The organism is Nostoc sp. DedQUE04, assembly GCF_034530995.1.
Taxonomy (GTDB): domain Bacteria; phylum Cyanobacteriota; class Cyanobacteriia; order Cyanobacteriales; family Nostocaceae; genus Nostoc.
Map to the genome: position 1 here is coordinate 1 of NZ_JAVRCA010000013.1, position 57,671 is coordinate 57,671.

General features: G+C 40.9%; 50 protein-coding genes and 1 tRNA gene (1 of these 51 running past the window's edge). 24 read left to right on the top strand and 27 right to left on the bottom strand.

Annotation, left to right across the window (positions count from 1 at the left end):
* Positions 1 to 298: 298 nt before the first annotated feature.
* Together RM049_RS11410 and RM049_RS11415 are read right to left on the bottom strand one after the other, a co-directional pair.
* Complete coding sequence (locus RM049_RS11410; protein WP_322704263.1) at positions 299 to 2,443, bottom strand: peptidase domain-containing ABC transporter; 2,145 nt, start codon at positions 2,441 to 2,443, stop codon at positions 299 to 301.
* 560 nt (positions 2,444 to 3,003) lie between these two features.
* Positions 3,004 to 3,198, bottom strand: a complete 195-nt coding sequence (locus tag RM049_RS11415; protein WP_322704264.1) for a hypothetical protein — start codon at positions 3,196 to 3,198, stop codon at positions 3,004 to 3,006.
* 1,172 nt (positions 3,199 to 4,370) lie between these two features.
* Here RM049_RS11415 and RM049_RS11420 point away from each other — a divergent pair.
* On the top strand, positions 4,371 to 5,702 hold the full coding sequence (locus tag RM049_RS11420; RefSeq protein ID WP_322704265.1) for an HlyD family efflux transporter periplasmic adaptor subunit: 1,332 nt from the start codon (positions 4,371 to 4,373) through the stop codon (positions 5,700 to 5,702).
* Between the two features lie 420 nt (positions 5,703 to 6,122).
* On the opposite strand, the gene RM049_RS11425 is transcribed toward RM049_RS11420, so the two are convergent.
* The 5 genes from RM049_RS11425 to RM049_RS11445 all read right to left on the bottom strand — a co-directional run bounded on the left by RM049_RS11425 (position 6,123) and on the right by RM049_RS11445 (position 12,802).
* Positions 6,123 to 7,838: an alpha/beta hydrolase gene (locus tag RM049_RS11425; protein WP_322704266.1), complete on the bottom strand. Its 1,716-nt coding sequence runs from the start codon at positions 7,836 to 7,838 to the stop codon at positions 6,123 to 6,125.
* A gap of 460 nt (positions 7,839 to 8,298) precedes the next feature.
* On the bottom strand, positions 8,299 to 9,213 hold the full coding sequence (locus tag RM049_RS11430) for an ion channel (RefSeq protein ID WP_322675631.1): 915 nt from the start codon (positions 9,211 to 9,213) through the stop codon (positions 8,299 to 8,301).
* Between the two features lie 181 nt (positions 9,214 to 9,394).
* Positions 9,395 to 10,285 (bottom strand): YsnF/AvaK domain-containing protein, encoded by an 891-nt coding sequence (locus tag RM049_RS11435; RefSeq protein WP_322704267.1) that lies wholly within the window; start codon positions 10,283 to 10,285, stop codon positions 9,395 to 9,397.
* 369 nt (positions 10,286 to 10,654) lie between these two features.
* A complete protein-coding gene (locus RM049_RS11440) occupies positions 10,655 to 11,560 on the bottom strand; it encodes a DUF2382 domain-containing protein (RefSeq protein ID WP_322704268.1) in 906 nt (301 codons plus the stop codon).
* A 429-nt stretch (positions 11,561 to 11,989) separates the two neighbouring features.
* Entirely contained in the window at positions 11,990 to 12,802 is an 813-nt protein-coding gene (locus RM049_RS11445) for a DUF2382 domain-containing protein (protein WP_322672186.1), read from the bottom strand.
* 296 nt (positions 12,803 to 13,098) lie between these two features.
* On the opposite strand from RM049_RS11445, the gene RM049_RS11450 reads away from it, so the two are divergent.
* Positions 13,099 to 13,833 (top strand): DUF1995 family protein, encoded by a 735-nt coding sequence (locus RM049_RS11450; protein WP_322704269.1) that lies wholly within the window; start codon positions 13,099 to 13,101, stop codon positions 13,831 to 13,833.
* 185 nt (positions 13,834 to 14,018) lie between these two features.
* On the opposite strand, the gene RM049_RS11455 is transcribed toward RM049_RS11450, so the two are convergent.
* From RM049_RS11455 to RM049_RS11465, 3 genes are all read right to left on the bottom strand, one after another.
* Positions 14,019 to 14,354 carry a XisI protein gene (locus tag RM049_RS11455; RefSeq protein ID WP_322672188.1) on the bottom strand — a complete coding sequence of 112 codons (336 nt, stop codon included), beginning with the start codon at positions 14,352 to 14,354 and terminating at the stop codon, positions 14,019 to 14,021.
* Entirely contained in the window at positions 14,342 to 14,761 is a 420-nt protein-coding gene (locus RM049_RS11460; protein ID WP_322672189.1) for a XisH family protein, read from the bottom strand. The genes RM049_RS11455 and RM049_RS11460 overlap by 13 nt, the downstream gene beginning before the upstream one ends.
* A 106-nt stretch (positions 14,762 to 14,867) precedes the next feature.
* Positions 14,868 to 17,888, bottom strand: coding sequence for a zinc-dependent metalloprotease (locus RM049_RS11465; protein WP_322704270.1), 3,021 nt, complete (start codon positions 17,886 to 17,888; stop codon positions 14,868 to 14,870).
* Positions 17,889 to 18,432: 544 nt separating this feature from the next.
* Here RM049_RS11465 and RM049_RS11470 point away from each other — a divergent pair.
* Entirely contained in the window at positions 18,433 to 20,202 is a 1,770-nt protein-coding gene (locus RM049_RS11470) for a pentapeptide repeat-containing protein (RefSeq protein ID WP_322704271.1), read from the top strand.
* A 182-nt stretch (positions 20,203 to 20,384) separates the two neighbouring features.
* Here RM049_RS11470 and RM049_RS11475 read toward each other — a convergent pair whose 3' ends face one another.
* The 13 genes from RM049_RS11475 to RM049_RS11535 all read right to left on the bottom strand — a co-directional run bounded on the left by RM049_RS11475 (position 20,385) and on the right by RM049_RS11535 (position 31,276).
* Complete coding sequence (locus tag RM049_RS11475) at positions 20,385 to 21,305, bottom strand: NAD(+) kinase (protein ID WP_322672192.1); 921 nt, start codon at positions 21,303 to 21,305, stop codon at positions 20,385 to 20,387.
* 6 nt (positions 21,306 to 21,311) lie between these two features.
* A complete protein-coding gene (gene nuoK, locus RM049_RS11480; RefSeq protein WP_006199065.1) occupies positions 21,312 to 21,617 on the bottom strand; it encodes an NADH-quinone oxidoreductase subunit NuoK in 306 nt (101 codons plus the stop codon).
* Between the two features lie 60 nt (positions 21,618 to 21,677).
* The gene (locus RM049_RS11485; RefSeq protein ID WP_322672193.1) at positions 21,678 to 22,292 is read right to left on the bottom strand and encodes an NADH-quinone oxidoreductase subunit J; all 615 of its coding nucleotides are present in this window, start codon (positions 22,290 to 22,292) and stop codon (positions 21,678 to 21,680) included.
* A 111-nt stretch (positions 22,293 to 22,403) separates the two neighbouring features.
* Positions 22,404 to 22,988, bottom strand: a complete 585-nt coding sequence (ndhI, locus tag RM049_RS11490; RefSeq protein WP_229462911.1) for an NAD(P)H-quinone oxidoreductase subunit I — start codon at positions 22,986 to 22,988, stop codon at positions 22,404 to 22,406.
* A 102-nt stretch (positions 22,989 to 23,090) separates the two neighbouring features.
* Positions 23,091 to 24,209, bottom strand: coding sequence for an NADH-quinone oxidoreductase subunit NuoH (gene nuoH, locus RM049_RS11495; RefSeq protein ID WP_194045704.1), 1,119 nt, complete (start codon positions 24,207 to 24,209; stop codon positions 23,091 to 23,093).
* A 282-nt stretch (positions 24,210 to 24,491) separates the two neighbouring features.
* On the bottom strand, positions 24,492 to 25,628 hold the full coding sequence (locus RM049_RS11500) for a citrate synthase (protein ID WP_322672194.1): 1,137 nt from the start codon (positions 25,626 to 25,628) through the stop codon (positions 24,492 to 24,494).
* Positions 25,629 to 25,737: 109 nt separating this feature from the next.
* A complete protein-coding gene (gene sixA, locus RM049_RS11505) occupies positions 25,738 to 26,232 on the bottom strand; it encodes a phosphohistidine phosphatase SixA (protein ID WP_322672195.1) in 495 nt (164 codons plus the stop codon).
* A gap of 53 nt (positions 26,233 to 26,285) precedes the next feature.
* Positions 26,286 to 26,546, bottom strand: coding sequence for a hypothetical protein (locus tag RM049_RS11510; protein WP_322672196.1), 261 nt, complete (start codon positions 26,544 to 26,546; stop codon positions 26,286 to 26,288).
* Entirely contained in the window at positions 26,543 to 27,589 is a 1,047-nt protein-coding gene (locus tag RM049_RS11515; protein WP_322704272.1) for a hypothetical protein, read from the bottom strand. Before RM049_RS11515 ends, RM049_RS11510 begins: the two co-directional genes overlap by 4 nt.
* Positions 27,586 to 27,996, bottom strand: coding sequence for a RusA family crossover junction endodeoxyribonuclease (locus RM049_RS11520; RefSeq protein WP_322672198.1), 411 nt, complete (start codon positions 27,994 to 27,996; stop codon positions 27,586 to 27,588). Before RM049_RS11520 ends, RM049_RS11515 begins: the two co-directional genes overlap by 4 nt.
* Before the next feature lie 105 nt (positions 27,997 to 28,101).
* Entirely contained in the window at positions 28,102 to 28,572 is a 471-nt protein-coding gene (locus RM049_RS11525; RefSeq protein ID WP_322704273.1) for a DUF29 domain-containing protein, read from the bottom strand.
* A gap of 238 nt (positions 28,573 to 28,810) precedes the next feature.
* Positions 28,811 to 30,094, bottom strand: coding sequence for a bifunctional oligoribonuclease/PAP phosphatase NrnA (locus RM049_RS11530; RefSeq protein WP_322704274.1), 1,284 nt, complete (start codon positions 30,092 to 30,094; stop codon positions 28,811 to 28,813).
* A gap of 684 nt (positions 30,095 to 30,778) precedes the next feature.
* Entirely contained in the window at positions 30,779 to 31,276 is a 498-nt protein-coding gene (locus tag RM049_RS11535; protein WP_094349059.1) for an HNH endonuclease, read from the bottom strand.
* Between the two features lie 438 nt (positions 31,277 to 31,714).
* On the opposite strand from RM049_RS11535, the gene alr reads away from it, so the two are divergent.
* The 9 genes from alr (at position 31,715) to RM049_RS11580 (ending at position 45,068) form a co-directional block, all read left to right on the top strand.
* The gene (alr, locus tag RM049_RS11540) at positions 31,715 to 32,902 is read left to right on the top strand and encodes an alanine racemase (protein ID WP_322704275.1); all 1,188 of its coding nucleotides are present in this window, start codon (positions 31,715 to 31,717) and stop codon (positions 32,900 to 32,902) included.
* A gap of 113 nt (positions 32,903 to 33,015) precedes the next feature.
* Positions 33,016 to 33,097 (top strand) — tRNA-Leu (locus tag RM049_RS11545).
* Between the two features lie 882 nt (positions 33,098 to 33,979).
* Complete coding sequence (locus RM049_RS11550; protein ID WP_322704276.1) at positions 33,980 to 35,047, top strand: response regulator; 1,068 nt, start codon at positions 33,980 to 33,982, stop codon at positions 35,045 to 35,047.
* A gap of 62 nt (positions 35,048 to 35,109) precedes the next feature.
* Positions 35,110 to 35,499, top strand: a complete 390-nt coding sequence (locus RM049_RS11555; RefSeq protein WP_322704277.1) for a response regulator — start codon at positions 35,110 to 35,112, stop codon at positions 35,497 to 35,499.
* The gene (locus RM049_RS11560; RefSeq protein ID WP_322672204.1) at positions 35,492 to 35,989 is read left to right on the top strand and encodes a chemotaxis protein CheW; all 498 of its coding nucleotides are present in this window, start codon (positions 35,492 to 35,494) and stop codon (positions 35,987 to 35,989) included. The genes RM049_RS11555 and RM049_RS11560 overlap by 8 nt, the downstream gene beginning before the upstream one ends.
* A 61-nt stretch (positions 35,990 to 36,050) precedes the next feature.
* Positions 36,051 to 38,858, top strand: coding sequence for a methyl-accepting chemotaxis protein (locus tag RM049_RS11565; protein WP_322704278.1), 2,808 nt, complete (start codon positions 36,051 to 36,053; stop codon positions 38,856 to 38,858).
* A gap of 174 nt (positions 38,859 to 39,032) precedes the next feature.
* Positions 39,033 to 42,053: a hybrid sensor histidine kinase/response regulator gene (locus RM049_RS11570; RefSeq protein ID WP_322704279.1), complete on the top strand. Its 3,021-nt coding sequence runs from the start codon at positions 39,033 to 39,035 to the stop codon at positions 42,051 to 42,053.
* A gap of 327 nt (positions 42,054 to 42,380) precedes the next feature.
* A complete protein-coding gene (locus tag RM049_RS11575; protein ID WP_322704280.1) occupies positions 42,381 to 42,818 on the top strand; it encodes a hypothetical protein in 438 nt (145 codons plus the stop codon).
* Between the two features lie 105 nt (positions 42,819 to 42,923).
* A complete protein-coding gene (locus tag RM049_RS11580) occupies positions 42,924 to 45,068 on the top strand; it encodes an NACHT domain-containing protein (RefSeq protein WP_322704281.1) in 2,145 nt (714 codons plus the stop codon).
* Positions 45,069 to 45,157: 89 nt separating this feature from the next.
* Here the strand turns inward: RM049_RS11580 and RM049_RS11585 are convergent, their stop codons facing one another.
* A complete protein-coding gene (locus tag RM049_RS11585; protein WP_322704282.1) occupies positions 45,158 to 45,526 on the bottom strand; it encodes a DUF5615 family PIN-like protein in 369 nt (122 codons plus the stop codon).
* A complete protein-coding gene (locus RM049_RS11590; RefSeq protein ID WP_322704283.1) occupies positions 45,523 to 45,753 on the bottom strand; it encodes a DUF433 domain-containing protein in 231 nt (76 codons plus the stop codon). Before RM049_RS11590 ends, RM049_RS11585 begins: the two co-directional genes overlap by 4 nt.
* Before the next feature lie 398 nt (positions 45,754 to 46,151).
* On the opposite strand from RM049_RS11590, the gene RM049_RS11595 reads away from it, so the two are divergent.
* Both RM049_RS11595 and RM049_RS11600 read left to right on the top strand, forming a co-directional pair.
* The gene (locus RM049_RS11595; RefSeq protein ID WP_322704284.1) at positions 46,152 to 46,379 is read left to right on the top strand and encodes a hypothetical protein; all 228 of its coding nucleotides are present in this window, start codon (positions 46,152 to 46,154) and stop codon (positions 46,377 to 46,379) included.
* A gap of 258 nt (positions 46,380 to 46,637) precedes the next feature.
* Complete coding sequence (locus RM049_RS11600) at positions 46,638 to 47,324, top strand: hypothetical protein (protein WP_322704285.1); 687 nt, start codon at positions 46,638 to 46,640, stop codon at positions 47,322 to 47,324.
* Positions 47,325 to 47,469: 145 nt separating this feature from the next.
* On the opposite strand, the gene RM049_RS11605 is transcribed toward RM049_RS11600, so the two are convergent.
* Complete coding sequence (locus RM049_RS11605; RefSeq protein ID WP_322704286.1) at positions 47,470 to 47,754, bottom strand: DUF427 domain-containing protein; 285 nt, start codon at positions 47,752 to 47,754, stop codon at positions 47,470 to 47,472.
* A gap of 728 nt (positions 47,755 to 48,482) precedes the next feature.
* Between RM049_RS11605 and RM049_RS11610 the strand changes: the two genes are divergently transcribed.
* The 9 genes from RM049_RS11610 to RM049_RS11650 all read left to right on the top strand — a co-directional run bounded on the left by RM049_RS11610 (position 48,483) and on the right by RM049_RS11650 (position 55,844).
* Entirely contained in the window at positions 48,483 to 48,707 is a 225-nt protein-coding gene (locus RM049_RS11610; RefSeq protein ID WP_322704287.1) for a hypothetical protein, read from the top strand.
* Between the two features lie 260 nt (positions 48,708 to 48,967).
* Positions 48,968 to 49,369, top strand: coding sequence for a hypothetical protein (locus RM049_RS11615; protein WP_322704288.1), 402 nt, complete (start codon positions 48,968 to 48,970; stop codon positions 49,367 to 49,369).
* A gap of 377 nt (positions 49,370 to 49,746) precedes the next feature.
* The gene (locus RM049_RS11620) at positions 49,747 to 50,979 is read left to right on the top strand and encodes a damage-control phosphatase ARMT1 family protein (protein WP_322704289.1); all 1,233 of its coding nucleotides are present in this window, start codon (positions 49,747 to 49,749) and stop codon (positions 50,977 to 50,979) included.
* 126 nt (positions 50,980 to 51,105) lie between these two features.
* Positions 51,106 to 51,321: a hypothetical protein gene (locus RM049_RS11625; protein WP_322704290.1), complete on the top strand. Its 216-nt coding sequence runs from the start codon at positions 51,106 to 51,108 to the stop codon at positions 51,319 to 51,321.
* 7 nt (positions 51,322 to 51,328) lie between these two features.
* Positions 51,329 to 51,754 carry a type II toxin-antitoxin system VapC family toxin gene (locus RM049_RS11630; RefSeq protein ID WP_322691016.1) on the top strand — a complete coding sequence of 142 codons (426 nt, stop codon included), beginning with the start codon at positions 51,329 to 51,331 and terminating at the stop codon, positions 51,752 to 51,754.
* Between the two features lie 267 nt (positions 51,755 to 52,021).
* Positions 52,022 to 53,590: a metallophosphoesterase gene (locus RM049_RS11635; protein WP_322704291.1), complete on the top strand. Its 1,569-nt coding sequence runs from the start codon at positions 52,022 to 52,024 to the stop codon at positions 53,588 to 53,590.
* A 385-nt stretch (positions 53,591 to 53,975) separates the two neighbouring features.
* The gene (locus tag RM049_RS11640; protein WP_322701275.1) at positions 53,976 to 54,734 is read left to right on the top strand and encodes a YebC/PmpR family DNA-binding transcriptional regulator; all 759 of its coding nucleotides are present in this window, start codon (positions 53,976 to 53,978) and stop codon (positions 54,732 to 54,734) included.
* Between the two features lie 314 nt (positions 54,735 to 55,048).
* Positions 55,049 to 55,225 carry a hypothetical protein gene (locus tag RM049_RS11645; RefSeq protein WP_322704292.1) on the top strand — a complete coding sequence of 59 codons (177 nt, stop codon included), beginning with the start codon at positions 55,049 to 55,051 and terminating at the stop codon, positions 55,223 to 55,225.
* 217 nt (positions 55,226 to 55,442) lie between these two features.
* Entirely contained in the window at positions 55,443 to 55,844 is a 402-nt protein-coding gene (locus RM049_RS11650; protein ID WP_322704293.1) for a DUF4440 domain-containing protein, read from the top strand.
* Positions 55,845 to 55,938: 94 nt separating this feature from the next.
* On the opposite strand, the gene RM049_RS11655 is transcribed toward RM049_RS11650, so the two are convergent.
* Positions 55,939 to 56,250, bottom strand: a complete 312-nt coding sequence (locus tag RM049_RS11655; protein ID WP_322672219.1) for an RNA-binding protein — start codon at positions 56,248 to 56,250, stop codon at positions 55,939 to 55,941.
* A 626-nt stretch (positions 56,251 to 56,876) separates the two neighbouring features.
* On the opposite strand from RM049_RS11655, the gene RM049_RS11660 reads away from it, so the two are divergent.
* On the top strand, positions 56,877 to 57,671 hold the 5' portion of the coding sequence (locus RM049_RS11660) for an efflux RND transporter periplasmic adaptor subunit (protein WP_322704294.1). 654 nt of this gene lie beyond the right edge of the window; only the first 795 of its 1,449 coding nucleotides appear in the window; the start codon lies at positions 56,877 to 56,879; its stop codon lies beyond the right edge, outside the window.

Below are 57,671 nucleotides of genomic sequence, written 5' to 3' on the forward strand. Positions count from 1 at the left end.
GTTTTGAGGTACTCCAAAGTCGTTTTGAGGTACTTCAAAGTCGTTTTGAGGTACTCCAAAGTCGTTTTGAGGTACTTCAAAGTCGTTTTGAGGTACTTCAAAGTCGTTTTGAGGTACTTCAAACTTTGTCGCAGCGCGATAGAGTACACAGGTGCGTAGGCGTAGCTTGAGTTTTAAAACAGTCGCTACACATTTCTATTTTTTAGGCAAAACCTACCCAGTATTGACACCACTCTCCATTCCCCGTCTAAGTTGTGGTCTAAATGCCTGAAAAATGCTATAAAGTCCATCAGCTTAATTAAGGAGTTAAAAAGTCTAAATGGTTTCCTGGTTGGGCACGCAAATCTTCCACAGTTCCCTGAATTTGTAATTTGCCTTGATTTAATAGCACAATCCAATCAGCACGGGCAATTACTCTCGGACGGTGGCTAATCAGAATCGTAGTTTTCCCTTGGCGATGCAACAACAGCTGATTCAAAACTTTAACTTCACTAACAGGATCGAGTCCGGCCGTTGATTCATCTAAAATTAGGACTGGTGGATCGTTGATGATGGCTCTTGCTATAGCTAATCTTTGCCGTTGTCCACCAGAAATATTTGAGCCAAATTCACCTAATACAGTTTGATATTTTTCAGGTAGTTTACTAATAAAATCGTCTGCCTCAGCAATTTGGCAAGCGCTGACAATTTGCTCAAAAGTGACGTGAGGAGAACCTAACCGAAAATTATCAATAATAGAGCGACTCCAAAAATGAGCCTCTTGCGGAACCAGAACTACTTGTTGTCGCAAACAATCAAGGGCTAAATCTTGCAGATTATAAATACCAATGCGAATATTACCAGAATTAGGTGTATATAATCCTGCAATCAGTTTAGCAAGAGAACTTTTACCACAGCCGGATGTACCAATTAGAGCAATAACTTTACCGCCAGGAATAGTTAGGGAGAAATCTTGCAGTAACTCTAGCCTCCCAGGATAATGAAAGTTGAGATTTGTGCAAATAATATCAGTCTTGCTAGGAATCTTCGTAAAAGGTTTTTTAGTATCGCCTTGATTTTCCGGTGTGGAATCGATAACTTCTGTTAAGCGCTGCGTAGCAGTTTTTGCACGAGTGAATTCATCTATAAAGTTGAGCATAGTACTAATGAATGCTAAAAAATTACCATTCATCCCGTTAAATGCCAGCAGTTGACCGATGCTGAGTTCCTTACTAATAACTAGGATGCTGCCGAAACCAATCAGACTAATGCTGCCAATACTAGAAACTAAACTAGAGAAGATACCGTTAATAATTCCAATCTGAACTGTGCGGAATGTTTGATTTGCTAAACGACCAAATCGGTTCTGAAATTCTTCCCAAAACTGGGGAGCGGCGGTAGTAGTTTTGAGTGTCAGGGCGCCTTTAAAACTTTCAACTAGAACACCTTGATTTTCTGCATCTAAGACTAAGACACTTCTGATTTTTTGTTGAAGTGTAGGCAGAAAAACAATTGTAGACAAACTCATTACAATCGCAATAATCACACCAACTAAGGTAAGTTTCCAGCTATAGAACAGCATGAAACTTAAAGAAACTGCTGCAATCAATAATTGGCTTGGTAAACTAATAATTGCTTGAGAAATTAATTGGTTAATTTGTTGAATATCTTGCAATCTGCTGACAATCTCGCCACTGCGACGCGATTCATAGTAAGTCAAAGGCAACCGCAGGATTGTCCTGGCAAATTCTAAAATTAATCCTAACTCCAGCCGTTGGGCAAAATGGGCAATTAGGTTATATTGAACTAGTTTTAAACTACTTGACACAAGATTCATCACCACAACGGCAATAATTACAGCAGCAAGAAGCTGGGTGTCACCCCGAACTAGTACATCATCCGTCAGAATTTGGATTAGGAATGGAGAAGTTAATGAAAGCAGACCAATAAGTAGGGAACACAAAAAAGCCTCGAATAGTATGCCTTGATAAGGTAATACACGCCGCATAAAGCGCCCAAAGCCGTCTATTTTATCATCAGGTTGAGCATAAAAGCGAACCGAATCTGGCTCTAGTAAAAGCATCACTTTGTCTGACCAAGCATCCGTTAATTCTTTTTTAGAGACATAACGGATATTAACGGCTGGGTCAGCAACTATATATTTCTTACCTTTTTGACCATACAAAACAACCCAGTGAGTGCCTTTCCAGTGAATAATTGCCGGTAATGGCGCTTGGTTCATCCGGTCTAATATTTCATTAGATGCTCTAACAGAGCGTGCATTAAAACCAAGTGCCTCGGCTCCCCGCCTCAATCCCAACAATGTTGTTCCTAATTGACCAGTGCCTACCGCTTCCCGGATGTGATTTAGTGTAAAGTTGCGCTGATAATGTTTGGCAATGGAAGCAAGACAAGCCGCTCCACAATCTTCTTCACTATGTTGTGTAACAACTTGGTATTTCATTTCGCACTCCAGTATTTATATCGTGATAAAACCAAAAAAATAGCAGGGTCTTATCCCTGCATGGTTAAAAATTTAGCCCATAGTTTAGTCGCACTATAGTTTTAATACTTAGATAAAATATCGTATTTTGAGGATCAGAGGGCTGTAACCATTAACTTATGTTAGTTATCTTAAATTCACTTTGTTAAATAAAAGTTGATACAAACTGTATTAATTTTTACTATCTTTACCTGTCTTTAAGATCGATCAAAGGTTATGGATATCGTGAGCGAAAAGCCCAATTAAAGTGTTATTGATAATTACCACTAGCAATTATCAATAACACTTTGTTAACTTTTTTAAAGAAAAGTAGATGGGTAGGAATAAACGTATGTTAGGATGACTGCCATAAAGAAACAGCTAATGGCTACTAGGATTAAGTCGATTAGCAATTAAGCCACACGCAAAATTAATTTAACCTGCGTCAACAGTGTAAATTATTTGAAACGTGAACTTTTATCCTGGGTAGAGACACGTTAATCGTGTCTTTACGTTTATTACTTCACTTCTACTGAACTTCATTAGTCGAAGGTGACAGTCGCAGTGTTTACTCCATCTGCACTTATTGTGGCATCGTCATCGAACCTGCTATCGTCGATTTTGACTCTGCCGCCTTTAGCTTTTTGCTTGATTGAGACCTTAATCCTATCGCCACCACCACCAGACAGATTAGCTTCTTCGCTAGCGCTTAATTCGATAAATAGTGTGCTTTCCATGTTTTTAGTTCTCACTTGATTTTTGGGATTTAGATAACATCACACTAAATTCATCAATGCAAACAGCGCATTTATGAATGTTTTTGTGTTGTTAAGGAAATTATATGGGTGAAACTAGTGTAATAAGACAACTATTTCCTTAAGAAATATGTATTACAAGTTCTTAGCAAACATACTACTTGGCTAATATTTATACTATTTTCATTGTTTTCTGAAGAAACCATGAATTTTATTCTTTTTAAATAGATAAATATTCTGGATTTAATTGTATGGCAAAAATATATATACGTATAAAGATTTGCTGAACAATAATGTCTAATTTAAGACTAAAATAGACAAGATAATTAAAGTATTAATACTGATATTGAGGTACAAAACCTTAAAGTAAAGAGTATCAAATCAGTTAAATAGTATTTTGTTATACAAAATCATAAAAAAGCAATTTGGAGAACTCCAAAAATTTTGTTTGATTTTGAAATTTACGTATTGTCACGTAAGTATTGTTTTTTTTTATTTTGATTATACAGAGACTATTGAAAATAGTATAAAAGATTGTGATAGCAACGGTTTTAAACTAGCTTAACTACTTATTAATTAGAATAGAAAAGAAAAGTTTTTCTCTTTATTATAGAAATTTTTGCAAGAAAATAAAGAAAAGGTAAAATTTTAGAAGAAAATTATAAAGATTTGGTCTTTTTACTAAAAGGCACTAATTGTTATATAGACTTAGGCTATGGATTACTTTTTAGCTATTGCTGATGCAGAAACCTCTAAGACAAGCGGCTTATCTTCTCCCAAGAGAAGAGGCTAAGAAGACTAAGCTTTCAGAGGATGTTTTAAAAGTTGCAAAGTATACTAGAAAACCCTTTTTAAACCTCTCTCAAAAGGTCGAGAGGCTTTGAAATCCTCCCTTTTCTTTTAAAAAAGGGGGATAGAGACGTTAGATTTATGGGGCTTAGATGTTAGCAATAATACTTTTCAAACAACCTCTCAGAGTGAGAAAGGAGGCTCCTAACTTGAAAATGCTCGTTCAATAAATATCTATATATATAGATGTAATGTCGCTCCGCATTTTCATAGTTGGTAGTGTACGAAGTTCATAACTATCACCTTCTTATACTAGCTAGCTATTTGCTAGATTGTTTGCACAACCAAAATGTTTTTTAACGTATATGCTTATTGACCCCCAACCGGACTTTCTCCGCCCAGTTGAAAGCGACGAATATCTTCCTCCAATTAGCAGTTGGACATGGCTGGGAGGGATATTTTTAATTGGAAGTGTTGGCGCTGCCTTCGGTCTTGCAAGTGTCATTCAATACAATGTAGTAGTGAGAGCAGATGGTACTGTCCGTCCCACGGGAGAAATACGGTTAGTGCAAGCAGCAGTAGAGGGAACAGTTAGAAGCATTAGGGTGAAAGAAAATCAAGTTGTGAAAAGGGGAGATGAGATTGCACTGCTCTACGACGCCCAATTACAAAGTAAAAAAAGCCAAATTGCTGGAAATATCCGGCAGAATCATTTACAAAGAACGCAAATCGATGCACAACTAAGAGCGCTACAGAATCAAATCACAGCTGAATCCAATTCGATGGGACAGGCGATTATCTCTGCACAAGCCGATCTGAGTCGTAATCAACGGGATTATGGAGACAAGCGAATTACCAGTAAGGCAGAAGTGGATGAAGTAGAAGCCTCTGTAGAGTTAGCAAGGGAAGAACTGAAGCGATATCAGCAGTTAGCAGAGACTGGAGCGATCGCAGCTTTACAGATTAAGGAAAAAGAACAAGCTTTTAAGGCTGCACTTGCCAGATTAGAACGGATCAAAACTGGACTCAATCCCACTCGCGCAAATGTGGCGATCGCCCAAGAACGCATTGCCCAAGAACGGGCAAAGGGTGAGTCTATGCTGGCGGCATTGAACAAAGAAAGGCAAGAACTTATTGGGCGTCAAGTAGAAATTCAAAATCAAATCAGCAGCGCTCAAGAAGAGCTAAAACAACTCTCAACAGAACTGCAAAAAACTGTCATTCAGGCTTCAGAGGCAGGTACTATCCTAAAACTAGAATTAAGGAATCCTGGGCAAGTTGTTCGCGCTGGGGATGCGATCGCTCAAATTGCTCCTAGTAAAGCACCTCTGGTAATCAAAGCCCGTGTTGCCGCTTCTGATATTAGCAAAGTACAGGTGTGTAAAGTCGTACAAGTAACAAAATGTTCGCAAGGGGAAGTACAAATGCGGCTTTCTGCCTATCCCTACCCAGATTACGGCATCCTCAAAGGAGCTGTTAGAGCTATAACCGCCGACGCTATTACATCTCAAGTTAACGGCAATCCAATTCCACCTTATTATGAGGTGACAATTGAGGCAGAGAGACCTTATTTAAAAAAGGGCAATAAATCCTATCCCATTCAACCGGGGATGGAAGTTACAGCTGATATCATTTCCAAAAAAGAAACCGTTATGACATTTATTCTGAGAAAAGCAAGGTTGCTAACAGATTTGTAGGCTTTTTCTTGTATTCCACGCCATTGATAACCACTCAGGATTTATGCATTAGACCTCTTGCACGGTTTTGATCCCCCCTAACCCCCCTTAAAAAAACGTGAGTTCGACGGCTCTAAAAACCCCACTTCCATTCCTCTCCCCCACAGGGAGAGAGGCTTTGAAACCCTAAATTTTTCGTTGTCAACTAAAAATATTTCTGCCCCTCTCCGCCTCGGAGAGGGGTTGGGGAGAGGTTCATCGAACTCACGTTAAAAAAGGGGGAACTAGAATCAAAGTCCCCCTTTTGAAGGGGGATTTAGGGGGATCAAACCACATTTTGCACTTAGCATAGAGATGTGTGTACACCGTAGCCTTTGGGAGAGGGATTTAGGGTGAGGGCTTTTGATCCCTCCAACCCCCTGCAAAAACAACAGGGCTGTTTCATTGCCTCAAAGGTTGATAAGTGGTGGAAGTAGGTTGAGGATTTGATGGTTTGGTAGACTGGGGAGTTGACCCACTCCAAACTCGATCGAACTGAGCTACCGATAACGACTGTAAAATACTAAGATTAAGCGGCTCTTTGCTGATAAATGTAGCGTAGGAAGGCTGCAAATAAGAACGATATTCAGGGCGGTTAAGGAGATGGGTTTCTAAAAAAGCGACGCTGAGGGCGTTGAGGTAGGAATAAACAGCAGCACGATCGGGGCCTAGTAAGGCAGGTGGTACAGGTAAGACATCGTTTTGAGGAGTAGGTTCGGCGATCGCTGAAAAGTGGGTGGCATTTTCAATCAAAGCCAGGTACTTATTAGAGTCAGAAAGCCAGGTAAAGGGGCGAATTTGCTCAGATACGGGTGGTGCGAAAACATCTTGACTACCTGCTACCAGCATGACGGGAATTTTAATTTGACTGATTCCCCCCTGACCCAAAACTGAACTGTCAATGGGATTAATCGCAATGATGGCCTTGATGCGATCGTCTTTGAGTTCGTAATTCTTTGGAGGTAAATCGTTTGCTTGACACTGCAAAAACACCGACAAATTAAAGGATGAATTATCGGGATTGCAATCTTGCCTGAGTTGCTCAAAGTTAATATTGGCTCCTGCTAAAGTCAAAACAGTATAACCACCAAAAGACTGACCGATCGCCCCAACTTGTTGAAAATTGAGTTTTCCTTGGAGGGTAGGATCGGATTTATCTAAACGCTGTAATTCATTTAGTAGATATTTGATATCCAAAGGTCGGTTGATAAATTCTGCTGCATCTGGAGGCCCTGCCAAACCTGCAAAATATTGTTGAAAGCGTTCGGCATTACTACCAGGGTGTTCCAGTACAGCAACAGCAAAACCATAGGATGCTAGATGTTCAGCCAGGTAGACAAAGGTAGAGCGATCTGAAGCCAGTCCGTGAGAAATTACAATCAGGGGAAAGGGTGGTGAGAGTAAATCTCCAGTTTTTTGTGAACCTGCTGATGGCAAATAGATATCTACAGGTAGACGGCGCGAACGAGAAATGTCATTTAACTCTAGGCTTTTTTTCTGCCAGGTGAATTTTCCTGGCGATCGCAAATCTGGTTTTTGGGAGAAATCAATTTTTGAAGTGGCTGCTTGAGCGATCGCTTCTTTTTGCAGAGAGGCAAAAACTTCATCCTTTTTTTTAATCAATTGAGACAAGTCATCGACTATCCTTAATCCCTCTGTGAAATTTACCCGGATAGTATCGCTAGGAAATTTCCGCAGTAAATTCACCACTGTTAACCCCTCTTTTCGATCGGCAGCAGACAAAATTAAAGAGGCACGTATGGCATAGAAGCCATTCTTTCGAGACTCAGTGAGCAGTAATTTTCCCAATTGTTGCACCAACTGCTCGCCTATCGGTGAGTAGGTAACTTGAGATACTAGTGTAGGAGTGAGATTAAAGCGCTGCTGGAGTAGATCCCGCAGTTGGGCAAGTTGTTCAGGAGTTGCACGGCTAGCATAAAATGACAAATCTTGATCGATTTTGCCAACTTTTGCAAAGGTTTCCAGCGAGTCTACGGATAAAGAAAATTCGCCGAAGGGAGGATAGTAAAAGCTAATGCGTTCAGCTCCCAATCCGGGAGTAGCAGTCAAGAACGTAGATAGCAAACCTAAACCCAGATATCTCAAAAATTTTTTCATTAGAAAAACCCACTATCTAACCCTGCTTAAACTTGTTTGGACAGGGAGGAAAGCGGGGCGGGATCTATAACCGCTTTCCTGTTGAATTGGTTTAGATATATCAAACAGGCTACAAGCACAATAAAGCAAGTACTTACGATAAATTTGACAGGAGTTTTGAACAATCAAAATACATGAGTAGCAAATTTTTCAGTCAAATAGCATCAGTAGCGCGATAATAGATATAGAGATCAAAATTAAGTTATATGTCCTTTGCTTCCTGCGCCTGTTGTGTTGTCGTCCTCAACCAACAACAAGAGCAAAATATCTCCCACCAAAACCAGTGCCAGGATGTGCCAGTTAACGACAGTAAGAGCACGGTTAAAAGTTGTACTGTAATTGAAAATGGCCGGGTGGTCGTTAAACCCTTACACCCACCACTCAATCAGACTTCGGAGTAACTTTCAGAAATTTCCCTCCTTCACTCTAAAGGTAAAACATCGTGGAAGCGGTTGTAATCAATGTAGCGATGTCCATCGGGTGTGTGGTAAAAGATATCGACAAATTGATTGTTCCACAAAATCTCGTTAGCACCATAGCTATGACGGGCATGAACAACCTGGGCAACCGTTTCATCAATGCCACTCAAAGAGACAATCAGCATAGTATTTGTCTGGGTTAATGATTCTGGTGTCATCCCATACAAAGGACTAAACTCATCAATGACATGCATCACTGACCAGCTTAACGTGAAGCTAGGTGTTTGGTTCCTCATCAGTTTAAGATCGTGGAACCGACGTATGAACTGTCCTTCTAGGGTTACTTCGTCGCGCATCAAGTAGACTCGCATCTGCGCTTCCAGAATCGTATTGCGACGCTTATTAGCGCTGCGAAATATCAGAGTCGGCATCGCATTATGAGCTGTAATGACAGCAACACGGCTAAAGAGTACACGGGCTGTAGGTCGAGAGAACCGAGCAAAGGCTAGTCCTGTCATCACAGCAATTCCCACCAAACCGATCATTGCTTCAATAGTGACAATAATGTTGGCGTAAGTTGTTTTCGGATACATTGCCCCATAGCCGATAGAAGCTAGGGTTTGGACGCTAAAGAAAAAGACATCTAAAAAAGAGCCAGGTTGGGCGTTGGCAATACAATCTCCTCCGATCAAGTAAGCTAGGGCAAATAGAGCATTAATCGTTATATAGAAAGTACAAATTAGCAGCAGAAAGCCAATCCAAGGAATCGTTAACAGCAGATGATAGGGATCGCGCCAGTAGGAATGCCATGCACCCATACCTATAATTTCAAATTTTCCATCTTGAACTTGAATCTTAATCGGTGGGATCGAACGCTGTCGTTTCTTGGGTGAAAGTCTCTTCAGTCGAAATTTCATTGCAAGTAGCCAAAAGAACGGCAACTACTTAGTATTGTAAATTAAGTTGCTTTAGAGACATTCACTCTAGACAATTAGGTAGTGGAAATTTAGACTTTCTTTTCTTAAATCAGCAAAAAAATAGGGTGTGCAATGCCCACCCTACTAATTTATCTGCTAGAAACTTATGAAAAACTTGTTGTTATGGCTTTAGTGATTGACCTTTAGAACAGCGGTCAAACCACTCCTGGTATTTTTTCTGGTGCGATTCATCTTCAACTGTAATGGTAACACGCACCTGCTTGCAGCCGTTATTTCGCTCTAGTGCGATCGCATTCAATAATAAATTAGCAATTTTAGGTGAGCTAAACTCGCCGCTTACCGTTAAACCGTTGTCATGTGTAACTTCGAGTCTTTCTACTTCGGTCAAATCAACGCTAGATATTTCTCCTTGTCCTAAATCAATTTCTGCGAGTTGTTTGTGTTCTGGGCTAATTTGTTCCACAATCAGCTTTTCACGCCGGACAGGAACTTGTACAATCCGAGTTTCAATTACTTTGCGAACAATTACCTCACCAACTTTACGCTTACTGCTTTCAACAACTAGTCGTTCTTCTATTAGACGAATAATCTGTTCTTCAGGAATCTGTTCTAAATTATTTAATGACTCAACTGAGCTATTTGTCGTTTGATTGTTAGCTACTTGATCAGTTGAGTTAAAATCGCCTGGTGTTTCTGATTCTAAATATTCAGGCATATATTCAATTTCTGATTTGTTTAAGTCTATGAAAACAGATTGAGTCGGCTTGTCTATTTTTTTGATTCTCTGGCTCTGCAACTGAAATAAAGAAGGATGTTTATCAGCTAACTGCTGGCTAGATTCAGCAGTTTTTTGATTAGCCTGGTTGGATATAACGAGGTTTAGCCGACGATTACCATCCACAATTAAATCATGAACTACTCCTACTTGCTGACCTTGATTATCAAATACAGCAAAATTGTTCACCTTCTTTCTTAAATCTGCCAGCGAGGAGATAGTGCGAGAATTACTCTTTGCCTGTAAAGTGTTTTTTGCCATAGTTTGGCTATTCATCTGGAAAATTTACTAACTGCTTTCTAATTAACTAAATTAAATGTATTAATCATCTGGATACCATTTAGAAAGTATTTGCGATCGATGGATTTATCCAACTCATATCCAGAGTAATATTTGCAATCAAAAATTCTAAGTAGTATCAATACTTTTCGCTTAAGCGGGAAAGGGGAAAGGTGACGATTTTAATTTACCTTTACCCCTTTCCCTTTAACCTTTCCCCAGACCAAAAGAGAGATTGTTAGGTTTATCCGAAAAGTATTATAAGTGGTATCAGCGTAAGGACAGGTAAAGCCAATTCAACTGCTTCACCTGTACTGTGTAGAATTAATTATTAGTCATTAGCTAGTAACTAATGACTATCTATAGTTAGCGTTCTTCAATCGGAAGATTACCAGAATTCACATCTAACTCTTCGCGACGCACAGTTTCTTGAGTTTCAACTGTGTCTTGATCGACCACTTTTCTAACTCTGACTTCTTCACGCAAAAATGCTTCTTTGCGAACATCAGGAGTTTCTTCATGGATTTCAATGCGAGCAACTTCGCCTTCACGGAAGTCTGCTTCGCGCCCAGAAACAGCCGTACCCGCATCTGCTGGAGTTACACGTTCAATAACGACTCGTTCTCTTTCTACTGGCACTGCAATCCGTGCGGTATCAGTTTCAACATGCTTGCCAATCGTTACTTCTCCAGTTTTTTGGCGTCGTTTGCTGGCAATTAGCCGTTCTTCGTACAATCTCAGAGTTTGATGATCTTGCTCGTTTAAACCGTATAAAGCAGGCTCATTTTCGTAAGTGTAGCTATCACGGGCATAAGTGGGAGTTGTACCCAATGGTGGTACAGGCGTTCCTAAAGGATCTAATCCTGCTAAAGGGTCTAATGGTGTTGCAGCTTCTACAGGAGGGGTGTAGTCTGTGGGTTGGCGATATACCCCACGCACCCGTTCTTCATAGTCGTAATCAAGGGTTTGACGTTCGTCGAACTCAGGCAAATCTTCAGCTTGCTCTCTAGTCAAACCAATTGTGTAAACGCGATCGACGTTATAGTCGATACGGGCGCGGGCAATTGGTAGTAATACTTTTTTACCAAAAATCCAGAAGCCTAAGTCAACAACTAGATAGCGAAAATGACCTTCTTCATCAACTAAAACATCGCTCACAGTACCAACTTTTTCATCAGTTCCCTGTGTATAGACACCCAGCCCTTTCAGGTCATGACCATCAAAACTATCTTGATAGCTAGGCTCAAAATCTTCTAATTTGTAAAGAACCATTATGTTTAACCTCAAATATTTTTTTGTCATCTCTTAATGACTAAAGTAGACATTTATTTATTTTTGTACATCCTTCTGCCGAATGAATTATTTCCATAGTTAAATAATCGAAAGTTATAGATAATTTTGAGCGATATGGCTAACTAGAGACATGAAATTAGGAGCATCTCACTTGACTCTTGTAAAGATATGTCTATTTTAAATGCAAAGTTTTGTATTTTGTATCTTGTATCTGTAGATAATTTCTCAAAATATAATTTTTTGAATGTTAAGATTGCCTACTTTTGAGAAAGTTGAGAATCTGGTTATTGAATAAAAAATACAGGCAAAGATAAAATTAACTTTGCCTGTATGATAATTTTTAGAGAAATCTATCAAACAAATTTCTAAACCAGCTAATTAAATAGCTTTATATGCAGTAACACCAGATTATTGCACATCTAAATTACCCGCAGTATCAATATCTAATTCTTCTCGACGAATGGTGTCTTGTGCTTCCACAATGTCCTGCTCTACTATTTTTTTCACCCGGACTTCTTCACGCACAAACGCTTCTTTCTGTATCTCAGGCGTTTCTTCGTACACTTCTATGCGTGCTACTTCTCCTTCTTGAAACTTAAGTTCATTGGGATTTACAACCTTTCCTGCTTCTGTTGGCGTAACTCGCTCAATCAAAACTCGTTCTTTTTGAACGGGTACTGTAACGCTTACAGTTTCTGTTTCAATATGCTTACCAACCGTTACTTCTCCGGTTTTGATGCGTTGTTTATTGGCAATTAATCGTTCTTCATAGAGTTTAAAAGTTTGATGAGATTGCTCATTCAACCCATAGAAATCGGGATTTTCTTGGTAATTGTATGTATCGCGATCGGAAGTCACACCGCTAGTTGGAGAACGAAATACACTACGTACCTTTTCTTCGTAATCATTATTAACGATCGCGTCTTCTGTATGATCGGGTAAACCTTCTATTTGCTGTCTGCTTAACCCATCAACATAGACGCGTTTTTCTAGATAACTGATCCGGCAAAGACCAGTTGGTAGTAAGATTTTCTTGCTAACAAAATCTAAGCTTATATCAATAATTAAATAGCGGAAATGACCATCATCATCAACTAAAACGTCAGCAACTGAGCCAACTCTGTCCCCACCCTCAGTATAGAGATCCAACGCTTTCAGATCGTCTCCACCAAAAGTATCTCGATAATTTTGGTCAAAATGTTCAAGTTTATGAAGAGGCATACACTATTCCTAAATTGTTTATAAGGTCTATGTACTAGGGTAAAAAATATTGAGCTAAGTATCCTCCTGCTGGCGACTGAGTTCAATGGAGATATTTGAGGTTGTTTGAAAAGTCTAATTTATTTACTTGCCGCCCTTCTCCTCTGTTCTCTTTCAGAGACGCACTCGCGTTCGAGATGCGCAAGGGACGTAGGAGAGGGGCTGGGGGAGAGGTCAAAATAGCACTCGTCGAACTCACGTTAATTAAGAGCCAATACTGAAACAATGGGAATAGACACTACAGAACCATGCAGATTATGAGTGAACTTCCAAATAGTCTTGAAGATGCGATCGCCCAATCTCGTGTAGCCGTTCAAGCTGCCCTTGCAGATGGCTGTACTCGCTTACAAGTTGACTTCCTGTTCCCAGAACTGAAGTTTATGCCAGTGGCGGAACAATTTCTGCCGGCATTTACAGATTATGATTCCCGTTTGAAGATTTTCTTTGCTGACGCTGGCGCAGCGGCCCTAGCCCGACGTGATTGGGTAGATTCCCCATTTCAAATTTTGGATATTGGTACGGGTAGGGCTGCTTCTTTGCAGACAAAAATTCAGCCAGAGGATGAAATTTTCTTATTCATCGCCCCCACATCGGTAGAAGTGCCGCAGTTGGAAAAGCTGTGTGAAGTAATAGGCGATCGCCCTTTAGTCTTGTTAAATCCTCGCTTAGAAGATGCTGGAACCGTGGGCATTGGTTATACAGCGAGAAAAATTCGCGATCGCTTTATCAGTACCATTGAATCCGCCTATTACCTGCGCCCCATAGACGATCGAAGTGCCCTATATCGCTGCTACCCAGGACAATGGGAAGTTTGGCTAGAAACTGACGGCGAATATCAAAGAATTGCCGAATTACCTACAAAACCATCTGGTGATGATTTGGATCTCATTGTTTTAAAAGGACAACCGCAAACAACAACAGATGCGACACCTGCGAGAAAGCCCAGTGTATTTAAGAGTTTGCAACGATTTTTAAAAGCATTGAGTAGTTAAGATAATGCAGAGGTAGCAGAAGGAAACTTTCTTATCTGCTGCCTCATTTTGAGTTTTTATACATCGCATTCGTTATGCTGAATGGAAAAAACTGAGCAATCCAGATATGTATTGCGTACAGTTGATCAAGGGTGCAACACACGTAGAGCAAATGATATTTTTACAAGTAGTTTAGCAACAAGCCTTTAACTCACAGCATAATCTGTATACTGCCGTATATAAGGCGGGTGAAACCCAACGACAATATCGTGTTTTGGTATTCCCATTGCTGTAAGTTGCTCACCTACATCCTCTTCTGTACCATTCCACTGAATCCAAATTTTGCTGTTTTTGATATCAAAATGCATTACAGGGCCAAAAACCCTACGTCTATTTTGCCAACCAATATATATCAGTTGGTAATGGTCTTGTTCTACGTCAAAAATTGTTTGAGCTTCAATTTCATTATTACAGGAGGCGCGTTGAGCATATTCTGTAAGTAATTGCCGAATACACTCTCGATATTTATCTAAATCTGCCATCGGATAATTTCCTCCGTTTCCACATCATAAACTATCAGATTGATTTGACTTCGCTGGATAATACTTTTAATAAATGGTTTATTTAAAAAATCGTTATAAGTGTTTAAGGGCACTGCTAAATATAAAACTCGCTCTGAATCTATCTCTTCTAATGCATATCGATAATTAATAAACTGTCCCACCGCAGTATGAAACTCAGAAATAGTTGAAGTGCCGATGAAACTTTTAACTTCAACCGCTATTATTTGTCCTTCTCTTTCTGCCGCAATAATTCTCTCTGCTCCCAAATCGATGTACATATCGGTAACATTTTCTATGCGAATTAGCAAAGGGTCATGAGTAATTCGCCATCCGTCCTTTTGTAATGCCGATTTCACAACATGGTGAAATTTATCTCTAGCTGACATAAACTATTTTTTCAGCCTGTATGAGCATTCTAAATATATTTTGCCAAAATTAGGGAAAAGAAGACAAATAAGGAATTTTAGTATTAATTCCTTACTTCTATCTTTTTTAATTCGTCTGCAACGGCGCATTCAAGACTTTATCGATGCGATCGCGTGTTTCTAATAAGTGCGCTTTGGTGTATTCATCCTCAGAATTAACCCCCTTTAGCTTTTCATCAAGCTGTTTTAATTTATACCAGGCTAAAGTACGAGCATCTTCTGGAACATTTTCTTTTCGCAAGACCATACTAGTCAAAATGTCCAAATACTGACGCTGCAAGCCTCGCCGCAAACTGGTAATCTTCATCGGTTTACCTTTTGGTTTGATGACTTCCGTCCAAATATCTGATTGTAAAGTGTCAAATAGTTCTGGTAGAGTCAGTGCTTTTCCTTCGGGAGTTTTGAGTTCAATATCCTTAAGACGAGAGAGGCGATCGCTTGAGAGTAAATCTCGCAACACAGAACCCTGCATTAGTAGCACCAAGTCATGAATGGGAAAATCCAAACGACCAACTTGTGGAGAACTACCCCAATGTCGCCAACGAGAAGGTGCTAATTTATTCAGTAATTCTGGTGAAAAATTGAGGGCATCTTCTGCAAATACATATTTTTGTAGCGTTTCTAAAGCTTGCCGTTGTTCTTCAACGGGTACTGGTACAAATGGTAAACGGTGTTGGGTGACTCCAGAGACTTTCTCGGCAGGTATCTCACTGGGGTGAATGCGATAGAAAGATTGTCCCCCGATGTATTTTGTGGTGTAATATATTTGCTGAAAATAGTTACCCAATACTGTACTAAAACGTTCGCTGACATCGCTGTAACTATCACCAGCCATTGGAAAACGTTTATCCAGACGTTCCCACATCACCCGCGAATTATTTAACTGCCACTGAGAATAAAGTAGTACATTACCGCTGTTATCCCAAGCATCAGCTGTGGGGTCAAGGTCATACACATCTTCATCTGTGGAATAACTCAATTCTGGCTTGTAGGATTGTGCGGCAATTTCCTCCAAAATTGGCTTTTCTGCTAGAGGAGTTGATGTTTGAATTGTTGTGTAGCCGTACTTAATTGCCCATTCATCATAAGGCCCCACCATACTCGGAAAATAATCTCCTTGTTTTGTACCTTGAGGGGCAATATTTGGGGGAATATAGTCCATGACAGAAGTTGTCAGACCTTTATTTTTGGTAATTTCCGTATTATTCATCTCCTGTGGTGGTAGCAGCGTACTACCACGGAAGTTATGACGTAAACCAAGAGTATGTCCAACTTCGTGAGCGATGATTAAACGTAAATATTGATTAATATATGCTTTTACCTTGTCTGGAGTAGCCATAGTATCAGGCAGCAGAGACATTGCCAGTGAACCAAAGGCAAACTGGTTAGCAGCTTCCATGCCATAGCATAAATCGTACTCGCCTGCCATTTTCGATAGACGATTCAACAGCCCCTCTTGTCCTTGCATCTTCTGGGGGACACCATTGTTTTTCCCATCTAAACCATTGGCGCAAAGTAAACGATTTTGCATCAAAGCTGATAAAGTCGTGCGATTTTCTGTTTGGCTGGGTTGGACAATTTTGCGATATTCACCCTTGAGTGCCCGGATAAAGCTAGCATCTACGAGAATGTCTGCATCCAAAATTTCCCCTGTCAATGGGTTAACGCGAGATGGCCCCATTGCAAAGTAGCCATCGACTGTATTAATCCAGCGAATCGTGTTGTAACGAATATCTGCCGGGTCCCAGGTAGCATCATCTGGCATTTGGCGGACTTCAATTGCATCCTTGAATCCGGCTTTGAGAAAGGCTTTGTTCCACATAAGAACGCCTTCTTTCATGGCATCGCGGTATTCTAAGGGTACAGCGTTATCAATCCAGAAAACAATCGGTTTTTTGGGATGAGAAATGACTGCTTTCGGGTCTTGTTTTTCTAAATGCCAGCGATTGATGTAGCGGACAAAAGAATCGCCGCGATCGTCGTCTTTGGATAAATCTTGATAGGCGGTGATGAAATAGCCAACGCGATCGTCAGCAAGGCGCGGTCGATAATCTAGATCGGGTAGTTGGGAGAGACTGTAGTGAACGCGCAGGGTAAAGCCACGGCTGTCAGCTAGCGACCCAAAGTTTGCCACTTCACTGTTGGATTCAGCACTATCAGAGTAATTCAAAATTGATTCGACTTCTAAGTTTTGAGGAAAGGCTTTAGCAGTACCAAAATAGGACTGGCTTGTGCTTTTTGGAACTCCTAAACCTACAGATAATCCAGCTAAGTCTGTGAGTAACAAATCTTCTAAGTCAATGAGAATAGTTTTGCGTTCTGGATGAATGCTTTTAATGGGAATGGTGTAGAGAACAGAATCACTAAACGATCGCGTCAGCGATCGCACTTGGGGATCTCCCTCACGAGTGCGAAAATTCACATTGCGGATGACAAAGTGTAATTTATCATCTACCCGTTTGAAATAAAATAAAAAATCTTGCAGAGGCATACCACTGTAAATACCTCGTTCGCCAATTCCCGATTCCAGGGTTGCCGTAGCTAGGTAATTTTTATTAAGTTGTTCTGGCTTAATTTCTAGATAAATCTTATTCTTTTCTTTATTACGATAAAGGGTGAACAACCCCCCAGATTTTTGGGTGTTTTTAATTACTTCGTTAAATGGCTCTAAATCATCCTTTGCTGCTGGTTTTGCGGTAGTACTAGGCTTTGCATTTGCTTTCTCTGCGGGGTTTGCAACTTGTAAAAATGGTTGCTGACTTGCTTGTTTTAGGTTTTTTACTATCCAAATAAACGGTTGAGGCTGTGCGTGTTTATTTTGATTAACTACCCAAACTTGATTTGACGGTAGCCTCTGTTTCTGAGGAATATTAATATTATTTGATAATAAGGCTGAGATTTTCGTTGAAGAAGCTTCTGTAGATAACTGACTATTGAACTTCTCACCACTTCTGACTGTAACCACATTTTCTTCAACAATCTGCTTGGCTGCATCAACATTGTTAACAAACGGTGACTTAGCGCTAGCTGTCGCTATCCCTAAAAATAAACTATGTAACAAAATCATGTAAAAGGTTAATCTGTTCATCGCATTCATTACCTGATAACTATCTCTCGTTATTTTTTAACTTTTGCAAAGCCATATAGCCGCCCTATGGCGATTATCTTAGCTGCTTTATATTAAGCAATAAACTTTCAGCTTAAATTTTAATTGCCATTTTTTAGCTTTGTTGTGCTGTTTTAATGTAGGATTTTTTCTAACAATTGCATCTTCTACAAACAGTAAGTATGATTTTTACATCAGACTAGGAAATTTCTTGGAGAAAAAGTATCACAAATTAGCTAAATCATAGAATTAGTTGAGCTGGGAAAGAATTTTGAAGTTAACACTTCATTTACATTATGAGAGGAAGCTTAAGGCTACTACAGGTGAGCAAGAAGTCGCCATCCAGAAACGCCGTTGGCAAATTCATCAGAAGTAGCCTGCCCTAAATATCGTCAACTCATGATTTTTTTACTATAGTATTTATTTATACTATTGATTATTGGGAATGCAAAGCAAACTGGCATAGAAAAGTTTTTAATTCAGGATTATCAAAAACAGTTATTTAAATGTAACAACGTAAACAAAAATGTCAACATATTTATCTCAAGTTTGGCAGCTGCTGAGAAATTATGTTAGGGGTACAAGCTTACAAGAGATGCCAAAGGCCACATCCCTAGAAACTGAAGCAGTTTTACCTCTAGGAAAAAATATTAAAGAACCAGACAAAAGTGTTAGATTAGCTCAAGATAATTTGCAGGAATATTTATACTCTCCAAGACTGCAAAAAAGCTTAGAAAAATGGACAGTACCAAAGAACGGTTTGACTTCTCAGATGGACGATCGCACATTGGGCACTTTATCCACTGAGTTTTGCTTTAAAGTATGCGATCGCCAGATGCATGAAGAGATTTATGATTTATTGGGCAATGCTGCCCTGAAACCTGAGATAGTCAAGCAACTAATGGAATTGGTTGTGACTGGTCAAAAAATTCGTCTAGAATTGCTTTTTGGGCGGCTAGAAGATTTTTATCGTCGCTGGTGTCAGGGAGAATTTATCGATGGCACACCAGATGATAACCTGCCTCAGAAAACAAAGTTAAAGCTAGCGGCACAAAATATTGCGATCGGGTTGAGACAGGTAGACATATATACAGGGCTGAACGTACTGATTTTATTACTAGAGTTACACCGTTACGCCCAAGGGCAAGATGAACTCAAACAAAAAATCAAATTCTACCCATCTGCCCAACCGGACACAGACAATTTTTTCACATCCCAACTGCTACGGATTATCAATTATAGCGATGCCCTGGAAATTGGCAACTTTAGCAGTATAGTTGGACAATTCCTCAAAGGCGGCAACTTTAGGGGTGCTTACCTCGGCGATGCCAACCTTACTGGGGCAGACTTTAGCGGTGCCGACCTTAGCCTTGCTTATCTCGGCGATGCCAACTTAACTGGCGTAAACTTCAGCGGTGCCAACCTTAGCGGTGCCAACCTCGGCGATGCCAACCTCAGCGGTGCCAACCTCAGCGGTGCTAACCTCAGCGGTGCCGACCTCAGTAGCACCAACCTCAGTGGTGCTAACCTTAGCTGTGCCAATCTTAACAGCGCCGACCTCAACCGCGCCGACCTTAGCAATACCAACCTTAGCCGCGCCGACCTTAGCCGCGCCGACCTCAACCGCGCCGACCTTAGCAGCACTAACCTCAGCCATGCTGACTTAAATAACGCCATCCTTTTCGGTGCAAATCTGAGTGAAGCCAACCTTAATAGCGTCAGCCTTAGCCATGCCGACCTTTGCCGCGCCGACCTCAGCGGTGCTGATTTGAGTCATGCCATCCTCAACGGTACTAATCTTAGTGACACAATTCTTTTCAGTACCAACCTCAGCAATGCTATCCTGGTTGCCGCAGACCTCAGCTATGCCAAACTTAATGGTGCCAAACTTAACAATGCCAGACTTAACGGTGCAATGTTCTTAGGTGCCGACCTCAGCGGTGTAGACCTGAGTCGGGTGATTCTCAATGAAGCTGACCTTAGCGGCGTGATTCTCAACGACGCCGACCTCAGTGGTGCTGACCTCACCGACGCGATCCTGTTTGGCACAGACTTCAGCTATGCCAACCTTAACAATGCTAACCTCAGTGGCAGTAACCTCAGTGGTGCTATCCTCAACGGCGCGGATCTCAGCCATAGCAATCTAAGTTACGCCATTCTGGGTGGTGCAGACCTTAGCGACGCTAATCTAGAAGAGATGATTTGGGGTAAAAAGCAGCAATGGGAAGGCGTGCGAGGATTAGAAACGGCAGTTAATGTACCGGAGGCGTTGAAGGAAGAACTGGGACTGAATTGAGATGAGCAAGATTTTATACTAAACTTTAAAGAGCCAATACATTTATCTATAGGTATGTATAGGTTTCTCGCCCCCACTAGAAAGCCCCTAGATGAATCCAGGGGCTTGGGTAATTTTGGTTGCGATCGCATAACAACAATAGGCGATCGCAATCTGCGGTAAATGCACTCTCAAATACTTAATTAATTACGGTGATTATTGCTGTAGTGAACCCTTGTACCAGCCCAAAGCAACTTCTCCCGTAGCGTCTGATAGTAGGAATTGTTCTCGCGCAAAATAATAAATTTAGCCCGACACTCTGCCATCCGCACATCAACACGGTGTCCAGGCCAAATTGAAGTTCCCAAAACCCCATCTGTCCACAGCTTAGTACTCAAATCGTAATCCCCCAAAGGCCAAATACTCACCACAGAACCAGGGGGTAAAACGAGAGGACGACTAGAAAGGCTCATTGCACAAATGGGAGTGATGGTAAGCGCCTCCATACCATCATGCATAATTGGCCCATTCGCAGAAACGGTGTAACCAGTGGAACCTGTGGGAGTGGAAATAATCAACCCGTCCCCAACATATTGATCGACTACCTCACCATCGATTTCCATTTCTAGAATTGAGGTGATCATTCGGTCAGCGGAAGCGGGTTTGACACAGAATTCATTCAAAGCCAGGTAACGTTCGCTCACTGGTTCCAAATTAGACCCATGACCCTCATACACAGCAGCTTGTAACATCATCCGTCGTTGGATAGCATAGCGATCCTCAAACAGCCGATCCCAAACTTTCTCCGTATCTTGAAACTCTTCCACTGACTCAGTTAAAAACCCCAGATGGCCTCCTACATTCACTCCCAGAATTGGGATGCCAGCTGGGGCTAAATGTCTGGCACCAGTTAAAACAGTACCATCGCCACCGAGTACCAAAGCGAGATCGATTGGTTGAGCTGCTGAAGCCAAAAAGACTGGATAGGGGTTGTCTTTCGGCCCGCTAGGCCCCATCAACACATGGCACTCGCGACTTTCTAGTTGTTTAGCACAGATTTCTGCCCATTGTTTACTCCGGGCATCCCGCGCTTTATAAGCAATGATTACCTGCTTGAGTTGCACGCACAATTACCACTTCAGGAGATTAAACTGCTCCATATCGACGGTATCGCGGTTGCGATAAATGGCCAGCACGATCGCTAAACCCACCGCCGCCTCGGCTGCGGCCACGGTAATCACAAATACTGTGAAAACCTGACCCTTAATTAATGTTGAGTCGAGGAAGTTGGAAAATGCCATTAAATTCAGATTAACAGCATTGAGCAGTAATTCAATTGACATCAGCACCCGCACAGCGTTGCGGCTAGTAATTAAACCGTAGATGCCAATGCAGAATAAAGCTGCTGCTAGTAATAAAAAGTACTGGAGTTGCATGAATCTGGGTATCCCTCCTGAAAAAATCTGGCTGTTTATCTGCGGCTCAGGTTGCAAATATTACTCTTTTGTTTCGCTAGTTGTTGATACTAGTTCTCTGGGGCGTTCTTGCAAAGTCAAAACAGTTTGCCCCAGTTTGGATGGTGTCAACAGGTCTGGCAAATACTCGCGGCGTGCCAAAATAATTGCTCCTACCATTGCTATCAGCAGCAAAATGGAAGCTAGTTCAAAAGGTAGTAAAAAGTCAGTGAAGAAATGTTCTCCAATTAAAACTATAGAACTTTCGCCACCTGCCACAGGAGCAGCTGAGTAAGCCCAAGGAGTAGCCAGCACCATCGTACTTAAAAGACCAAACAATCCTACACTGACTACACCCGTAAGTGCTTTCCGCACCCAAGAGTTGGGAAATGCTACAAAATTCTGCCGTTTGTTCACCAACATAATGGCAAACAAAATCAGTACGTTAACCGCCCCAACGTAAATTAGTATTTGTGCAGCCGCAACAAAATCAGCATTTAGCAACAGGTACATTCCCGCTATGCTGATAAACACACCCCCCAGCAAAAAGGCAGAATAGACGATGTTGGAGAACAGCACCACACCAATGGCTGCCCCAATCATCATCACGCCCAGTATGCCAAGTGATACTAACTGTACTCCTTCTGCTAGATTCACTGTTTTTTGTCCTTAGTCAATTGTCATTGGTCATTGGTCATTGGTCATTGGTCATTGGTCATTAGTTATTAGTCAAATAACAAAGGACAAATGACAATGGACAAATGACATTTATTTTTCTGTTTGTTCTACCAAGTCTTCTGGACGCGCACCTGCACGTGGCGCATCTGCGGGCAGTCCATGTGGTTCGAGGACGCCTTTGGGTAGGTAAACTAGTTCGCGCAGTGGTGTCACCATTGGGTCATCTGTTACCTTATAAGGCAGACGACCTAGCGCTACGTTGTCATAGTTCAATTCATGGCGATCGTAAGTGGAAAGCTCATATTCTTCTGTCATCGATAGACAGTTAGTGGGGCAAAATTCCACACAATTACCGCAAAAGATACAAACTCCAAAGTCAATGCTGTAGTGGTTGAGTTTTTTCTTTTTGCTGGCTTTGTCGAATTCCCAATCTACTACAGGTAGGTTAATTGGACAAACGCGAACGCAAACTTCGCAAGCGATGCACTTATCAAATTCAAAATGAATCCTACCGCGAAACCGTTCGCCAGGAATTAGTTTTTCGTAAGGGTACTGTACAGTAATTGGACGCCGCCGCATGTGGTCGAAGGTAACAGAAAGACCCTGACCAATGTAACGCGCAGCTTGTACTGTTTCTTTGGCGTAATCGCCAACTTGTTTTAGGAACTTTAGCATTGTGCTTCACTCTCTCTTTTTAAGCTATCAGCGTTATTTGTCCCTTGTCCTTCGTCCTTGGTCTTTTGTCATTAGTCATTTGTGTATGCTAATGACTAATGACTAACCACCAAAAGCGAAGGGAAAGGCTAGTTTCAGGGCGGCGGTTAATAGAAGATTAACCAAACCAACTGGTAACAAAAACTTCCATCCTAAATCTAACAGTTGGTCAATCCTTACCCGTGGCACTGTCCAGCGCAACAGGATGGCGACAAACACTAGTAAATAAGCTTTGAACACAGTCATGGTGATACCCAAAGCCGCAGTTACTATCTGGAACACGGGATTTAATTCACTAACTCCCAGCCAACCAGCGATGAGGTTGAGGGGAATAGGAAAGTCCCAACCGCCCAGGTAGAGAATTGCTACTAGTAAGGAAGAAAGGATTAAGTTAACGTATGAACCCAGGTAGAACAGACCAAATTTCATGCCTGAGTATTCAGTCTGATAGCCTGCGACGATTTCTTCTTCCGCTTCGGGTAAGTCAAAGGGTAATCGTTCGCATTCAGCGAGGGCAGCTATCCAAAAGATCAGAAAACCAATTGGTTGTCGCCAAATGTTCCAGCCCAGAATGCCGTAGCCAGACTGCTGATTGACAATATCAACGGTGTCGAGGCTATTAGACATCATAGCGATCGCTAATACCGCCAGCGCCAAAGGAATTTCATAACTAATAGATTGCGCTGCTGCCCGCAACCCCCCTAAGAGGGAGTATTTGTTATTAGATGCGTAGCCAGCCATCAGCAAGCCAATGGGTTGAATGCTTGACAAGGCAATCCACAAGAATACGCCCATGCCCACATTGCTAATTACGATATTCTGTCCAAAGGGCACAATCAGGAACGACAGAAACACCGGAATTACAACAATAATGGGGCCGAGGGTAAATAGCCAGGGGTCAGACTTGGCTGGTACTATATCTTCTTTAAATACCAGCTTCAGACCATCCGCTACAGGCACCAGCAACCCAAAAGGCCCCTGGTATTCTGGCCCAATTCGCTGCTGTGCGGAGGCAGAAATTTTCCGTTCTAGCCAAGTAGCAACTAATACCCCCACTGTTGCCCCAATCAGCATCAGTATCATTGGCAGCGGCATCCAAATCGCTTTGGCTGTTCCTGCTGGTATACCTAAATCCCGGAGGGATTCAATAAAAGTTCCTTGGAGGTCAATTCCTGAATTCATGTTTGGTGCTCTTTAAGACATAGAGTCATGGTGAGTTACAACTATTAGTTAAATTAATACCTGTAAATTCACCCATTTTTAATTTTTGCTGTGATGATGACCGATTGAAGATTTGTTGCCAATTCCCATGCCTAGTATATCGTTGGATGGTTTGACCACCCTGAAGCGAGATGAGAATTCTACTTATGGTTGGCATTAAGATTGGCTATTCAGGGAGCGCAGGGACAAGGGGACAAGGGGAATAATCTGCTCAATGCCCCATGCCCAATGCCCCATGCCCATTTACCGTTGCTCAATGGGAGTATAAGTAACTTCGTGCAGACCGTTGTAAACCTGGGTAGGACGGAAAATCCGGTTTTCTGCTAGTTGTTCTTTCCAATGGGCTAGCCAACCGGCAACGCGAGCGATCGCAAATATTGGTGTAAACAAGTCGGTAGGAATCCCCATCTTCCTATATACCAAACCAGAATAAAAGTCAATATTTGGATAAATCCCTTTGCTACCGAGTTTTTCCTCTACCACTCGTTCCATTTCTTGAGCAATGTCATAGAACTTGTCATGCCCAAACTTTTCAAACAATTGCTCTGCTAGTCCTTGTAAAATTATGGCTCGTGGGTCTTTCACTTTATACACACGATGTCCAAAGCCCATAATCTTAGATTTAGTTTCCAGACAATGCTCTATGTAGGGACGGACATTTTCCACAGAGCCAATTTTTTCCAACATCTGAATTACTTCTTCATTGGCTCCACCATGCAGAGGCCCGCCCAAAGTTCCCACAGCACTAGCAACTACAGCGTAAGGATCGGTTAAGGTGGAAGCTGTCACCCTGGCACTGAAAGTAGAAGCATTCATTGTATGCTCAACTTGAAGTATCAAGCAGATATCAAAAACTCGCGCCATCAGAGGATCGGGTTCTTTCTCATCAAGCATGTATAGAAAGTTGGCGGAGTAGTCTAAGTCATCACGGGGACGCACGGGATCGTTGCCTTTTCGCATCAGTTGGAACGCCGCCACCATTGTAGGAATGGTTGCTATCAGGCGCACTACTGAATCTCGAATGTAGACAGGATTATGTAAATCCCGAAGCGAATAAAACAAGCCTAAAGCCGCAGCGGAGGCTTGCAAGGCATCCATTGGGTGGCCGCTTTCTGGAAAGCATTTCATCATGTCCCGAATGCGGTACTTTATCCGCCGGTGGTAACGAACTTCATGCTCAAATGTTTCCAGTTCTTCTTTGCTTGGCAGTTTACCCCAGATTAAGAGATAAGCAGTTTCTAGGAATGTACTTTTTTCTGCTAATTCCTCAATCCTAATGCCACGATATTCTAGTATTCCCTTTTGCCCATCAACATAGCTGATACTTGATTGAGCGGCGGGAATGCCTTCTAGACCAGGCTTGTATTCGCACACCATCATGGCAACACCATTTGCTTTTTGAAATATCTGCTGGAGGTAACATTACCAGAAATTTATTGTCGCCATAACAGTAGCCGTTCTAACAACAATCGAAAATGTTGAAAAACTGTTACAGCAGGTACTTGGGTGGTGTCAACCAAAACATCTGACTCCGACCCAGAGGAGAACCTGTTTCTGGTAGTTTTATCCCAATCATACCTGCTTTTTTCAAGACAAAACTTTCTTTGACTTCTCCCCACAGGAGAATTTCTGCCCAATTGGTTAAATCAGGTTCGTGTCCAACCAGCGCCAGTTGTGTATTTTGGGAATAATTTCTTGGCTCTAACCACTCTTTTAGCCAACTAGAAATTTGACCGTCGTGGGCGAGGTGGCTAGATTCCTCTAACTGGGAGCTTAGTTTTTCTGCTATGAGGATTTCAGCCGTTTGGCGCGCCCGCACTAAGGGACTGGTGAGAATTAAATCAAAGTTTAAACCTAATTTAACAAGTTTCTGGGCAACTTTCTCAGTTTTTTGCCTTCCTTCTTTGGTTAGGTTGCGCTCCTCATCTTTGATGCCTAATCCCTTGTCTTCGGCGATGCCATGACGAATTAAGTATAGTTCCATACTTTGTATTGTGAGCGATTCAGTTAGGCTGCTCTTAGGCTAATGTTAGAACGCTATCCACCACTTAGCAATCTGTCATACTCTGGATGCGATCCAATCCAAAACCATACAAAATTTTCATCTTCTTTTACAGCAAGCGCCCGATAATATATACCAATACGCACTGACCAAAACTGACCGACTTTTTTGAAATGCAATGATGGATACTTAGGATCTTCCCGAAGCAACTCATAACATCGGTCAGCAAGCTGTTGGATATCAATTGGTAACTGGCGATAGTAATACCAAAAATCAGGGGTTGCTCGATGTTTCACAGATCGGTGCAACGCCCTTCTCGGAGATGTTTGAGTGCTTTTTTTGCCAATGCATCTAACCGACCAGCAGCGACATCTTCTTCAATCTGTTTATCCCAGGATGCTGCATCGAATTCTGCAAACCAGGTACGAAATGCGGCGAGATCCTCTGGTGAAAGTAGACTAACAGCGAATTCGACGTTTATAACCTCTTCGTCGTTTACGTTTAATTCTTTCTTTAGTTTCTCATTTATTATTAATTCTTGCGCTAAAAGAAGGCTTGTCTGATTGATTAAATTTCTCCTTAATTCTTCTCGTTTATCCAAGGATGCTGCATCGAATTCCGCAAACCAGGCACGAAAAGCAGCTAGCTCATCTGATGAAAGTTGACTAATAGCGAGTTCGACTGTCCATTTTCCTGATAATTCACGAACCAAATTGTCAAAATTATGTACAACTGGCAAATTTAGGTTTTCAATATATCCGTGAGCAAGCCGATTCCAAACTTCAAAACAAGCTTGAGCAAGCTCGAATTGAGAGATTGATAACTCTCCCAAAGAGTACAGATGTCTTAGTAATCCTATAACTGGGAAACGTTCAATAGGAATTGAAACATCGACTGCTCGCTTTCTTAAAGTCCCCTCAAATATACTCCACATCAAAAGAAAAGCAGGCTCAATTTCATCATTTTCAATAAGCTTATGTGCTTGGATAAGCCGATGGGTTAGCTCTTGCCATGAAGGAAATTGTTCGGATGTTCCAGGTAATGACTTAGCTTCTATGTCTTCAAGTGTTAGCAATAAAAAACGCCAGCCTGGATGTTTACTCACTTCCTCTGCTAAAGCCTGTAAACGATCAACTGACATTCGGCTGAGGCTGGTTTTTACTTCAATTACCAAACCTGAGTCGTCTTTAATAGCAATCATATCTGGCTGGTAGTTACCCAACTCGAATGGTAATTCATCTGTTTTAGGTTCAATGGAAACACGAAATCCTTGGCTTTCGTACTTCTCTGCCAGAGATTTTACTTTTTCATCATATAGAGTTTTAGTATTGTTAATCATAAGTATTTTTCCAGTGGTTGAGATTCACTCACTTTTACATAAACACACTCTTTACCTGTGATTACAGCACGCTGTAATAATGAAGGTAGATTTCTAATATCAATCGGGTCAGATATAAATCTACGATGACTATCTACATCTGATACTAAATTATCATCTTCAAAAACTAAGTTTACAAGTGCATCCTGAATTGGCTTGATAATGTTATCAGTGTCAGCCGGGAACTCATCACAAAGGTAAACTAGCGTTAGTTGTAGATCACCTTGTTTAATGACGCTGCGATCTTTCCAAAGTTTTTGAGCTTCAACGCGTACAAAATTTTTCCATGCCTGAAGGTTTTCTTTTTTCTTTGTCTGTAACGAAACAGGTCGTCTGGGAATGAGAAATTCAAAAGGTATTATTCGCATCCCAAGTGCATATCTTTATAATTAGTTAACAAAGTTACAGCAATTTTCACAGATGATTACTCATCATATTGAACATATCTACATTTATACAAAAATTCTACATGGTTATTTGTCAGCGTTAAGATAAAAGTCTAAGTCTAAAATCTCATCGACAGAAAAGGGACAAGCGATCGCAAAATTATCTTCTGATAAACCAGTTTCCACCATTGCCTCTCGCCGCGCTCTTTGATAAATAGTATTAATCCACTCGGCATCATTTAAAAAACGCTGCAAGCTAGGACTTTCTTGCAGTAATTCATCTATATTTAGTCGCTCATAAGTAATGGTCACTTGCCAACTGCGACTGGGGCGTTCAGGTTGATACTTCCACTTCAGCAAATGTGATAACACCAACCGCAACGCACTTTGCAACGCCCGTTGTTGACTTTTACCCAAGTCCACCACTTCCTCAATTAAGTGTTCTAAATCCAGCGTGTCCCACTGGTGCGATCGCAAAAGCTCTGCTGTCCGCTCTACCCACGCACAAAAATCTTGTTCATACAGAGTTTGTAACATTTGCAGTTCTATAGACTTCATGGCGCTCCTTGTTCGTAAATAAAATAGGTAGGCGCGAGTTAATTTTATTTGTGCCTACCTACTTAACATTAAGCACGAACTACATCCTCAATCAGTTCAGCGTCTGTGAAAAGACCAAAATTCCCGACTTTTTAGAAAAGTCGGGAAATATGTTTATCACGAATGATTTACAGATACTATCTAACCAAACCCTTTCACTGCTGCATGAGTTAGGAGTTTTCCCCATCTCCTTTTCTCCCTACTCCGACTGGATCGGGTTGTCTCTAGGATTAACTAACCTCAACAGTTTTTGCTTAATTTGAGCATCGAATACTTCCCATTTCATTTTCGCATAAGCGGAATTTTCGTTGCTGCCAGATAAGAAGCCCATTGGAATTTCAAAGCCGCCTGCGCTTGTCCTTCCACCGCCGAAAAAGCGCCCTGTGCTATCTTGCCCAAAAGCTTCTTTGATGAATTCATCAGGGTCAAGGGTAAGTTTGCTAGTTCTCAGGGAGCCGATGACTATTTCCAGTTCTTCGTCTTCATCGTGAACAATGCCGTAAACTACGGCGGTGTGGACGTTTTCTTCGGTAACGAGAAAATCAGCCGCTTGGGGGATGGCGTCACGGTCTTCGTAGCGTAAGTAGCCAACACCAGCAATGGAAAAGTTATTTTGGACGATGCGGTTTTTCAGCGATCGCTCGATCACATCCATTACCCGCTTGGAACGGTTGGCCTGTAAAATGGCATTCAACAGTTGAGCGTCATAAAATCGGCTTAAATACGCCGCTGCCATAAAATCTTCTTCTTGGGCTTGCATTAACCGATCTGTATCCGATCGCAAGCCATGCATCAAAGCAGTAGCGCATTTGACGTGTTGATTTATGCTGCTATCTAATGCTAATAATCCTGTTTGGAGGTATTGAGTAAAAATTGTTGCCGTCGCTCTTACGTAAGGGCGGATATCCTCAAACTCTGAGTGCAGATCGCCTTGGATACTGTGATGGTCGACGAGTACCACTAAAGGAATTCCAGCCTGCTGCACCGCTGACAGTAGCTGTGAAGTGGTTCCCTGGTTGTCAATTAATACAAAACCTTGATAAGATGACAAATCTTTAGTTTTCAAGGTTTGCGTTGTCCAGCGTTGGATAGGTAAATTAGTCAGTCTTACCAAGGCAATATTTTCTTGATGGCTCAATGCACCAGCATAAATGATTTCACATTTGATATCATATTGCTGGGCAATTAACTGATAAGCCCAAGCGCAGGAAAGGGCATCAGGGTCAGGAAAATCTTGCAGAATTACCAGTTGGCGATCGTGTCGGTGTGCCAAAAGGGTTCTTTGCAGTTCTTCTGACTTTTGTTGTGCCAGAGAGTTACCACGGTTACTGAGATATATAGCTCCATCACCTACCGATGGCGGTAATGACGGACTTTTAAATGCAACTTCCACTGGCGCTTTCTCGATTTCAGGTTCCTCTGGGTTTGGCTCTGTGGTCAATGACAAACTCTCAAACTGAGTAACGGGAGAATTAAAGTACATAGGGAACTTTTTTTAAAGTGTGAGGCTCCTTTAATTCAGAAATACTTACGAGCAGCAATTCACTGAATTTAGCCACATTAATTACGATCTTCGCAAAAATATCAAGACATTGCACTATACATCTAAGTATATTTCTTGTCAGTAACACCGCTCAACATCAACTAACTTCCACTAAAGGGCATACAGCAAGGAAGTTTAGAATATCAGGCTGTATCTGGCAGCATAAATATGTTTTAGGAGTTTTGTTCTCTTTCGTAAATTCAATCAGGGAGATTTTTATCTAACTTAGGGTATACTTCCTATCTTATCCTTTAGAATTAGTCCTTGATATTTGAAATATTCTTATGCTTAATATTCTCATTATTGTGACTATTGAGCAATTAACAATTATTTTTGATGAATAACGTCTGTTTTGTATCCCCTTTGAAAATTCTGCTTCTGCAAATTTAGAGTAAAGTCCAATGGAAAAGGGCAAAAGACAGGGGGAGTAAAGAGCAAAAGGGAAACTCTATATACATACAACAAAATACATACAACAAATTTCAAAGCTTGATAGTTGATGCAATCATCTTTGTTGCAAGCCTATAGCTACCAATTTTTTAAAACTCCAATAACTTTAGTTATTGGTTATCTACTAAAGAAAGAGGGTATTTCTCCTTTTTTCTTTGCTCCTCTGTTTTTTGCTCAAAGACCTATAACATACTTTTGCCACTCTGTATGCAGTCCACTCTTAAGATGTTTGCTGACCTCGAAATAGAGACTGCTATAAGGTTGGCGCGGGGGATGACGCAAAGGCATGTGAGCTTCGTGGGGAGTCCGACTGCCTTTTTTGACATTGCAACGGACACAAGCGGTAACAATATTCTCCCAAGTATCGCCTCCGCCGCGCGATCGCGGTATTACATGGTCTAGTGTCAACTCATCCCCTGTGTAACCACAGTATTGACAAGCATGACCATCACGGTGCAATATATTTCGGCGAGTTAAAGGGATTTCTTTATAAGGAACGCGTACATAATGACGCAACCGGATCACGGTCGGCAACGGGAAATCCGTGTACAGAAATTTACCGTTGTGTTCCACGCGTTCTGCTTTGCCCTTGATTAAAAGAACTACAGCACGACGCCAACTCGTTATATTGAGAGGTTCGTAAGAGGCGTTTAAGACTAAAACCTTCCCCATTATTTGCGCTCAGGGTATGAGTTTTACAATATATTAACACAAATACACCCTGCTAGGGAGATGAGAAGAAATTATACTTTCGGAAGAATTTGAAAATTAAGTTATGAGTAAAGGGTCAAGAGTTAGGAGTGAAGAGTGAGGAGTTAGGAGTTGAAAAGTCAAATTTATTACTTCATCAAAATTATTACTTAGACTGACGCAATCGCGCAGCGTCTCGTAGACAAGAACAAAGTGAAAAGTTGAGCCGTAAGATTTACTTCTAACTCATAACTCATAACTTCTAACTCATAACTCTTAACTTTTACTTTAGCGCCGTAACATCTTGTATCAGTTCCAATCTGAAGGTTAAACTTCCTATTTAATCTGATCTCGCTTTTAGGAGCGTGTATAGATAGATAACTTGAAAGTTTAGCCGTGGCGGGATAGGAGTCAGTACAAATGTTAAGTCGCAAACAAATCCCTGGTATAGTTCCTAATCAGCAGTGCGATACCTACGCATGGTTTTCACAACGAGCTTGGGTAGAAATTGATTTAGAGGCGTTGTCATACAATGTCAAGCAATTGGTGCAGTTTTTATCGCCGCGTACCCAGTTAATGGCAGTAGTAAAAGCTGATGCCTATGGACATGGAGCAGTAACAGTTGCCCAAATTGCCATCCAATCGGGAGCTAGTTGCCTGGGAGTGGCTACAGTTCCAGAAGCTATTCAATTGCGAGAAGGCGGGATTCAAGCTCCCATTTTGATTTTAGGGGCAACTCATACACTCGAGCAGATTCATGCGATCGCCCAATGGAAACTTCAGCCCACACTCTGTAGCCCTAAACAAGCTTTAGTATTTTCTGATACCTTAGAATCGATGAATCATGGTTCTCCAGTGCCCGTACACATTAAATTAGACACGGGAATGTCTAGATTGGGGACTGATTGGCGGCAAGCAGGCGAATTTGTGCAACTAGTGCAGCGATTACCACATCTATCTATTGCCAGTATTTATTCTCATTTAGCGACAGCAGACGATCCTGATACCACGGCAATGGAAGAACAGCATAAACGATTTGAGGATGCGATCGCTCAAATCAAAGCAATGGGAATTGAACCGCCTTGCTTGCACTTGGCAAACTCAGCCGCCACACTTACAAATCCAGCATTGCACTACGACATGGTGCGTGTAGGTTTAGCTGTTTACGGACTCTATCCAGCACCGCATTTACAAAATGCGATCGATCTCAAGCCTGTTTTGCAACTTAAGGCAAGAGTTACCCAAGTTAAAACAATTGCCGCAGGAACAGCTGTTAGCTATGGTCATAAATTTATTGCCCCGCGCGAACTTCGCCTTGCTGTTGTGGGAATTGGCTATGCTGACGGCGTTCCTCGCAGTCTTTCCAACAAAATGCAAGTGTTAATTCGCGGTCAGCGCGTGTCACAAATTGGGACAATTACAATGGATCAGTTAATGCTGGATGTAAGTGCCATACCCAATATCCAAGAAGGAGAAGTAGTCACCTTATTAGGAGAACAGGGAAAAGAACAAATTTCAGCGGATGACTGGGCAAAACAATTAAACACTATTTCTTGGGAAATTCTCTGTGGATTCAAGCATCGTCTGCCTCGTGTTGCAGTTATGTAATTGGGCATGGGGTATGGGGCATGGGGCATGGGGCATTCTTATTCTTTTTCAGCTTGCCAGTCCCCATTCCCTATTCCCAAAAATAATTTCTTATGGTATGATAATAAACTGATGCGGATGTGGCGGAATTGGCAGACGCGCTAGATTTAGGTTCTAGTTCCGAAAGGAGTGAAGGTTCAAGTCCTTTCATCCGCACTTTTGATAAATTAAATTGCCTTATCTAGGCTGGTACTTATACTTGAGTTAAAAGTTCAAGAATAGTTACCAGCCTATTTAAATATCGCTTAAATAAAAATATGTTTCGCCAGCATAGCTTCAAATACAAGAGGATATTTGAAAATTTGTGTGTGGTAAAATGCGCCTGTGAACAAGACAGGGAAAGACTTTTAACTTAATAAGTCTGTTCTCCAAATGATAGTAAATGTGTCAAAGTGCATAAGTCCTAATGGATTTAATAACCGACAATTTTCATAGGTAAGATGTGTTAGGGACATAACGTACCATTCTGAGAACTTTCAGTACCTATTCTCGGCGGCAAAACACTCTGCAAAAAATAAGTTTTGCATTCTGTTTGATCTAAGTTATTAAATACAAATAATAAAAAATACATTTATTGCTTTCAATAAATAAGTGTTATTACTGTGGTCAATTTGAAGTTACTCGATGCAAAGTGGCTTCATTCAGTCCTTACTTGTTTAAAAAATAAATTTTAACTAAGTGTAAATACAGAAGCTCAAAGAGATCGCCATTAATAAAATCAGTATTATTCCTGTGGTCAGATTGGGGTTACTCAATGGAAAGTGGCTTCATCTAGTCTTGACATTTTTATGTCTTATTTCTCGAAAGATGTTGATAAATCTCAGTAACACTAAGTAGATTAATCACAATTTACGAATTTACTAAGATTTGCTCATCTGAAAATAACGCTACTCTCGTTGAGTTTTACCACAAACCTAGATGTAAACTGATGTATTTTAAAATGCAAAAGTTTAATGCTTTTTACTTGATTTTGATTGTGGAATAACTTTACACGAATTTAGCTTACACGTATCGAATTTTAGCTGAAGTAAAAGCAAAATGAGCACAACTCCTATAGGTAGCTACAGGTTGTTCCAGAAACTACATCCGCTATCTCTGTTGGCACAATTAACAAGTCGGCGTGCTACGGGTTGCTTAAGCGTATTTACCGGGATAGTTTCTTGGTCAATCTATCTAGAGGACGGTAAACTTACTTATGCCTCCTATTCAGATAAACTATTTGAGCGCCTTGACAGTCACTTACGGCGCTTGAGTCAGCAAATTCCTGCTCTCAACAGCGCCACTCGCGTACAGATGCGGCTGATGTTTGAGACGAAGAATGAACATCAATCAATACCAAATGCGGATTACCAAGCTATTTGTTGGTTAGTAAATCAGGACTATATTACCTCTGTGCAAGCAGGAAGCCTGATAGACGAATTAGCAAAAGAAGTAATGGAATCATTTCTGTGTTTAAAAGAAGGTAGCTATGAATTCAGTCCAGAAAGCTCTTTGGATGAACTACCAAAGTTCTGTCACCTGGATTTAAGGTTGCTTGTTGAACACTGTCAAAAACAGTTACGAAATCGGCAAAATATTCAGTCATCAATTCCGGCTGGTGGGAGTTCGCAAGTTTTTTCTACAACACAATCGTCTCAAGTTCAGCCACATCTGCAAATCAAGATTGGGCAAAATTTACCAATACCAATCAATTTTGATATTCCTGAGAATCAGACAATTACTCAGCCAACTGTTGGCAAAAAACTATATACAATTGCCTGCATTGATGATAGCCAAACTGTTTTGAATTCTATTAAGCACTTTTTAGATGAAAACACATTTTCAGTTGTAACGATCAACGATCCGGTAAAAGCTTTAATGCAAATTCTACGGAGTAAGCCCGATCTGATTTTGCTAGATGTTGAAATGCCAAGTTTAGATGGCTATGAACTATGTTCATTATTACGTAAACATTCAGCCTTTAAAAATACACCGATCGTTATGGTGACTGGTAGAACAGGATTTATCGACAGGGCAAAGGCTAAAATGGTCAGATCGTCAGGATATTTGACTAAGCCTTTTACACAATCAGAATTGCTAAAAATGGTTTTTAAGCATCTTGGTTGATTGAAATAAGGCAAATAAAAATAACAAAATATGTTTAATTTATTTTTTTAGGAGATTTGATAGTGAGCCTGACTTTACTTGGCACAATTTTGATTGTAGAAGATTCTCCCAGCGAATTGGAATTAATGAGCCATTATCTTAAAGAGAGTGGTTATAACGTAATTAAAGCAAGTGGTGCAAAAGAGGGTTTAGAAAAAGCTGTGTTAGAAAAACCAGATGCGATCGTTACTGATGTAGTAATGCCAGAAATGAGTGGATTTGAATTGTGTCGTTCTCTGAGAAGAAATCCAATTACTGCAAAAGTACCGATTGTGGTTTGTAGTTCCAAAAATCAAGAAATTGATCGTTTGTGGGCGATGAGACAAGGTGCAGATGCCTATATAACTAAACCTTACACCCGCGAACATCTCCTACGTACTATTAAATCAGTGGTAATTTTAGTCAATGACTAGTACAAACATTATTCTTTCTTCAAAACCAACGCCAAATAATTTAGCAGATAGTTATCTGAAATTTCAGCTAAATCAACAAACAACTGCTGTTTTATCAATGAAGCATACGCAAGAAGCAATTCTTGTCCCTGTTGAATCTATTACGTCAATACCGAATATGCCATCCTGCATATTAGGATTAATGAATTGGCGGAGTCGGATAATTTGGGTAGTTGATTTACCAAGAATGCTCAATTTAGAATCCCTAGATTATCGACTGCGACAATACAATGCGATCGTTATCCAAGTGGAATCATTGGTGTTGGGATTAGTTGTACAAGAAATAAAAGGTACAACCAAGTTCATAGTTGATGATATTCATTCTCCTATCGGACAAGTGACATCCAGTTTAGTTCCTTATTTATGTGGGTGCGTTGTGCAACAGGAAGAAATATTACTGGTATTAGATGCACAGGCGATTGTACAATCTTCTATTCTCCGCAGTGATTAGGTTTTACTACTAAAAACAGCTTTTTAGTGTTCTTATTCACATACTTAGGAGAACTACTTTTATGTTTAATAAAACTAACACGAATCAAGGTAATAGCGCTCAAAATCGAGCATCGCTGATTTCATCTCAAAAAGCCATTGGAACTGTAGTAAAGCTACCAACTAAGCTGACTACTGAAAGTGCTAATAATTCTTCTTGGAATCAGGGTATTGCCTATTTTACCAGGCTGGGATTGGTTAAGAAAGCGACTATTTTAGCGATCGCAATTGGTACAATACCAGTTTTGGGCATCGGTGCGATCGCTTTTGGTTTGGCCAACAAATCCATTACTAAGCAAATTACCCAATCTCAACAAGCCGAAGCCACTGGCTTGAGTGATAAAGTTAACCGCTTCATGCTGGGACGCTACGGTGATATTCAAGTAATATCAAACTTACTATTTTTGACAAATTCTCAAGCTAGTATTAGTACTCAGGAAAAGCAAGCAGTCTTAGATCGGGTTGTCGAAGCCTACAAAGCTTATGACAGTATTGCTGTTTTCGATCGCCAAGGTAACTTGATTGTCCAGTCTACAGGCGAACCCCTGGAAAATCAAAAAGACCGCACCTTTTTTCAAGACGCTTTACAAAAAGATACTCCTGTCATCAGCAAACCGGAAGCAGCAAATACTGGTGTTGTAAGTATTTATCTAGCTGCACCTGTGAAAGAGACAAGAACGGGTCAAACTATTGGCGTGGTACAAGCACGTATGCCCGTAAAATCTTTAGAGGAAGTTACCAAAAACTACGCAGCCAACGGACAACAATACTATTTGCTTGATGCTGCGGGAACAGTTTTCTTGAGTCCCCAAAAGGAATTATTGGGGAAAGAGGCCAAAGCAGAGTATTCTAATTTACCTAAACTGCTAGCAGCTAGAAAAGTAAATAGTTTTATAGAAGTTCCGAAAACTCAGAAAAAACAAGAACTAGTTAGCTATGTACCAGCTAGTACCTTAGATGGCTTACCCGATTTAAACTGGCAGGTACTTTTAGCTACAGATACCGCAACTGTATTTGAGCCGCAAAGACAATTGTTGTGGACTATAGCCATCGGTACAGCAGTGACAGCATTGATTGTGGGTGCGATCGCATCTCGATTAGCTAAACTGACTACACTACCAATTCTCAATGCAACTGCGGCATTAGCAAAGTTAGGTCAAGGTAAATTTAATACCCGTCTGGAAATTGAAAGAGAAGACGAATTAGGGGTATTGAGTGCAAATATCAACCTGATGGCCGAACAATTGCAGGTTTTAGTTAAAGAAGAGCAGCAGGAACTAGACGTTGAAGGGACAAAATTACTAGCAGATATTACCCTACGGATTCGGAAAGTTCTTAAAACTGAAGATATTTATCACGCAGCAGTCAAAGAAGTTCAGCGAATCCTCAAAACAGACCGGGTAATCATTTATAGTCTGAATCCAGGAACTTCGACTGACGTTGTCGTTGCGGAATCGGGAACTGGTAATTGGCCGGAAATGTTGGGAGTGCAAATTGACGACCCTTATTTTCGGGAACATTATCTAGAAAGCGATCGCAATGAACAAGTGCAAGCAGTTGCCGATATTCATCAAGACCAAAGCCTGAAAAATGCCGACAGTTACATCCAACTGTTGGAAAAATTTGCTGTCAAAAGTCATTTAATTGTACCGATTCTTGCCCAAGAAAAACTTTTAGGCTTATTAATTGCTCATCATTGCGAAACTCCTCGTGTTTGGCAACAGCCGGAAATTGACTTGTTTCAACAGATAGCAACTCAAGTCGGCTATGCCTTAGAACAAGCCAAGTTATTAGAAGAGATAGAAAAAGTCAGAAATGTAACTATAAGTGGGTCAGACGAAACACTGCAACAACAACTTTTACAACTACTCAACGACGTGGAAGGTGCAGCCAGAGGCGATTTGACAGTGCGTGCAGACGTAACCGCTGGGGAAATTGGTACTGTTGCCGACTTCTTCAACTCGATTGTGGAAAGCCTCCGGGATATTGTTACCCAAGTTAAACAAGCTGCCATTCATGTAAATAGTGCCATTGGCTCTAACGAAGGAGCCATCCGTCACCTAGCAGAAGAAGCGCTAACCCAAGCTGCCGAAATCAACCGCACCCTTGATGCTGTTGACCAAATGACCCAATCCATGAAAGCCGTAGCCGAAAGTGCCGAAAAAGCTGCCTTCATTGCTAACCATGCTGCTCACACCGCCACCAATAGTGGACACGCGATGGATTTGACAGTACAAAATATCCTCTCTTTGCGGGAAACTGTGGGTGAAACTGCTAAGAAAGTGAAACGTTTGGGAGAGTCTTCGCAACAAATTTCTCGCGTGGTTTCCTTGATTAACCAAATTGCGATTCAAACCAACTTGCTTGCCATTAACGCCGGTATTGAAGCAGCACGTGCGGGTGAAGAAGGTCAAGGTTTTGCTGTAGTGGCTGAAGAAGTAGGCGAACTAGCAGTTAGGAGTGCCGCCGCAACCCAAGAAATTGAACAAATTGTTGAAAATATTCAACGAGAAACCAGTGAAGTAGTGCAAGCAATGGAAATAGGCACTACCCAAGTGGTAGAAGGTACTCGAATTGTGGAGGAGGCTAAACAAAGTTTGAGTGAAATTTTGGATGTATCTTCTCAAATTGACTCCTTAGTGCAGTCGATTTCTACCGCGACTGCATCTCAGGTTGAAACATCCCAAAGTGTTAGCCAATTGATGAAAGATATCGCTGCTATATCACAACGTAGCAGCGATTCTTCTCGCCAAGTTTCTGAATCTCTGCAACAAACTGTGGATATTTCTCAACAGTTGCAAGAGACTGTCGAGGCTTTCAAAGTTAGTTAAGTTTGTCATTTGTCATTTGTCCTTTGTCCTTTGCGATTTGCTAGTGATGAATGACGAATGACTTTTGTTATTTGTCTGTTGTCATTTGTCCTTTGTCTTTTTACTAATGACCAATGACCAATGACTAATGACTAATGACCAATGACCAATGACCAATGACTAAGGACAAAAACCATGCTACAAGACAAAGAATTAGAAATCCAGATGCAGTTTCTGGAAGAAGCAACAGATTACTTAAATACCTTAGAAGGGGTATTGCTAGAAATCGATACTAGTAACCGTATCGATTTGGATAAAATCAATGCTGCACTCCGGGCCACTCATTCTATTAAAGGTGGTGCGGGAATGATGGGATTTAAATCGCTAAGTGATTTATCTCACCGTCTGGAAGATTCCTTTAAAGTTTTAAAAACTAAAAAAAATTCTTTAGAAATCGATACTCAGTTGCAAAGTTTATTGCTATCTGGAGTTGACTGGCTGCGTCAAATTGTAGAATTGCTTGCAGAAGGGAATGTTGTCGAAGATCAGTGGTTAGCAACTTTTTGTTATCCCATCTTCGATGAGTTGCACGATCGCTTGGGCGACCCCACCCCAGAAGATGCCTCAACTATGCTATCCCCAGAGGACGGGCAAGACGTTATTCCTTTGCTATTTGCCACAGAAGTAGAAGAGTGTTTGCAACGTCTAGAATCTATATTGGCAGATAGCGAACAAGCCGGATTGCATGAAAATATTGCGATCCTGGCAGCTGAATTAGGCGGTTTGGGAGAAATGCTTCAGTTGCAAGCTTTTAGCAAGCTTTGTGAGTCGGTAACGCAGCATTTGGAAACTGTTAGTAGAGAACGCATTCCCGAAGTTGCCCAGTTAGCATTGCAAGCATGGCGGCGATCGCAAGCTTTGGTGCTGACAAATCAGCTAGATAACTTACCTACAGCTATTGACTTGAGTAGTTTGCAATCCCAGCCACTATTACCAGCACAAGTGATACCACAGCTTCTCCCCACAGATGTCATCGACACAGAAGTAGCGTCAACAGCTGTTTGGCAAGCAGAGATAACTCCAGAAACTTGGGTGAAAGATGAAGCAATCGCAGCCAATTTTACATTTGTAGATGCAGAATTTGCTGAGGATGTAAATGCTGTCAATGTACCTGAACACAATACAATATTTGCTAAAGAAGAGAATCCCCCAGATGGTAAATTTAGCGAAGGTAAAGGAGAGCCAGTTGCCGTTGCTAAAGAACGAGAAACTCATGAAAATAGCGTCCGAGTTCCTAGCAAACAGCTAGAGCAAATTAATGATTTATTTGGCGAACTGATTGTTCAGCGAAATGGCTTAAACTCGCAATTAGAAAGATTACGCAAACTCGTTCGCAACCTCAACCAGCGAGTCCAAGTTCTCGACCGCGAAAACCAGGAATTACGCATAGTCTCCGATAAGATTTCCACTCAAGCTACGATGTTTAATGGGGCGCAGATACAAGCTGAAAATGGCCACCAATTAGAAGGTACAAACACAGAATTTGATGCTTTAGAAATGGATCGCTATAACGAATTAAACCTGCGATCGCAGGAAGTTATGGAAACCATTGTTCAGGTACAGGAAGTCACAACAGATGTGCAACTCAGTGTAGATGATACAGACCATATTGCTCGTAAACTAAACAAAACATCAAAACAGTTACAAACCAAGCTAAATCACATCCGAATGCGACCGCTGTCTGATTTAATCGAACGTTTTCCCAGAGCTTTACGCGATTTAAATGTCGAGTATGGCAAAAATGTTCAGTTAAAAATCGAAGGTGGCAACACTTTAATTGAACGCAGCATTTTAGAAGCTTTAAACGAACCTTTAATGCACCTATTAAGGAACGCTTTCGATCATGGTATCGAAGACTCTGCCACGCGTCGCCTTTTAGGAAAACCAGAACAAGGATTAATTGAAATTACAGCTACTCATCGCAGTAATCGCACCATCATCACCATCCGTGATGATGGTTGGGGCATTTCTCTGGAGAAAATTCGCACCCGCGCCCTAACTATGGGATTGGATGCTTCTTTACTCGCTAATGCTAGTGATGAAGAACTATTATCACTAATTTTTGAACCAGGTTTTACTACCTCCGAGCAAGTTACAGCATTATCTGGCCGCGGTGTTGGTATGGATGTGGTTCGCAACAACCTCAAACTAATTCGAGGAGATGTGAAAGTTGATACAGAACCAGGAGTTGGTACTACCTTCACTTTATCAGTACCGTTTACACTTTCCGTTGCGCGAGTTTTGCTGGTAGAAATCAACAAAATTCTATTAGCATTTCCCACAGATGTGATTTCAGAAATATCTTTACTCCAAGACGAGCGAGTTTTTGAAATGGCTGGTAGCGAAGTTTTAAATTGGCAAGGAACCATGCTGCCACTGATTCGCTTAACTCGTTATTTAGAGTTTAATTGCCTACGCTACGATAGCGCAGAGTTAGAAATTCCGGCAGCCATTAGTACTAACAGTGTGTTAGTAGTCAAAGGTAATAATCAGCCAGTCGCAATCCAAATAGATCGTTGCTGGGGCGAACAAGAAGTTGCGATTCGCCAAGTTGAAGGAAATATACCCTTACCTGAAGGCTTCAGCAATTGTACAATTCTCGGTGATGGTCGAGTAGTACCATTAGTTAATGTTAATGAGTTGCTGTATTGGATTGCTACAAATAAAAAGACACTGAGAGGAACTCAATTACCATCAGCAAGGTTAAAAACACCGTTCCTGATATTTGATGAAGAGAAAATATCAGCAGCATCTATTAAGCAGAAAGGTACAATTTTAATCGTAGATGATTCGATTAATGTACGCCGCTTTTTAGCCCTGACCCTTGAAAAAGGAGGGTATCAAGTAGAACAAGCTAAAGATGGTCAAGATGCCTTAGAAAAACTCCATAGTGGATTAAAAGTGGAGGCAGTAATTTGTGATATTGAAATGCCTCGCCTTGATGGTTATGGATTTTTAGGTAAGGTAAATTCAGACGTGGATACAAAAAATATTCCAGTGGCAATGCTGACTTCTCGTAGCAGCAATAAACATCGGCAACTAGCTATGCAATTGGGGGCGCGGGCTTACTTTTCTAAACCTTATAATGAGCAAGAGTTATTGCAAACGCTGGAGGAAATAATTCATTCGGTTGCAGAACAGGCAGCTTCTAATTAAAAATTGTTAATTCATAATTAGGTTTTAAATATTTTCTTAGGTGCGTTATGCCAAAGGCTAATGCACTATTTGTTTTAACTTTTGGTGCCTTGGTGACTATAGCTGTCGCCAAGTAGTTTAGGACATAAACCTAATATAAAACCTAGACAACAAGCGACTTTTGACCCTGTTCCCTGTTCCCTGCTATATAAGTCACGGCTACACAAACAAAACCCGCCTGCGCGGGTAAAAAAGTGAGTTATGTCAGTAATAATCGCGCAGCTTTTGCGTAATACTATTTGTGTGAGTTGAAAGAATTTCTATATCAATTCAATTTGTAGTGAATTTATGGTAACTGTAACACTGACGGCTGTTGCTACTGCGATCGCTACTACACTTTGGACTAAAGCACAGGAGAAAATTGGCGAAAACATTGGTGATGCTACATGGACGCTAGGTAGTAAGTTAATCGAATTACTCCGCCAAAAGAATAAATCGCCATTACTCACCAGTGCTGTTGAGGGAAATGAACCGCAGCGATTAGATTATGGTCAAGCAGTGCTGGAACTCAAAGCAGCAGCAGACGCAGACCCAGAAATTGCTCAAGCTGTTGTGGGAGTGGAAGCAGCAGTCAACAATGACCAATCTGAAAGTGCTAAGGAAATTAAAAAATTAGTAGAACAAATCAACTCGCACCCGTCAGTTGTCAACAATGCAAAGTTAGCAGATGAGATTAAGAATGTTTTCCAAGGCAATCAATTTAACGGCCCAGTTACATTTGGCTGACCGCAGTCGTCCCTAGGGGAGGATGGGACAAAGTTAACTCCCGATGATTGGCGTAAAGTCTGCCGTGAAATACTCGCAGAACGGCGAAAGCTGACTACAAATCCTTTGACATCAACTGAAGGAGTAACCCTGCAAGTTGATGATGTTTACGTGCCACTGGGATTAGTTGAGCGCAAAAAGGCATCCAAGCCTCAAGGTGATATTTCTCCAGAACAGGGTTCAGAACTGTACAAGGAGACAGAAATCACCAAAACATTTGAGCATGATGCTTTTCTTGAAGAAGTTCTTAAACAGCAGAACACACCTAAAAGTAAAGGTAAGCGAATTGCGATTATTGGTGAACCAGGCGCAGGAAAGACAACACTATTACAGCAGATTGCTGATTGGGTATCTCGTGAGATTCACCAGTCAATTGTCATTTGGGTATCTTTAGCAGATTTGCGAGGTCAGGAACTAAAATTTTATTTATTCGAGATTTGGTTGACTCAGGTAGCTGAGAAAACAGGTAAAGCCGAAGCCACCAAGCAACTGAAGAATGATTTTGTTGCTCTATTTAATCAAAATAATGTGTGGTTGCTGCTAGATGGGTTAGATGAAATGTCCGCATCTTCAGGTAATCCTCTAACAGAAATTGCACGGCAATTCCGTGAAGCAGGGTCAATTGCTAAAGCGCGAATCGTGTTGACTTGTCGGGTTAATCTGTGGGATGGCAGCATTAATGCACTTGATGATTTTGATACCTATCGTAGTTTAGATTTTTCTTATCCAGAACAGGTAGAGAGATTTATTCATAAATGGTTCGTTGCTAATCGAGAAAAAGGGGAGCAGTTATGTACTGCGTTGAAAGAATCGGGTAAAGAACGGATTCAAGATTTAGTGAAAAATCCTCTGCGTTTGACACTGCTGTGCTTGAATTGGCAATCAGGAGAAGGTAAATTACCCAATACTCAAGCGGGACTCTATCAGCAATTTGTAGATGACTTCTATAAGTGGAAAAAAGACGAATTTGCTACAAACTCTGACCAGCGTCAGCAACTCAATGTCAAATTAGGGGAATTAGCGAAAGCAGCAATAGACAAAGAAGCAACCCGTTTTCGCTTGCAGAAGGATTTTGTGAATCGCTTCTTAGGAAATGCTGAGGATGAAAATTCACTGCTGAAATTTGCGCTAAATCTCGGCTGGCTGAACTGTGTAGGGATAGATACAAATAGAAAACCTGTTTACGCTTTCTTTCATGCCTCATTTCAAGAGTACTTTGCTGCCAAGGCAATTGAGGACTGGCATTTCTTTCTCAACCATGTTCCCAAAAATCCCAGTCAAGGAACTTATCGCATTTTTGAACCGCAATGGAAGCAAACAATATTACTTTGGCTAGGGCGAGAAGAAGAAAATCTAAAAAAGCAAAAACAACAGTTTCTTGATGCTTTAGTTAGTTTTAAAGATGGATGTCAAAAAGTTTATAAATACCGTGCCTATTTTTTAGCAGCCGCAGGAATTGTAGAATTTAAAGATTATTTAAGAGCCAATGAAATCGTAAAGCAAATTACCAAATGGGGCTTTGATTATTTCAACATCAAAAAGCAAGAGTGGGTACAATTTTCCTATAAAATTACCCAGGAAGCTAGGTTGGCACTGCAACAGACGGAGTATACAAAAGCGATCACTGCGTTGGTACAACTGCTGCAATCCATAAATGTGGATAAATTAACCCTTTGCCAGGCAGCAGTAAGCTTAGAGAAAATCGACCCTGGCAATAAAATTGCGATCATTGCCTTGGTGCAACTGCTGCAATCAAATCATCTAGTCGCTCCTACGCTGGCAGCCGAAAGCTTAGGGCAAATTGGTAAAGGTAATAAAATTGCGATCACTGCTTTGGTGCAACTGCTGCAATCAAATCATCTCGATAACGATACCCTAATGCTGTCAGCAGCATTAGGGCAAATCGACCCTGGTAATGAAATTGCAATCACCACCTTGGTGCAACTGCTGCAATCAACTACTGTGGATGATAATATCCGTGAGCGGGCAGCACATAGCTTAGGGAAAATTCTACAGGTTAATAAGCATCGCTTTGAGGTAGTCAAAGCTTTAAGTGGTTATTGGCAATTAAATAGTGAATACTACGATTTAGCCTGGGAATGCGCCCAGAATATGCCTTACCCCGATTTCTATCAAGCTTGGCATCAGCATAATGTTGCTACTCGTACAATGCGAAGCTTAAAGAGAATCCTCTTCACAAGAATAATTTGAGTACTTTTGCAGCAGTGACGTTACAAATCTAGTTGTGGTGGTAACGAACTTCGTCATATTTGTAGTAAATGCTTAAATAAAGCTGTCAGCTATTTACGAATTGGTAAAATACGCACCCTAGATTGAGCTTGGTCAATAGTAACCAATGCACCTGACTCCAGTAAGGATTCAAACTGATTCAGGGCTGAAATGACTAGATTTTCGATACTGTTTGGCAAAATATCCTGAGCGCGAATTTGAATTACACTAGGGGTATCAGCACCTGTTGCAGCTAACAAAGTACCGAAGTCTAAATCGTGAGTAAACACGATATAACTGTTAGTTCTTGCCCACTCCATAATGATTGCATCTTTCTCACGCGGGTTGCCAATGGTAGACCAGTGGACAGACGAAATATTGTACCTCTGAAAAACCGCAACCCAATCAGGGGAAAGGTTCATATCAATCAGAATTTTCATGCACTCTTGAGAGGAACTTCAATTTCTTCAACTCGCCATGCAGCATAGGCAAGTGCCTGATAAATATCAGCTTCTTCGAGGTAGGGATATGCTTTAAGAATATCGCTATTGCTGTGTCCAGATGCCATTAACCCAACGATAGTACCAACAGTAATACGCATTCCCCGAATGCAGGGTTTACCACCCATCACTTCTGGATTGCGGGTAATTCTGGTGAGATTTTGCATGGTTGTTACCTCGCTATGTGAGGTTATCAGATTGAAGAATTATAAATATAGCAGGAGGCAGGGGGCAGGAGGCAGCTATGCTGGAGGTAAAAACATTACTCTTCCTGACAATCGTGAATGTCATTATGTCCTAACCTATATAACTACGGCTATAACTGCGTCCATTTTTCTATTATCCGATCTTTCGCGTTAAGCATTAGAGGTTGTTTTAAATTAGATGTAGGTTGCGTGAAGCGCAGTCCAACCCAACATGGATTTTGGTGTTGGGTGTCGCGATCGCTCTACTATACATACATTTCAGCATCATGTTGTTACTCGTGCGATGCAAAGCTTAAAGAAAATCCTCTTCAGAAGAATTTGAGCAATTTTGCAGCAGCAACGTTACAAATGAAGTTCCCGTGGTAACAACAGCTTGTCCATTTGTTACCAACACAACCTGTTTGGTTACGAATGCAAATCCCTTAGTAACAACAGCTTGTCCATTTGTTACTAACACAACCTGTTTGGTTACGAATGCTTATCCATTTGTGGCAAACGCTTATGCGATCGTTACTAACACAACTTGTTTTGTTACAAATGCTTATCTATTTGTGGCAAATGCTTATGCGATCGCTACCACAGATTAAGCAAAATTTATCAATACAAGTCCTAACCAAAGCTTACAGCTATTTTCAGGTAAGCAGCAACATCACTGGAGTTTAGACTCACTACCTAAAATCCCAGGACAGAAAATGCTAAGATTCCAATAAAATATGGCATTTGCACAGCTATGACAACCACGCTGCACAAATCAATCTTTTTAGCAGAGTTCCTCAAACTGCCAGAAACAAGATTAATATCCGAGATTTTTTTTAATTTTGAAAAATTAATCAGAGGATTTTTAGGTGACAAAAAACAATAAAAAAAAGGCTATCGCTCAAGCTATTTCCACAACCGTTGCTCTGGGTTGGATAATAATGGAAGTGGAATCAGCACAAGCTGCTACCTTGACGGCGGCTCTCGATAGCATCACCATCGGCGGCAATTTAACTATCTCTACTGATAAACTCTATATTAAGGGTGGTAGCAAGAATTCACGAGTAGCAAGCACCCTAACTATTACAACCAATGCTCTTACAGTCAGACCCGGTGCTATTATATCGAAACCATTACCCCAACCAAGTGCGATCGCTTCTGGTAGCAATCATTCAGGAGCAGCAGGCACCCTAACTATTACAACCAATACTCTTACAGTCAGACCCGGTGCTATTATATCGAAACCAGTACTCCAACCAAGCGCGATCGCTGATGATAGCAATAATAATTCAGGAGCAGGAGGTAACATAACTCTTACAACCTCTAACCTGATTCTGAGAAGAGTACCTGAAACAAGTGCGATCGCTGCTGGTAATATTAATTCAAGATCAGCAGGCAACATAACTATCAACTCTGATACTTTGATATTGAATCCTGGTGCTTTGATATCGAAACCAGTACCCGAACCAAGTGCGATCGCTGGTACTATACTTGCTGGTAGTCTGGCTTGGCTGGCGAAGACAAAGCAAGCAGCATTTTGCAAGGCAAAGGTATAATTACATATTAGATAGAATAAATTCGCAAATAGTTTAAATACGAAGCCCGCTCAGACTTCTCTCTGCGCGGGCTAATTATTTTATGGGCAATTAGCCGGACGTAATATTAATGTCCCTGCAACTAAAATACTTCCAGGAACCTTTATTAAGCCTCAACCTTTATGCCCTTCCAAAAGGCGACATAACCTTCAATATTCTTAGCTTTCTCCTTAGCGCTGGGATAATACCAAGCAGCATCTTTGTTGACTTGCCCATCAACTTCGATACTGTAGTAACTGGCAACACCTTTCCAAGGACAAGTAGTGTGGGTGTTACTTTCAGTAAAATACTGCTTATTAATGGCGTCAACAGGGAAATAATGGTTGCCCTCCACAACTACGGTATTATCACTCTCGGCTAAAGTAGCTCCATTCCAAATTGCTTTCGGCATAAATGACTTTGTAAATAAACTATACATATAACATTTTGACACTATCAGCTTATTTGTAGTGAATTTATGGAATCCATGACGCTGCCAAAATAGTTCAGATGTCACGAAGAGGCAATGAGTTACAGGATTTTCCTCTAGATATTAATTGCAATCACTTTTATTTATCAATTTGAAAATTAAAAGCATTTGTTTCCATCATCACGATTTTCTAACATATTGGTATGGAAAGTTTATTAGTCAAAAAAAATTAGATTTCGGTTGATAGCCTCAAGCAAAAAATCTTTAAATATGTAAGTAAGCGATGCCTGCGGTGAGCGACGCTAAGGCACCTTTTGGCAATGCTTGTCAGCTAAAGATTTTATTTAACGTGAGTTCGACAAGTCCTTTTTTGACCTCTCCCCCAACCCCTTTTGGACACGGAGAGGAAAGCCAAAACCATAATTTCTTCTTGCTCTCCCTTTCCCCGTGGGAGAGGGAGGTTGTCCGGGAGAGGTTCATCGAACTCACGTTTATTTAGCATATCTTTGCATGTTTGAAGTTCTGATTAAACCTACTCCGGATGTTCCATTTCTCCAATTTGGATGAATTGTATCAACCCGTTTGAGTAATTAAAAAAAATCAGCCGATTAAATGAACCGCTCCTAAAAGTTTGAGATTAATAAACAGTGGACTCTATTACTAGAGAATACTGATTCCTATTGCATTTTGTTCTAATTGAGGATAACTCTATGAAATTTACCAATTCGCTAAAATCTGCACATATTATTGCTTGGATTAACTCTATGACTAAAATCACTTGCCTTCATCAAGCCAAGAATCACAATAGTCTATCAATAAAAACAGCCGTCAACTCTGAAACTTCCCCTAGCTATTCTACTAATGTCAATTATCTCAAACATTTTGAGACTGCTTTTATTGCCTATTACATGATGGGTTTTGGTAATAGTTTTTAATGAGTTAAGTTACTTTTATGCTTTTGAGGTGTAGCTTATATCATTTTATTCAGTACAGGTTTGTTTAAAAAACACTTCATTTTTAACCTGTAGTAATTCTCTTAAAAAAAAGCTATTTATCAAGTTTTGAGAGAATTATTTCACTTAAATACTATGAGTAACAAATGAATAAAAACGATTAATTACCAGAGCTTAAAATTGCTAAAAAAGAAACTTTTTTTACTTGAAAAAATTAAGTTATTTCTAACAAGGATAAAATCATGAAATTCACAACTCTGCTCAATTCTGCACTTATCATTACTTTTATGGCTTTTATGCCTGGAATTGCTGGCGCTCAAACAGTTAATACTAACAATGGTGGTGGACAAATAAATACAGATGTCAACTCTAATACTTTAGCTAAAAATCCTACAGATACTAAATATCTGCAACCTTTTAATCTTGCCTTTCTCGCTTATCAAGGTTATTTAAAAAAGCAGGGTATTCCTAGTTATGGCACTTTGTTATTCAAATACCAAACCGGATACTTGACTGGGAAAGATGTGGTTCAGGCTGCTATTAGGGCTAATAAGTTACCAGCGGAAGTTTTGAACGATCGAGGTTATGTCAACGCAGTTGAGTTACAGATGAAATCATTTGGCGATACTAATGATTCACAATAGATAATTTAGGAGTGCTAAAATCAATCTCCGCATTTCCCTATAATTTTAGACACGATAAATCGCCGTCTCTACAATAGACTTCTTGCATAAGTCGGGAAAAGGAAAAGGGGGAAGGGGAAAAGGTTCTGTATTGTCCCCTTCCCCTTTAACCTTTACCCTTTTCCCCAAGAGTGCAAAAAGCACTTTTGTAAGAGGTCTAATAATCAGTCTTTGGTCTTGACGGTGATTTATCGTGTCTGAGATAATACTTTTGTGACTTTGTTAAATACTTTGTTTGCAGCTATTGGTCGATTTATTCCGCTTTTGCGTTGATTAGATTTGAAAGAAAGTTGCACACAGCGTTAGAATAACTGAAAATATAAGGAAAATCAAAGTTTGTGGCGAATATATCCCACATCCCCAAATTACCGATACCACCGTCTCTTTTGGGGTCAGAAGTTGGTTCTTTTACTGAGTTTACAGTTACTCAACGAATGCCTGCGATCGCTCGCAAAGTTATTGCTGAAAATAATTTCTCGTCTGCAATTAATACCAGCTTAGAAAATCTGGCAAAAGAATTGCCCGCAGGATATGTGCAACCTCTTTTTGATAAGACTGCTGTAGATTTTTCAGCCTGGAATACATATTTAGAATTATATAAAGGTCAGCGTTGGCTAGATGTTCCTTGGTTTTTTGCTGAAACTTATTTTTTTCGGTTGATTCTAGAAATTACTAATTATTTTCGCTCTGGTGTCTGGCAAGGTGTCGATCCATTTGAGTTACAAAAGTCTCAAAGTTTAGAAGCATCTTTGGATTCGATTATTCTATTGTGCGATCGGTCTAACAATTGGTTAAATAATTCTCAACTGAAGGGAGAATCAAATCAAACAGCTTTAATAGCGCTGTTATATTTTGCTTTGTGGGGAAATCGAGTTGACTTGAGTTTATGGTCAGCATCCGAGAGCGATCGCAGTCGTTTTGATATTCAAACCCAACTAGCTCACATTTTAGTAAATGATGCCTCCCAAGTCACGGAATTATTAATCAACTCTCAAGGGGGACGGATTGATTTTGTTGTAGATAATGCTGGCTTTGAACTCGTTTGTGATTTATGTTTAGTAGATTTTTTATTAAATAGCAGATTGGCTAATCGGATTTACCTACACTTAAAGCCACATCCGACTTTTGTATCTGATGCCATGATTAAGGATGTACATGACACAATAAGTTTTTTAGCCGCTACTGGAAATCAACAACTTACATCCTTTAGCCAAAGACTCCGAGACAATATTGCATCAGGGCGTTTAGTACTATCTGAAGATTACTTTTGGACATCGCCTTTAGCCTTTTGGGAAATACCCAACTCCCTCAAAAATGAGTTAGCCAATGCGAGTTTGGTTATAGTCAAAGGAGATGCCAATTATCGCCGATTATTAGGCGATCGCCATTGGGAATTTACCACTGATATTGCAGATATAGTCTGCTACCTACCCGTGCCAATGGTAGCTCTACGCACCTTAAAGTCAGAAGTAGCAGTTGGTTTAAAACCAGAAGTTATTGAGAAAGTAGCCAAATCTGACTCTTCTTGGTTGACAAATGGGCAGTGGGGTGTGATTCAGTTGGTAATTTAGACAATTTTGAAAAATCGAGATAATTTGTAAAACAAGTATACGTATCTTCACTACTTATAGGGTCGTTTACTCTACCAGTATTACCACAACCAGCTTAGGATAGACTAGAAGAACTTTCTAAGGAAAATGGTAGAAAAAATCACAGCTGTGTTTAATGGCAAAGTGTTCTATCCAGCTGAACCGATCGCACTGCCAATTAATACCCGTGTGCGAATCAGTATTGAAGTTTTACCGCCAAGCGAACATGAAACGGTATCATTTCTGCAAACAGCGCGATCGCTCAACCTCGAAGGGCCATCTGATTGGTCTGCCAATATAGATAAATATTTATACAGTAAATAAACTTTTCATGCATTCTGAAGTCTTTTTGGATACATCATTTGCCATTGCCTTATCTGCACCGAGCGATCGCTTGCATGACCGAGCCTTACATCTGGCTAAAATGTTACAAACAGCAGAAACTCGTTTGGTGACAACACAGGCGGTGATGTTGGAAATTGGCAATGCCTTATCCCAACAACCTTATCGTCAGGCGGCAATCATATTATTAAATTCTCTAGTAGCAGACTCCAAAGTAGAAATTGTTCCCCTTTCCCAAGAACTCTACGAACGTGCTTTTCAGCTATATCGCGAACGAACAGAGAAAGAATGGGGATTTATCGATTGCGTATCTTTTATTGTTATGCAATATAGCGGCATCACTGAAGCACTGACCGCCGATGAGCATTTTCAACAAGCAGGCTTTCGAGCATTACTGCGAGAAAATTTGCCTTAAAGATTGGGCATGGGGCATTGGGTATGGGGCATGGGGCATGGGGCATTGGGCATTGGGCAAAACAGTTCCAAGTTGCGAGTAAAAAAAGTGAGATTCCCACTCAGCAAGCGCGAAACCATAGCTATCTGCTAACAGCACTCAAGACTCAGCACTCATTAAGGGCATTGGTTATTCACAAATGACAAATGACAAATGACTAATGACTAATGACAATTAAATATTTCGTTACAATCGGCGTGTGCGTTAGGCATTCAAGAGTTATTAGCCATGAAATTGATTTCCGATCCACCCATTCCTGTAAAAATTCAAAAGATGAAGGAACGGGTGCGGTGGATGCATCCAAGTTTTGTCCAACGGGGAATTGACCAAACCAGTCTAGTTATTGACGATCGCAGGCAGGATAATCCAGAATTTTCCTTTATGGTTATCGGCGATTCTGGTACTAAATCTCATTCTCGACACCACCCCCAACGAAAAGTTGCCGAACTGATGCTAACTCACCGCGATGATTGCAGCTTTGTGTTGCACACTGGCGATGTCATCTATGTGGTGGGTTCCCAAGAATATTATTCAACAAACTTTATTGAGCCTTACCGGGAATTTCTTGTCGGTGGTGACAACCCGAAAAGCATTCCTTATGACCGTATGGTGTTTAATCTGCCGTTTTTGCCAGTACTTGGTAATCATGATTACTACGATGTACCTTTGATGTACCGTTTATTTACTGGCACAACATCGTCACTGCGTCGTCTGTTCCGCTACAAAGACATCGAGATTGGCTGGCATGGATCGTATCAAGGTAATGCTTATGCACGAGCATTTATGGACTACACTCAGGCAATGTCTCCACAAGAGTTAGAACGTCATTTAGATCGGCACTACACTGCTAAGACTGACACAGGGCGCTGTTTGCGTTATGAACCTGGACAATTTACCCGTTTACCCAATCGCTATTACACCTTTCGTTACGGCGGGATTGACTTTTTTGCACTAGATTCTAATACCTTTAATACACCATCACCATTACCTGCAACTCAAGAGGGGGAAATTTACCGTCGGGAATTACAAAAGCGTCGCCAAGAAATAGATCGAGAAGAATTGGAGATTTTGGGAATATACAATCGCCTCAACCCAGATAAACCCACCGAAGCGGAACAACTGGATGACCTTAGTGCCAAATTAGACCAAATAAACGAAATCAAAATCGACATTGAAAAACAACTAGCATCTCATCAAATGCCTGCGATCGATTTTGAACAACTTGAATGGTTGCGAAGCAGACTAATCGAATCTTGGAACACCTCCGAAGTGCGCGGACGTGTAATCTTTTTCCACCATCCTCCCTACGTCACAGAAGCTACCAAGTGGAATCAGGCACAAACCTTGGCGGTTCGTCACCGTTTGCGCTGGGTGTTTGAACAAGTGTCAGAAACTCTTGGTACTCTAATTAAAGAACGTCCCATAGTCGATTTGATTTTAAACGGTCACGCTCACTGTTTAGAGCATCTTTGCACAACTGACACCGGATTTGCAGACTCGCATATTAACTGTATTATCTCTAGTGGGAGCGGTCATCGTCCCCGCTATCAACGGCGAGAAGGGACTGAATTAATGGAAACTTTTGCTGAGATTGCAGGTAAACCCACTCGGAAAGTTGCGGATTCAACGTTATTTGTGGGCCGTCATAACTACAATTTCCAGAACCGACTGCCTTATTCATGTGTGCGGATTGATGTTCTGGATGGTAGCCCGCCCAAGTTTATCATTAGACCGTTGATTACTGAACGGTTTGAACAAGAGTGGCATGACACGGAACTGGAACCTTTTGCGATCTAAACGAGATGCGAAGTAATTAGACTTCTTGGCATTTGTCGGGAAAAGGAGAAGGGGGAAAGGGTAAAGGTTTTGTGCTGTCCCCTTCCCCTTTAACCTTTTTCCTTTTCCCAACTCTTGCAACAGTCTTTTTTGCAAGAGACTCCATGAGTGGAACTCACAAGGAACAATAAAAATATCTCTTCCCCAATTCCCAGTTCCCAGTCCCCAGTCCCCAGTCCCCAGTCCCTATTTTTAAGGCAGGTCTATTGAACTACACATTTTTCATCTCACTTGAAAATCAAATCTTAGTGCTGCATCTTAGCGAACTTTTACCAAATGCACCTTTGCATTCAGATAAAAGCTAGGTATATCCTAATCTTGAATAGAGTTACGATCGGCTCAAATTATGGCAGGACATAGTAAATGGGCAAATATTAAGCGCCAGAAAGCGTTAGTAGATGCAAAAAAGGGAAAAACCTTCACTCAGTTATCCAGGGCGATTATCGTTGCGGCTAGAAGCGGCGTCCCAGATCCGGCGCTGAATTTTCAACTGCGAACAGCAGTTGACAAGGCTAAGGCTGCGAGTATTCCCAATGATAATATTGAACGAGCGATCGCTAAAGGTGCAGGCACTTTTGGCGGCGATAGTGCTACTTTTGAAGCGATTCGCTACGAAGGTTATGGCCCCGGTGGTGTAGCGATTTTAATCGAAGCCCTCACAGATAATCGCAATCGCACTGCTGCTGACTTGCGTGTAGCTTTTAGTAAAAATGGTGGCAATCTTGGTGAAACAGGTTGCGTTAGCTGGATGTTTGAACAAAAAGGCGTTTGTGTTGTGCAGGGTGTAATTGACGAAGAACAGCTTTTAGAAGCATCACTCGAAGGCGGTGCCCAGTCTTATGAGATGACTGAAGATGAGATGGCTGAGATTTTTACTGATATTGGAAATTTAGAAACCCTTAGTCAGACGCTAAAAAATCAAGGTTTTAAGGTAATTGATGCCGAATTGCGCTGGATTCCTAGTAATAGTGTAGAAGTTACCGATCCCGATCGGGCGCGATCGCTTTTCAAGTTAATTGATACTCTAGAAGGTTTGGATGACGTGCAAAATGTCACAGCTAACTTTGAAATATCAGAAGAATTGATGTCTATTACCATTTCTTAATCAAAATTAACCCAAGTATCATAACTAAATTACAGCTATTTGGATGATGTCCAGATTGTTACATTTAAGATTGAAATACCAGCAAGTATTTTTTAGCTAAGTATTCCACGTCAGCCCATAGGATTCAATTAAGCTTTTTTAATGAAAGTTTTAGATTGTAGAGACGGCGATTCATCGCGTCTCTTGTCTTAACCGAGTAAATCCTATATTTGACGAATGTAAAAATAGACATGAAAGATTCATATCAATTACAAACTTATGACATACCTCTATCAGATAGTTAAATTGTTGATTACCTAATGAGGATTTTTCAAGTGAATAAGTTCGCTAAAGCTTTACTTTTGGCTCTAATTTTTGCTGCACCTGTAACCGCTTTTGCATCTCAAGCTCAAGCTAAAACTATTCATCATCCTAGCGTAAAATCTGCTAAAGTTCATCATACTAAACATCACAAGCATCATGCTAAAAAACTAGTTCATAAACACTTATAAATAGTTACTATTAGTCGTAAAAGTTTCTAGTAGTTCTGTAATCAAGTTTAGTGTTGGTTTCTCTGAAAAGATAACTGTATTATTTAACCCCGCTGGAATCCCTACCAACAGCGGGTTTTTTTATTAACTGCTCAAGGGTGCGAGCTTATAAAAATCAAAGTTCAAAGCGATCGCCTAATCCTATCTGCTACCATTCAATTTAGTCTTCAAAACATATATGAAAGCAGACTATTTAGAAGAATCACTTTTTCGTAAGTTGGAGGAGCATTTGCTTCAACCCGATGTCCGAAAGTCAGCGACAGATATCATGGATTTACTTGCTGACGAGTTCATTGAATTCGGAAGCTCAGGGCGTGTTTTTAATAAACAGCAAATTATCGAGAGCTTGCAGAATGAATCCATCCAACCTCTGACTCAAAGATTGATAACAGAATTCAAAACATTAGTTTTAGCAACAGGGGTTGTTTTAGTAACTTATCGTATAGTCAGACATATATCTGACAAACAACCTGTTCATTCGTTGCGAAGTTCCATCTGGAAATTAAACAACGAACGATGGAAAATGATCTTTCATCAAGGCACTTTAGTTAGAGAATCATCAGTGCAGTATAATGAGTAATTGGCCAAAATTATTTAGAATCAAAAAGAATCAAAGTTTTGCATAAAAAAGGCTCAAGCATTTCTGCCTGAGCCTTTTCTAAATTCAATTAACCTTAATAGCGGTTGTTGCTACGGTTGTAGCCGCCGCCACCACGGTTCCCAAAGGAACCACCACTTCTGTCTTCTTTGGGCTTGGCTTTATTTACTTTGAGGTCGCGACCAAGCCATTCAGCACCATCAAGAGCTTCAATAGCTTTCGCTTCTTCATCTTCTGAACTCATTTCCACAAAAGCAAAGCCGCGTAAACGACCTGTTTCACGGTCAGTGGGTAGTTGAACGCGCTTTACAGCACCATATTCTGCAAATACAGCACTCAGCGCATCTTGTGTAACATCATAGGAGAGGTTACCAACGTAAATTGACATCAAATGTCTCCAAAATCATAAGTTTGTAGAGATTTAGATTTCGGAGAGAAGTCTGTAATACCAAAAGGAAAAAGCCTGTCAATACTAAAAACAAACACTGTCGCCGAATTAATTCTCATTTCACTTGCCATGATGACATAGCAACCAACTTTCTGGGTAAAAGTTTGAAAAACTGTTATAAAAAGTTATATAAGCGGTTAATAGCTAGATGCTGGCTGGTCTAAAAACGGGTGAGGCTAAGTGAACCGCACCCACGAAATTGCTACATTAAATCTAGTTATGTCAGCCTAAGTCTAGTTACTTAATACTGCCACGATTAGAAGTAGGGGTGTGAAAGTTCCGTATCTTCAGTAAATACAAGTCTTCTACTAAGGGCAGATTGCAAGAAATTTAAAAATATTTATACTGAGTTAAGAATTGCATCGTCAGCTAAAAAGCGGGCGACTCAATTTAATGAGTTAAAGTGGTGAGAAATTTTTTCAAATAAAAAGTAATTTTTGATACAAAATTCTGCAAGAACATAGCCAATTGACTCTCGCCGCTTTTCACTATTCATAATGTCTCAAAATTACTTGGTAATGCATGGCTGTTTAACCCAAAAAGCTCACCAAATACGAGAAAAATAAATGATTTTGGACAGAAATAAGCCGCACAAGCAGGCGAAAATCTCACCTTTGGCAGCCGCTAACCAGGTAATTAATACCAAGTTAAATTCAGTTATGAAGACTGATGTGGCTGTTGCAGATGTAAAAAATAGTTTTGACACAAAGGTGTCTTCCCCTTTAGCATCCAAATTATTGATTCCCTGTCTGTTAGGCATAGGACTGCTGACAGCAAATTGTGGAGCGCTACCCAAGGAAGAAGCGGCTGACGCACAATCTCAGAGTCCTGGTAGCGGACAACGTAGTGGTGCAACGGCTGTAGATGCGGCGATCGCTCGAACTGATACGTTGCAAACACAGCCAGAATACACAGGTAATACAACACCCTTCCGAATTGTGTCACTGCGATCGCAAGTAGAAGCTCGGTTGTTGGCTTTGAACCTTGATGTCGGCGATGCAGTAAAGCTTGGGCAAAACGTCGGGCGGTTAGATGATGCCATACTTTCGACCGAATTAAAGCAAGCAGAAGCAGAACTAGCAGCCCTCAAATCAGAAGTAGCTAGGGCAACCAATCAGGTAAGCAATGCTCGTGCAGACGTTGAACGGGCGCGCCTAGAAGTAGTACAAGCTCAAGCAGACTCAGAGCGGCAGCAGAGGTTGTTTAAGGCTGGAGCGATCGCGGAACAAACTGCCCAGCAAGCGCGTACCCAGGCAAAAACAGCCGCCCAAGCACTCCGGGCAGCCCAAGAACAAGTACGGACAGAACAGCAAGCCGTTGCAGCTGCCCAAGGTAGAGTACTTGCTCAACAAGCATTGGTT

Excerpts from the sequence above, each read along its gene's own strand:
- RM049_RS11430 (WP_322675631.1), bottom strand. The coding sequence starts at position 9,213 with ATGAAATTTCGACTGAAGAGACTTTCACCCAAGAAACGACAGCGTTCG.
- RM049_RS11515 (WP_322704272.1), bottom strand. The coding sequence starts at position 27,589 with ATGATTAACAATACTAAAACTCTATATGATGAAAAAGTAAAATCTCTG.
- RM049_RS11420 (WP_322704265.1), top strand. The coding sequence starts at position 4,371 with ATGCTTATTGACCCCCAACCGGACTTTCTCCGCCCAGTTGAAAGCGAC.
- RM049_RS11525 (WP_322704273.1), bottom strand. The coding sequence starts at position 28,572 with ATGAAGTCTATAGAACTGCAAATGTTACAAACTCTGTATGAACAAGAT.
- RM049_RS11560 (WP_322672204.1), top strand. The coding sequence starts at position 35,492 with ATGACTAGTACAAACATTATTCTTTCTTCAAAACCAACGCCAAATAAT.
- RM049_RS11455 (WP_322672188.1), bottom strand. The coding sequence starts at position 14,354 with ATGGCAGATTTAGATAAATATCGAGAGTGTATTCGGCAATTACTTACA.
- nuoH (WP_194045704.1), bottom strand. The coding sequence starts at position 24,209 with ATGAATTCAGGAATTGACCTCCAAGGAACTTTTATTGAATCCCTCCGG.
- RM049_RS11440 (WP_322704268.1), bottom strand. The coding sequence starts at position 11,560 with ATGGTTCTTTACAAATTAGAAGATTTTGAGCCTAGCTATCAAGATAGT.
- ndhI (WP_229462911.1), bottom strand. The coding sequence starts at position 22,988 with ATGCTAAAGTTCCTAAAACAAGTTGGCGATTACGCCAAAGAAACAGTA.
- RM049_RS11535 (WP_094349059.1), bottom strand. The coding sequence starts at position 31,276 with ATGGGGAAGGTTTTAGTCTTAAACGCCTCTTACGAACCTCTCAATATA.
- RM049_RS11575 (WP_322704280.1), top strand. The coding sequence starts at position 42,381 with ATGGTAACTGTAACACTGACGGCTGTTGCTACTGCGATCGCTACTACA.
- RM049_RS11585 (WP_322704282.1), bottom strand. The coding sequence starts at position 45,526 with ATGAAAATTCTGATTGATATGAACCTTTCCCCTGATTGGGTTGCGGTT.
- RM049_RS11470 (WP_322704271.1), top strand. The coding sequence starts at position 18,433 with ATGTCAACATATTTATCTCAAGTTTGGCAGCTGCTGAGAAATTATGTT.
- RM049_RS11640 (WP_322701275.1), top strand. The coding sequence starts at position 53,976 with ATGGCAGGACATAGTAAATGGGCAAATATTAAGCGCCAGAAAGCGTTA.
- RM049_RS11435 (WP_322704267.1), bottom strand. The coding sequence starts at position 10,285 with ATGAATAGCCAAACTATGGCAAAAAACACTTTACAGGCAAAGAGTAAT.
- RM049_RS11570 (WP_322704279.1), top strand. The coding sequence starts at position 39,033 with ATGCTACAAGACAAAGAATTAGAAATCCAGATGCAGTTTCTGGAAGAA.
- RM049_RS11650 (WP_322704293.1), top strand. The coding sequence starts at position 55,443 with ATGAAAGCAGACTATTTAGAAGAATCACTTTTTCGTAAGTTGGAGGAG.
- sixA (WP_322672195.1), bottom strand. The coding sequence starts at position 26,232 with ATGGAACTATACTTAATTCGTCATGGCATCGCCGAAGACAAGGGATTA.
- RM049_RS11520 (WP_322672198.1), bottom strand. The coding sequence starts at position 27,996 with ATGCGAATAATACCTTTTGAATTTCTCATTCCCAGACGACCTGTTTCG.
- RM049_RS11410 (WP_322704263.1), bottom strand. The coding sequence starts at position 2,443 with ATGAAATACCAAGTTGTTACACAACATAGTGAAGAAGATTGTGGAGCG.
- RM049_RS11655 (WP_322672219.1), bottom strand. The coding sequence starts at position 56,250 with ATGTCAATTTACGTTGGTAACCTCTCCTATGATGTTACACAAGATGCG.
- RM049_RS11460 (WP_322672189.1), bottom strand. The coding sequence starts at position 14,761 with ATGTCAGCTAGAGATAAATTTCACCATGTTGTGAAATCGGCATTACAA.
- RM049_RS11450 (WP_322704269.1), top strand. The coding sequence starts at position 13,099 with ATGAGTGAACTTCCAAATAGTCTTGAAGATGCGATCGCCCAATCTCGT.
- RM049_RS11615 (WP_322704288.1), top strand. The coding sequence starts at position 48,968 with ATGAAATTCACAACTCTGCTCAATTCTGCACTTATCATTACTTTTATG.
- RM049_RS11530 (WP_322704274.1), bottom strand. The coding sequence starts at position 30,094 with ATGTACTTTAATTCTCCCGTTACTCAGTTTGAGAGTTTGTCATTGACC.
- RM049_RS11550 (WP_322704276.1), top strand. The coding sequence starts at position 33,980 with ATGAGCACAACTCCTATAGGTAGCTACAGGTTGTTCCAGAAACTACAT.
- RM049_RS11415 (WP_322704264.1), bottom strand. The coding sequence starts at position 3,198 with ATGGAAAGCACACTATTTATCGAATTAAGCGCTAGCGAAGAAGCTAAT.
- RM049_RS11605 (WP_322704286.1), bottom strand. The coding sequence starts at position 47,754 with ATGCCGAAAGCAATTTGGAATGGAGCTACTTTAGCCGAGAGTGATAAT.
- RM049_RS11630 (WP_322691016.1), top strand. The coding sequence starts at position 51,329 with ATGCATTCTGAAGTCTTTTTGGATACATCATTTGCCATTGCCTTATCT.
- nuoK (WP_006199065.1), bottom strand. The coding sequence starts at position 21,617 with ATGCAACTCCAGTACTTTTTATTACTAGCAGCAGCTTTATTCTGCATT.
- RM049_RS11625 (WP_322704290.1), top strand. The coding sequence starts at position 51,106 with ATGGTAGAAAAAATCACAGCTGTGTTTAATGGCAAAGTGTTCTATCCA.
- alr (WP_322704275.1), top strand. The coding sequence starts at position 31,715 with ATGTTAAGTCGCAAACAAATCCCTGGTATAGTTCCTAATCAGCAGTGC.
- RM049_RS11500 (WP_322672194.1), bottom strand. The coding sequence starts at position 25,628 with ATGATGGTGTGCGAATACAAGCCTGGTCTAGAAGGCATTCCCGCCGCT.
- RM049_RS11465 (WP_322704270.1), bottom strand. The coding sequence starts at position 17,888 with ATGAACAGATTAACCTTTTACATGATTTTGTTACATAGTTTATTTTTA.
- RM049_RS11445 (WP_322672186.1), bottom strand. The coding sequence starts at position 12,802 with ATGCCTCTTCATAAACTTGAACATTTTGACCAAAATTATCGAGATACT.
- RM049_RS11610 (WP_322704287.1), top strand. The coding sequence starts at position 48,483 with ATGAAATTTACCAATTCGCTAAAATCTGCACATATTATTGCTTGGATT.
- RM049_RS11635 (WP_322704291.1), top strand. The coding sequence starts at position 52,022 with ATGAAATTGATTTCCGATCCACCCATTCCTGTAAAAATTCAAAAGATG.
- RM049_RS11425 (WP_322704266.1), bottom strand. The coding sequence starts at position 7,838 with ATGAAAAAATTTTTGAGATATCTGGGTTTAGGTTTGCTATCTACGTTC.
- RM049_RS11565 (WP_322704278.1), top strand. The coding sequence starts at position 36,051 with ATGTTTAATAAAACTAACACGAATCAAGGTAATAGCGCTCAAAATCGA.
- RM049_RS11590 (WP_322704283.1), bottom strand. The coding sequence starts at position 45,753 with ATGCAAAATCTCACCAGAATTACCCGCAATCCAGAAGTGATGGGTGGT.